The following is a 57,671-nucleotide window of genomic DNA, read 5'->3' as shown; positions in this document are numbered from 1 at the left end:
TTATCAACGTTTTATTATGTTGATAAAATCAGCAGGATTAATACATCAGAAATTAATTTCTTCTAAAAACAGTTTAAACTTTTCCTATGCATTGTATTTAAAATTACGTAAAGATGGTATGCCAGAATCTGAAATTCAGCATTACGTAAAACGTTGGTTAATTATGTCTTTGTTAATTAGCAGATATTCAGGTTCAGCAGAATCTATGATAGACGAAGATATTAAGCAAATCAATGAAAAAGGAATTGCAGAGTATTTAAAGCAAATGGAACAAAACCATTTAGGACAAGGTTTTTGGGAGTTTGCATTGGTAAGTCAATTAGAATCTTCAAGCGTAAACAACAACGCTTATAATGTTTATTTAGCTGCACAATGTTATGGCAATGCACCAGCATTTTTATCAAAAAGTATGAAAATTAGTAGTTTAATAGAACAACGAGGAGATTTACATCATATTTTTCCTAAAAAATACCTCGTACAAAACGGATATATACCAAAGCAATATAATCAGGTAGCCAATTTTGTTTACACAGAACAAGCTACTAATATAAAAGTAGGTATGTTACCACCAAAAGATTATTTAGAGAAAGTTAAACATCAGATAAGTTCAAATACATTTGATATTAGTACTTTAGATAGCAACAAAAATTTAGAAAGTAATTTATTGGTAAACGACATTCCTAAAACACTTTTAAACGCAACACATTTAGACTATAATAATTTCTTGAAAGAAAGAAGAAAATCAATGGCATCTAAAATTAAGAATTATTATGAGCAATTGTAAAAATTGATTTTATGAAAAAGTTTACAGAAGCACAATTAGAAAACGTTTTTATAGAGTTATTGGGTAACGAGGGGATTCCTCATGTTTTAGGAAATGCTGTTGAGCGCCAACAAAACGAGGTATTAATTAAAGCAGATATAAAAAGTTATTTGCAAAATCAATACAAGTCAGATAACATTACAAAAAATGAAATAGAAAGTGTAGTTAGAAAATTACAAGTTTTTAGTGCTTCAGACTTATATGAGTCTAACAAGCAAATCATGAAACTAGTTTCTAATGGCTTTCAGTTAGAAAGAGAAGATCGTTCTAAAAAAGACTTATATATTCATTTACTAGATTATTCTGATTCAGATAGCAATATTTATAAAATTGTTAATCAATTAGAAATTTACGGTTATGAAAAACGGATTCCAGATGGTATTTTATATATTAATGGTTTGCCTTTAGTAGTAATGGAATTTAAAAGTGCTATTCGTGAAAATGCAACAATGCATGATGCGTATGTTCAATTAACTACACGTTACAAAAGAGACATTCCAGAACTTTTTAAATACAATGCTTTTTGTGTTATTAGCGATGGTGTAAATAGTAAAATGGGTTCTTTTTTTGCAAATTATGAGTTCTATTATGCCTGGAGAAAAGTGTTGGGTTTAGATAAAGAAGTAGATGGTATCAATTCTATGTATACCATGATTCAAGGTTTGTTTAATAGAAACAGGTTAAGAGAAGTAATTCATCATTTTATCTACTTTCCAGATAGCAACAAACAAGATTTAAAAATAGTTTGTAGATATCCTCAATATTATGCAGCTACAAAATTACTAGAGAATATAAAATCACATCAAAAGCCAGATGGCGATGGAAAAGGTGGAACTTATTTTGGTGCAACAGGTTGTGGTAAAAGTTACACAATGTTATTCTTAGCGAGATTATTAATGCGAAGTACACATTTTAAAAGCCCAACTTTAATAATCATAACAGACAGAACAGATTTAGATGATCAATTATCTGCACAATTTACAAATGCAAAAGAATTTATTGGAGATAATACAGTTGTTAGCGTTGAGAGTAGAAAACAATTAAAAGAGCTTTTACATGGTAGAAAAAGTGGTGGTGTATTTTTAACTACTATTCATAAATTCACAGAAGATTTAGAATTATTAACAGAACGTAATAATGTAATTTGTATTTCTGATGAAGCCCATAGAAGTCAGATTAATTTAGATCAAAAAATTACAGTAACAGAAGATGGAATAAAAAAGACCTATGGTTTTGCTAAATATCTGCATGACTCTTTACCAAATGCAACTTATGTTGGTTTTACGGGAACACCTATTGATGCTACTTTAAATGTTTTTGGAGATATTATAGATTCTTACACGATGACAGAATCTGAAAAAGATGATATTACTGTAAGAATTGTTTATGAAGGTAGAGCTGCAAAAGTTATTTTAGAGAGTAAGAAGCTAGAAGAAATAGAAGCATATTACAACCAATGTGCTGAAGAAGGTGCTAATGATTACCAAATCGAAGAAAGTAAAAAAGCTTCAGCAAATATGAATGCCGTAATTGGCGATCCTGATAGATTAAAGGCAGTAGCAGAAGATTTTGTAAAACATTATGAAACCAGAATAGAAGAAGGTGCAACTTTAAAAGGAAAAGCACTATTTGTATGTAGTTCTAGACCAATAGCTTTTCATTTATATAAAGAAATAATTGCTCTAAGACCAAAATGGACAGAAATTAAAGCGTTTGAAGAAGGTTCTACTCTAACAGAAAAAGAAAAGAAAGAAATCAAACCAATGGAGCGCATTAAAATGATAATGACTCGTGGTAAAGATGATCCTAAAGAAATGTATGAATTATTAGGTACAAAAGAAGACAGAAAAGAATTAGATAGACAATTTAAAAACGAGAAATCGAATTTTAAAATTGCCATTGTTGTAGATATGTGGTTAACAGGTTTTGATGTACCATTTTTAGATACCATGTATATAGATAAACCCATACAACAACACAATCTAATTCAGACAATTTCTAGAGTTAATAGAAAGTATAAAACCAAATCTAAAGGTTTGGTTGTAGATTATATTGGTTTTAAAAAACAAATGAATTTAGCCTTAAAGCAATACTCAAAGGTTGATGGTCAAAATTTTGAAGATATAGAAACGTCTATCATTGTTGTAAAGGATCAATTGGATTTATTGTCTAGACTCTTTCATAAATTTGATGCATCAGACTACTTTACTAAAACTGGCATCAAACAACTAGAGTGCTTAAATAAAGGCGCAGAATTTGTTCAACTTACCAAAAACATAGAAACACGTTTTATGAATATTATAAAACGCTTAAAAGCTGCTTATGATATTTGTTGTGGTACAGAAGAGTTTACAGAAGCCCAGAAAGATCATATTCATTTTTATTTAGCAATTCGCTCTATTGTATTTAAGCTAACAAAAGGAAGTGCGCCAGACACAGCACAAATGAATACAAGAGTTAGAGAATTAATTAAAGAAGCTTTAAAGAGCGATGGTATTGAAGAAATCTTTAAGTTAGGAGAAGACAAAAAGAATGAAATAGATATTTTTGATGAAGCTTACTTAGCAAAAATTGAAAAAATTAAATTACCCAATACCAAAATTAAATTATTGCAACAATTGTTATTAAAAGCAATTGACGATTTAAAAAAGACTAACAAGATTCAAGGAATAGATTTTTCTAAAAAATTTAAAAGCATAGTTGATAAATACAATGAACGTAAAGAAGACGATATTTTACAAAGTAGAGTGCTAGAAGATTTTACGGATGAAATAATTGATTTGTATCATGAATTAAGAAAAGAAAAAAGTTCTTTTCAAGATTTGGGTATTGATTTCGAGGAAAAAGCATTTTATGATATTTTAAAGGCAATTGCACATAAATACGATTTTGATTATCCAGAAGAAAAGTTAATTCATTTGGCTAAGGAAGTTAAGAAAGTAGTAGACGATAAAGCTAAATACACAGATTGGAATCAACGTGATGATATTAAGGCAGAATTAAAAGTTGACTTGATAATTCTGTTAGCAGAAAATGATTATCCTCCAATTACCAAAGACGAGGTTTTTAAGGAAATATTTGAACAGGCTGAGAATTTTAAGAAATATAAGTAAAAAACTTTGTCAATTTTATATTATATAAAAAAATAGTTACAAGTTATTTGATTGCTTTGGACGCCAAAAAAAAGTAATGAAAATAAAACAAAAAATATAGGATATCTATTTCTTAGAGGTTGAAAATTGATAAAATAGATAGATGACTTATGTTTAAGAAAAATTTCAGAATAACTTTACTCACCTACTTTTTAGTTTAGTTTACTCAATTGGTTTAATTTCTTAATTCAAACTTAAAAAGTCAATCAAATCGCCTCCGTTTTCAACTTCCAAATTTTCTAAAAATTCACTGCAACTAATTTGAAAACCTTTTGCTTTTAAATACTGTGCAGTTTTATTCCAATCAACGTATTCAGTTTTATCTGGAAAAGCAATGATTTTGTAATCTTTAATTGGTATTAATATCTTTTCTTTAAAATGGGTTTTACTACCAGTGGCTAACCATAAAAGATTTGGAATTAAAAGGCTCATGGTTATTGCTGTTTTTTCTGACTCTACTACACCAATAATATCCGTTTTAGAAATAGTATTTATAAGGTGCAATCCAAATAAACATTGTTGCAATACAAAATTGGGTAAATTTAATTGTTTGTGCATCCAATAAACATGATTAAAAGGTTCTTTTATTCGCTTTCCCGCAATACTATTGTATTGCATTATTTTTCCGCTTCTAATGTTTTGTGAATCATCAATTTGCCAAAATATTGTTGCACCATACCAATAGTTTGTAGTACCAATGTGATACTTTTTTACAACATTCAATACATCTTGTTGCGGGAAATGTCTGTATAAGTAAGTGACAAAATTACTTTGTTGTCTGGTATTGCAATACTTTTGCAATACATTTTGATTGTGATAGGTAGGTGGTAAAGCGATTGTATTATGGTTTGTAATACAAATATTAGAAATTGTATTATTATTTGGTTTTTTAAAATAACCACATTTACGCTCTCTATCGCATCTACCAATAGTAGGATCTAAATAGAGATTTGTTTCATTGTCGATATATTTTACAAAACTTTTTTTGTGACAATTCGGGCAATTAAATTTCTTACTGCTTCTATCTAAAATGTATTTGTAATTCTTGTTCACCTTATAAATTAGTTTGAGTCGTACTTTTCGTACTATTTATCTGGTACGATTGGTACGATTTTTTTTAATATGATTTTCTAACAAATATTGTAAAGCATCTTTTTTAGAAAACTCTGGAAGTTTATTTCTTATTTTTAAGTTATTTTTATTTACATCAGTCCTGAGCATATTATATAGCTTAACAAACTCTTCTTTAGAAAGAGCTTTAGCAATATTATATACATCAGAAGCTACCATATTAAATTTCTAACTTTTTTCTTCTTTTTCTAATTCCTGCTTCAGAATAACCTAATCTACTTCCAATTTTATCATTTGTAAAACCTTCAGCAACTAACATTTTTATCTGATTATCTATTTGATCAGAACTTATTTTATTATTAGTTTGGAGATGATTTTTTTCAAAATCAAAACCTTCATAACAAAATTTTAAAAAGTTCGTTTCTTTATTAATACTGCATAACACTATATTGTCAGAATCGTAGATATGTTCTGTGTTTCTCTGCTTTATTTGCTTAATATACCTTAAAGCCATGTCTTGAGAACTTTTACCAATTGTAAAACAACTGTCACAAAAATTCATTAACATTTTACTACCCGCTAAATCATTTTTTGTAATAGGTTTAGATTCATCTCTTTTTGGGGTGTGAGCTAGTACTAAAATTGATACTCCACTAGTCCTTGATATTTTTTTGAGCGTTTTCATCAATACCAAAGCATCTTTAGCTTTTTCATTTTCCCCACTTAAGAAAGTAAGATTATCAACTATTAAAATTGATGCTTTATGTTTAGATATACTTTCTGGTAAAGTATTGCAGAGGTATTCTTCAAAATTCTTGTATTGATTAGGTAATCCTAAATCAGTATTCAATTCAGCCCTAAAAAAACCAGGACTAAATTGATAATGATTTTTAAAATTATCTGAATATCTATTTTCAAATTGTTTGTCAGACAACTCAAAATCTAAATACAATACCTTTCTAGCGGAACCCTCTAATTTGAAACCATGTATCCGTTTTCCTTGACTTAAACTATCTGCTATTTGAACAGCAAGAATTGATTTTCCTAAATTAGTATCAGAAAATAGAATACAGACTTCATTCTCATACCAAAGTTCGCTAAATAGCATATTTGGGATTGGTCTATTTTTTGCTTCATCAACCCAAGTATTGGCTTCTTTTACAATTAAGCAACCAGTTTCTAAAGTTTTGGAGTTTAATTTTTGTTGGTGGATATAAATATCCTTTTTAATTAAATCGATTTTTTTTGATAACATAGCATCTCGATTTACTGATTGAAATTATAATCACTAGGAACTTCTAGAAAAACTTCAATAGGTTCTTGATTATCTATATATACTGGACTGTCATCTCCGTAGTAATCTTCTATAAAGTCATTAATAATTTCTCTTACTAAATGAGATACTTTAATTTCTCTTTCTTCTGCAATAAATTGTAATTCCAGTTTATTTTCTTCCGAAATTCTAAAATTGATAGTTTTTTCCATTTTACTTTTTTTATGCTTTATTAGTTAAATAAATGCTTGCTAAAAAGTAAGGAGATTTTACATCAATAGATAACTACCTAATTAACAAGATTTAACTAGATGCAATATTGTGATACAATGCGTATTATACAATGGAAGAAAAATGGGAAATGTGTGGGAAATGTGTGGGAAAATTTTAGTTTTATTGGAAATGCTAAAAAATGACTTCTAATTTGTGAAATTCTCCCAGTCTTTTTTCAATTTTTCAATATTTTTGAAATGCTTAGTGCTTTCAGATGAATTCAATTTGATTTTACTAAAATTAAAATCAAAATAACTGTTTATAATTTCGCCAAATACTTTTCCAGAAGGTGTTTTTATATTTAAATGATTTGAAAAAAAATCAAATAGACTAACTATATCAGCTCTTATAGTTTTTTCTTTTAATTTGATTTGGTATTCTATAAATTCTATCTGTTTTAAAGAATCAAATTCATCTTCGTATTTTTCAAATATTTTTTGTGAAATACTTTTTTGAGTAAAAATATTATCTTCTTCAAATTTAAATCTTCTATTTAATTCAATTAAAATTTTTAAGTTATTTTCAAATTCAAAAACTTCTTTAATTATAAAATTATTATGAAATAGATGGCTATTGTAAAAGTCAATATTACCTGCTAAATATGGAATGATTAACTCAGACTTGTTTTCAATATTTAATAATAAATTTTTCTTATAATTATATAAAGATTCAAATTTTGGGGTTGGTATCATATTCCTATTACTATCAAATTTTAGTTTAAAGCTTGGGTGTATAGGGATTTGGTTATAATAGGTATTGAAATAATTTAATGCAATTTCTTTGCTCTTTTCGTAGGTTTTACCAAAGGTTTCTTCATAAAAGCTTAAGTTGAAAAGTATGTATTGATTTAACCCTGATTTGTAATGGTCTAACAGAAAAGAGTATAACTCTTCTATTACAGAAGTTGTATATCTATAAATGAATCTGCTTTTACATAGTTCACCTCGAGAAATCCATTCGCCCAATTTATCTGTTTTCTCAAAATTTGCTGAGACATTTTTCAATATAAACTTTTCACAAATTTTGTTTTCTTCAAGATGTTTCATAATTAGACTTGTATCTTTTATTGTAAACAAATGGCTGGGTATTATGTTATAATATTTTTTAACCATTACTTCAACAATTTTGAATAATCTTCTGGCAATACAGCGTCGATGTCTCTAAGATAGAGTTCTAATGCATCCATAGTAGCATGTCCTGTAATCAATTTTAATTTGCTTTTCGCTTCAAAAGGTGTGCTTGTTTTTGCCATTTCTCTGTAAAGCTTTGTAATAAAAGTATGCCTAAAGCTATAAAGTCCGTAGTCTTTTCCTAACCCAAAATGATCTTTAACTTTTTTAAATTGTTTCGAAAAATAATCACGCTTATTATTTTCCTTGGTTACCCATGTACCCCCAATTTTATTAGGAGTAAATAAATAATCAGTACTGTTCATTTTTGAAATATCTGGAAGTTGTTCGATTAATATATTAGGTATAATTTTTATTTTAACTGGTTTGTTTTTGGCTCTAACTGATATTTTTTTATCAATTAGGTCGATGTCACCAATTTTTAAACGACAGACTTCAACGGGTCTTAAATAGTTATAAGACAAAAATTGAACAAACAAATACAATATAGGATCGCTTTGTTTTAAATATCTAAAAATATCTTTTAATTCTTTAGATGTATATGTTTTATGGCGTTCAGGTGTAGATTTTAAAACATTAATTTTCTTAATAAAATTGTCTTTTATTATCTCATTGTCTTCTAAGGTCTGAAATAAAGAACTTAAATCTGTTCTAGTATTATTTCTATTTCTAGCACTAGATTTTTGTAGTACGTTATTTAAATAGTGTATCACAATTTTTTTTGAAATTATAGAAATATCTTCATTTAGGTTAACATTAGATGCATTTAACCATTTCTTAAAGCGGTTTATTCTACCTTCAAAATTTTTATATGATACCTCGTTTAATACTTTTGATTTTATTGTCAATGACAAGTCAAAAGCTTTATTGATAGGGTAGAAAGGAGTATTGTCTTCTTCTACTAAATGTAAATGTGTTTTAGGTTTTTTTGAATTTGATTTTTCAGAAGTGTTTTCACTTATTAAAAGTTGTTCTATAAATGATGCCAAAGAACTATTATTCTCATAGGGATTAAAACCCTTTGATAATATATATTCCAAACTTTTTTTTAACTGATTTAAAATATGAAGCCTACTTTTTTTGTCTTTATACAAATTTACACCAGCTTTGATATTAGTTTGTCTTTGTAGTTTTCCCGTTTTTGGGTTTCTAAAAGAATAATAAATGTACCAACTCTTGGAAAGCGCTTTCTTCTTTTCGCTGTTTGATAGTTTAGACCATTTTGTAACGTCTACACCACCTGTAAAAATTTTTGGTTCAGAATAATTCAATTTCATAGGTAAAATGTGTACTAAATCATGTACTCTTGGTAAAAGTAAGGAAAAAGAAGGCATAAAAAAACGAATTGTGAGACACAATTCGTTGATTTTATTTAGCTTATGCTTGTAGCGAAGACGGGATTTGAACCCGTGACCTCAGGGTTATGAATCCTGCGCTCTAACCAACTGAGCTACCTCGCCGTTTGGTTTTGAGGGTGCAAATATAATCGATTTTTACAGATTACCAAGATGAGTTTTTACTTTTTTTTAAGAAAACAAATTTTATTCTTTTTTGTGTAAGAAATAGACTTTAGGCAAAAAAAGTGAAGTTTATCATTTTAAATGTAAAGTTGAAAAAGTAATATAATTATTATAAAAACCAATAAAAAGTTAGTTTCAAGAAATTTTTTTTTAAAAATTTAATACCTATATTGTCATCCTAAGAACTTAATGATGGATAAAACTCAATTTGAATTAGAAATCCCTATTCATGCATCACCCAATATGTTATATCAATATATTTCATCTCCTTCCAATTTGCAAGAATGGTTTGCAGATAAGGTAAACTCCAGAGGGAAAATTTTTACTTTTGAGTGGGATGGAGCTGAAGAACAAGCAGAACTTATATCTAAAAAATCTGATGAAAAAGTTCGTTTTAAATGGTTAGAAAGTGAAGACGATGATAGTTTTTTTGAAATTAGAATTCAAGTAGATGCTCTAACCAAAGATGTTTCTTTGATGATTATAGATTTTGCAGATGATGAAGATGAAGTGGAAGAAGCAAAACAACTTTGGGAAAATCAAATAGATGAATTAAAACATACTATAGGCGCATAAAATCAAATTTATAAAATTACTAAACTCAACAAATTGTTGAGTTTTTTTATGATAAATTATTTCAAAATAGGTTAATTTTGCAACCTCAAAATCAAGATTTATGATAAATTTTAATGGGGAGTTATTGTATTTAGAAAATGTAACCTTATCTATTGAAAATAGAGGATTTAAATATGGAGATGCCATTTTTGAAACCGTTAAAGTTATCAATAACAAAGTTGTTTTTTGGGAAGATCATTACTTTAGATTAATGGCTTCTATGCGCATGTTGCGTATGAAAATACCAATAACATTTACGCTAGAATTTTTAGAAAAAGAAATTTTAAAAACAGTTGCTGTGCAGGATCAAGCAGCAGCGTATAGAGTTAGATTAAATGTGTATAGAAAAGATGGTGGACTTTATAAACCTAAAACTAACTTGATAGATTATAGTGTAGATGTAAAAGCGTTTTCATACCAAATACAAGAAATATATAAATTAGATGTCTTTAAAGATTTTTACAACTATTCTGGCTTGTTATCTACAGTAAAAACAAACAATAGAATGTTAAATACATTGGCAAGTATTTTTGCTGATGAAAATGATGTAGATAATTGTGTTTTGTTAAATGAAAGAAAAGGTGTTGTTGAGGTAACTAATGGTAACATTTTTATTGTTAAAGATAATGTTATTAAAACACCAGCGTTAACAGAAGGATGTATAAAAGGTATTGTTAGAAAAAGGGTTTTAGAAATGTTAACCAAAAAGGAAGAGTATGTTGTAGAGGAAACTTCAATTTCTCCATTCGAAATACAAAAAGCAGACGAGGTCTTTATAACAAATGCCATAATGGGAATTCAACCTGTAACAAACTACAAAAAGAAAACCTTTACAACTGAGATAGGTAAAAAATTAGCTAATAGTTTACGCATATTACAAATAACAGAAAAGTAATGCTTAATTCAAATTAAAATCGCTTGGAGCATTTGCCCAGAGCTTATAATCACCTCCTTTTTGAAGTAATTTGTTTTTCCATAGATTTTCTTCTTTAATAGAAAAAATATTGTCAAAGTCATTTTCTGAAATAAACCACGAGTTTTGACGCATCTCGTTTTCTAGTTGGTTTTTACTCCAGCCAGAGTATCCTAAGAAAAATCGAATGTCAGAATTAGAGATTAATTCTTCATTGAGTAAGGCACGTAAAGAATCAAAATTACCACCCCAAAAAATACCATTTTCAACTTCAATACTATCTGGTATAAGATTTGGAACTCTATGCACAAAATACAAGTTATCTTGTTCTACAGGTCCACCTTGATAGATAGGAAAATCACAATTTAACTCAGGTATTAAATCTTTAACAGTGTATTGTAGTTGTCTATTTAATATAAAACCAACAGAATTTTTAGAAGAATGCTCTGTTAGAAGTACAATAGCCCTATTAAAAGAACTGTCATTTAATATAGAGGGTTCAGCAATTAGTAGTTTACCTTTATTTAGTTTCAAGTAATTTATTTTATGAACTAAATATAAGAAAAGATACTTAAATAAAAAAACCCTCTTGCTAGAGGGTTTTTCATATACTTTAAACTAATAGTCTCTTAGTTTACAGCGTCGCTTAATCCAGCTCCAGCTTTAAACTTAGCTACATTTTTAGCAGCAATTTGAATAGTTTTTCCACTTTGTGGGTTTCTTCCTGTTCTTGCAGCTCTTTTAGAAACTGAGAATGTTCCAAAACCTACCAAAGCAACTTTACCACCGTCTTTTAAAGAAGAAGTTACATTAGATGTAAAAGACTCTAAAGCTGCTTTAGCTGCTACTTTAGAAATTCCTGCATCTGCAGCCATTGCATCGATTAAATCTGACTTGTTCATAATAAATTGATTTTTTAAAATTAATTGAATAAATATTTTTGCTTAAAAGCTTAACAAATATAGACGGATTAAGGGCTTGTGCAAATTTGAGTGCAAAAAAAGTACTCTTTTGTTAATAAATGATTACAAATTGTTAATAAAGGGAGTTGTAAAAAAGAAAAACCCGAGAATCCTTACAAATAAAGGCTTTACAACATTTTAGCACCTTCTAGAAATGTAAAACCATTTAAGAAACTCTGAACATCCATTTTTTTCTTTCCAGAAATCTTAATTTCATTAATAATAATATAACCGTTTAAAACGGCTACTTTTAATGTTTTTTTAGAACTGATAATAGTGCTAGGTGCCATATTATGATCTGTAATTTCTTTTTGAACTGTGTAAATTTTTGCAGAAATTTCTTCCGTTCCGTTTTTTATGTTGGTCCAAGCTGTAGGAAACGGATTTAATCCTCTTATTTTATTGTATACAGTATCAATATCTTTATTCCAATTAATTTTGGTGTTTTCTGGGTTTAATTTTGGTGCCGCTTTTTCATCTAATTCAGGTTGTTTTCTGGTAGTTACGTCGCCATTAGTAATTAAATCTACAGTTTTAGCAACTAAAGTAGCACCCACAAGCATCATTCTGTCATGTAAACTTCCAACAGTATCATCATCATAAATTGTAATTTCATCTTGTAAGATGATTTCTCCAGTGTCTATTTTATCATCAATAAAAAAAGTAGTTACACCTGTTTTTGTTTCTCCATTAATAATAGCCCAATGTATAGGTGCTGCTCCTCTGTATTCTGGTAATAAAGAAGCATGTAAATTAAATGTGCCATATTTTGGTAATTGCCAAACTATTTTAGGTAGCATTCTAAAAGCAACTACTATTTGCAAATCAGCATTTAAAGACTGTAGCTGTTGATTAAAATCGTTGTTTTTAAGATTTTTAGGTTGGAGTATAGTAAGGTTTGCAGAAGTTGCATATTTTTTTATTGCAGATTCGTGTAATTTTCTTCCTCTTCCTGCACGTTTATCTGGTGCAGTTATAACACCAACAATATTGTAGTTTTTGGTAACCAAATGCTTAAGAATTGCTACTGCAAAATCTGGAGTTCCCATAAAAACAATGCGTAAATCTTTCATAATTTAATTGAGTTGATATTTGTTTTGATTGTTGATGCTAATTTTTTGTTCTGCTAACAAGTAACGCAAATGTATTAAAATGTCTTTTTCATTTGCATGTAAAAGTGTTCTTATTTCTGATGATGATAAGCTTCCTCTTTGCATTATAATTTGTAGAATGTTTTCTGATAGTTTATTAGTGTTTTTTTTCTTTTCTTTTAAACAAACATCGCAAATGCCACATTGCTTAGTACTGTTTTCATCAAAGTAATTTAAAATTTGAATACTCCTGCAAATAGTATCATTTTCTACAAAATGTATAAACTCATTTGTTTTCTTTCTTTTTTGCTCAATAAACTTTTTTATTTCTTTAGAGCATCTATTAACAGTTTTGTCATCTTCTCTAGGAGTTAAAAAAGTTAATAAAGCGTTAGATGTTGTGCCTTTATATACCAGCAGTTGGTCATCATGCAATTTTTTTAGTTGTGCAATTACTTGGTTAGAGGTAGTACTAGCTTTTTTAGCAATTACATATTCGTTTATCGTTGTCTCTTTTTCAAACAAGCCACCATAGGTTCTTAAAACAGTACTTATAAAATTAGCAATATTATTGTTGTAGGCAGAATAACGTAAAACTTGTTTGCTAGAAACGCTAAATTGTAAAGTGGATTTCTGATTGTAATTTTGATTAATTTCTAGAACACCATTGTTATTTAAAATTTTTAAAGTTGTATCTACTTTAAAGGTAGAAAGATTGTATTTTTTACAAAAAGCTAAAAAATTAAAATCGTACCTTTCTAAAGGTAATTCTCCAAAAGGTATTCTAAAATGTTGATACAGATTTTTAAGAATTTCTTTTATTTCTCTAATTGAAGGAGATGTACTTTCTAATTGATTTTTAAGTAAACTTAAATCTTCATTGTTATACAAAAGGGCAGCAAAGGCTTTTTTATTATTTCTGCCCGCTCTTCCACATTCTTGTACATAATTTTCGATGCTAGAGGGTAAGTTATAATGGATAACCAACTTTATATTGTCTTTATCTATACCCATACCAAAAGCATTTGTAGCCACTATAATTGGGGTAGACTCAGTTATCCAATTATCATAAGCTATTTGCTTTTCTGTACCTGTTAATCCTCCATGATAAAAACCACTTTTAAATCCGTTATTATTTAGGAAATTAGAAATCTCAATTGTTTTTTTTCTTGAGTTTACATAAACAATAGCAGGATTTCTTGTTTTTGTAAAAATTTGTATCAATCTACCTAACTTATCTTCAACTTTAAAAAGTTGATAGGCTAAGTTTTTTTTAAAAAAAGACTTTTTAAAAATATTTGGAGTGGTTAAAGATAAATTGGTAACAATATCTTCAATCACTTTTTTGTTGGCAGTGGCAGTAAGTGCTATGTAGTTTACAGTAGGGTGTATGTCTTTTAGAATTTTAATATTTCTATAAGAAGGTCTAAAATCATGGCCCCACTCAGAAATACAGTGCGCTTCGTCTATTGCAATTAAATTTACGGTTAGCTCTTTAATTTTTTCTTGAATGAACCTAGATTGTAGTCTTTCTGGTGAAAGGTATAAAAATTTGTATCCTCCAAATTTAAGATTATCAAATAATGTAATAATTTCATCTTGTGATGCGCCATTAGGAATACAACTAGCTTTAATATTTTTTTTAGATAGATTTTCTACTTGATCTTGCATTAAGGCTATTAAAGGAGAAATTACCAAACAAATACCATCAAATGCTAATGCTGGTATCTGAAAACAAATAGATTTACCTGCTCCTGTAGGTAAAAGTGCAATTACATCTTGCTTTTCTAAAACAGCTTTAATAACAGTTTCTTGAGGAAAAATAAAGTCTTTAAAACCCCAAAAATGTGATAATATTTGTTTTGGTGAATTTGTCATAAATTACAAGATAGGGCGTGTAAAATAAAACGTGTTCTATCTTTTACAGATCCAAAAGGCACAGTGTGTATGGTATATCCTAAACTTTTGTATGCTTTTAGTAAGTATTGATCAATGCGTAGAGACTCTTCAAAAGACTCATAACGCTCATTGTCTGTTGTGTAGATTTCTTTCCAAGGAGAAAAATGAAAAATTGTATCATATTTATTGAGCTTACTTTTATCTACAAAAACTGAAGGATAATCTGTCTTAACATAATCCATATAAGCAAAAATATCAGGTATACCCCTATCAAAAAAAACAACATTCGTATTCTGTTTGTTTGCAGAGAGGTATTGTTGCTCTCTACCTTTTAATAATAGTTCACTAAATAATAGAGGTTTACTTAAAAATAGTTGATCAATTCCTTCTTTCTTGGCTTTTAAGATAACCTCTCTAGATATTTCTGGCATACAATAAAAATCTTGAGCAATCAATTCGTTCAAAACACTTGTTTTTCCTGTACCTGGCCCCCCAATAAGCACTATTTTTTGTAGCATGTAACAAAAATAAATCATTCCCTGTATAAAACTAATTTTTAATGTAATTTTGTAACTTTTGATTTTTGAAACTATCTTGCACAGCAGTTTATATATGAGTGATAAAAAACAATTTTATACAAAGTTAAAGGGGCAATTAGATGAAACTACTAATTTTCCTGCAGATTATATGTACAAGTTTATTGTGCCGTCTACAGAAAACCAAGTTCATGAGGTTCAAAGTTTGTTTGACAATAAAGGGGCAGTAATCAATACAAAAAAATCAAAAACAGGAAAATATATTAGTGTTTCTATCGTATTAAAAGTACAAACCTCAGAAGAAGTTATTGCTTATTATAAAAAAGCAGAAAAAATTAAAGGTATCATTTCGTTATAATTAATAGATTTATGAAAAAAGTAATCGTTTTATTTGTTTTAAGTATTTCATTTTCAGTTTTTTCTCAAAAAAAAGACAAAGTATTAGTAACTATAGACGGAGAAGCAACAAAAGTATCTGAGTTTAAAAGAGTTTATGAAAAAAACTTGGATGCAATAGATGATGATGAAGCAAAAGATGTAACCAAAAATTTAGAACTGTACATCAATTACAGATTAAAAGTTAAAGAAGCTTACAAGAATAAATTAGATACGTTGCCATCATATAAAAGAGAAATGGAAACGTATAAGAATCAGCTTTCTGCACCTTATTTGCAAGACACTACCTTTATAGATAAGTTGGTGAAAGATGCCTATTTTAGAACTAAAAATGAAGTTAAGGCAAAACACATCTTAATCAGAACACCAAGAGATGCATCACCAAAAGATACCTTAGAAGCGTATACTAAAATATCAAAAATTAGAGATAGAATAGTTAACGGAGAAGATTTTGAAAAAGTAGCCATAGAAACATCAGAAGACCAATCTGCGAAAGGAAACCCAGCATCTGGGGTAAAAGGAAATGGTGGCAATTTAGGATATTTCTCAGCATTTTCTATGGTATATCCTTTTGAAGATGCAGCATATACAACCAAAGTAGACGAAGTCTCTAAACCTTTTAAAACCAGGTTTGGCTATCATATTGTTAAAGTAGATGAGTTTAGACCTTCAAAAGGAGAGGTAGAAGCAGCTCATATTTTAATTAGAGATACCACCAATGTTGGAAAAAAAGTAATTGATAGTGTATACCAAAAAATACTAGCTAATGAAAAGTTTGAAGATTTAGCTAAAGAATACTCTGAAGATCCTGGGTCTAAAGCAACCGGAGGCAAATTGGGTAAATTTGCTGCAAACAGGATGGTAAAACCATTCTCTGACGCTGCATTTGCACTAGAAAATGAAGGAGATGTATCTAAACCTTTTAAAACTCGTTTTGGATGGCACATTGTAAAGTTGATTAAAAAGCACCCTATACAGTCTTATGAAGAAATGAAAGACGCTCTTAAAACCAAGGTTAAAAAGAGTTCTAGAATGCAACTTTCTGATCAAGCAGTTATTAATAGATTAAAAAGCGAGTACAGTATTGCTGAGTTTGAGGAAGCTAAAAAAATCTTAAATAATCCTAAACTTAGATCTATAGCTAAAGACTCTTTACAAAAAACAATGTTTAGTGTTAATGAAACAAAAATACTTCAAGAAGATTTTATAAAATACATAAGAAACAGAAGACATAAACCTGTTTTTATTTTGTATGAAGATTTTAAAAACCAAGAGGTATTAAATTACTACAAAGAAAATTTAGTGCATACAGAGCCAGAATATGCGTATACTTTAAAAGAATATCAAGATGGTTTGCTGTTGTTTGAGTTAATGCAACAAAAAATATGGGAAAAATCTACTAAAGATTCTATAGGACTCAAAAATTATTTCTCTAAAAATATTGATAATTATGAAAACAAAGATTTGAAAGAAATTAAAGGGAGGGTGATTAATGATTATCAAAATGATTTAGAAAAAAAATGGATAGCAGACTTACGAAAAAGAAGTGTTATTACAGTAAATAAAAAGCAACTTAAAAAGTTAATCAAACAGTATAAAAAATAGTGAGGTTTTTAATAGTTAGTATTTTATTTTGTGTTTTTTTTTCTGCTTGTGATTTTTTTCAAATTCAAGAGAAAGAAAACAATAAATCGGCTATTATAGCTATTGTAAACACTGAAAAACTTTTTAAAAAAGACATTGTAGATATATTACCTCAAAATGTATCTAAAGCAGATAGTAGTATTATTGTTAATAGCTATATACAAGATTGGGCTATAAAACAACTATTATTAGACAAAGCCAAAAAAAATAGTTCTCTAAGTACAGTAAATGAAATAGAAACGCTGGTTAAAGATTATAAAGAAAGTCTTCTTATTAATAGTTACAAAGAAGAATTGGTGCAACAGCAATTAGATACTGTAATTTCTAAAGAAGAAATTGAAAGCTTTTATCACTCAAATAAAGATAATTTTAAGCTTAATGAAGAGTTAATTAAAATTAGGTACTTACATATTTCTGATAAGATAAATGATAAAGATGAGATTATAGACTTGTTTAAATCTGACGATATATTTGATTTAGAAGAACTTGAAAAACAAGAATTAAGTTTTAAATTTCATCAGTTTAATGATTCTATTTGGACAAGATTAGATAAGGTATTGTTAAAACTACCCTTTTCTAAAGAAAAATTGTTAAAAAAAACAAAATTCATTCAGAAACAAGACTCTTTAGGACTATATTTGGTTGCTATTAAAGACGTTTTGCCTAGAAATGCAATAGCACCTGTTGGGTATATAAAGCCCACCATAAAACAAATGATTTTACACAATCGTAAAAAAGAATTAATTAAAGACATAAAAAAAATAATAGTAAAAGATGCTATACAAAACAACAATTTCAAAACATATTAAAAGCACATTATTTTTCTTTTTAACTTTAGCTACCTTATCAGTTTCTGCGCAAAAAGTAAAAATAGATGGAGTAGCAGTTGTGGTTGGTAAAAACATTGTGCTAGATTCTGATATAGAGAAATTTAAACAAGAGGTAGAACTTAGAAGCGAAGGTAAAATTACCATTACAGATTGCGAAATGTTAGAAGAATTAATGCAGCAAAAATTATTAGCTCATCATGCGGTAGTTGATAGCGTTGTTGCCTCTGATGCAGAAGTTTCTTCTCGTGTAGAAAGAAGTATTCAATATTTTGCACAACAATATGGAGATATAGATAAAGTTGTTAAAGCTTACGGTTTTAATGATTTAGAAGATTTAAAAAAAGAATTATATACTGTTCAAGAAGAAAACACCTTAATAGAAAAAGAGCAGCAAAAAATTACGGAAAAGATAGATGTTACTCCAGAAGAAGTTCGTTTGTATTTTAATGGCTTAAAAGAAAAAGAAGAGTTGCCTCAATTTCCTGCAGAGGTAGAAATGGCTCAAATTGTATTAAAGGCAATACCTACAAACAAAGAAGAAGAAAGAATAGTAAATAAATTATTAGAAATTAAAGGAGAAATTGAAGACGGTTCTAGTTTTAGAATGAAAGCAATAATTAACTCTGATGATCCTGGTGTAACAAGTAACGGAGGAGAATATACGGTTACTAAAGAATCTAGCTTTATCAAAGAGTTTAAAGAAATGGCCTTTACACTAGATATTGGTCAGGTGTCAAAACCGTTTAAGTCAGAATTTGGATATCATATAATGCAGCTTAATAGTATTAAAGGAAATACTAGAGTTGCTTCTCATATTTTGATGCAGCCAAAAGTTCCAGATGACGAGCTTACAAAACTAAAAGAAAAAGCAGAGTCTATAAAAAAAGAGATAGAGGAAGGTAAAATTACATTTGAAGAAGCTGTTGCTAGGTACTCTCAAGATCAAGAAACAAGAAATAATAAAGGTAAGATTGTAAACCCATCTACAGGAGAATCTAAATTTGAACTTACTAGACTAGATCCTGCATTTTATGCTAGAGTAAATGAGCTTAAAAAAGGAGAATTGACAGAGGTTTTTTATGATGAAAATAGAAGCGGTGAAAAGATGTTTAAATTTATCATAATGCAAGATAAAACAGAAACACACACTGCAGATTTGGTAGGTGATTATGAGAAAATCCAACAATTGGCTCTCCAAAAAAAGAAAGAAGAAACCATAACTAAATGGTCTAAAGAAAAAATAAAAGATACTTACATTAAAATAGGAAATGATTTCAGAAAATGTAAGTTTCAAAAAAATTGGCAAAAAGAAATTAATAAATAATGTCTGACGTTAAAGCTGTTAACGATTTAGTAGACAAATACAATCGTTTAAAAAGAGAAATTGGAAAAGTAATTGTTGGACAAGAAGAGGCTGTTAATTATACGTTACTTTCTATATTTTGTGGAGGTCATTCACTACTAATCGGAGTGCCAGGTCTAGCAAAGACATTATTAGTAAATACAATAGCGAGTTCTTTAGGATTAGATTTTAAAAGAATACAATTTACTCCAGATTTAATGCCTTCGGATATTTTAGGGAGTGAAATACTGGATGAAAAAAGACAGTTTTCTTTTTTAAAAGGACCAATATTTTCTAACATCGTTTTAGCTGATGAAATTAATAGAACTCCTCCAAAAACACAAGCTGCACTTTTAGAGGCAATGCAAGAGCGTTCTGTTACAGTTTCAGGAAACGTATATCAGTTAAATTTACCCTTTTTTGTATTAGCAACCCAAAACCCTATTGAACAAGAAGGAACGTACCCTTTGCCAGAGGCACAGTTAGATCGTTTTATGTTTTCAATTGCATTAGATTATCCAAGTTTTGCTGAAGAAGTTCAGGTGGTTAAAAATACAACAAGCGCACATCATCAAGAGTTAAATGCTTTATTTAATGCTGATGAGATTATGGCTATTCAAAAATTGGTTCGTAAAATACCTGTTGCAGATAATGTTATAGAGTATGCCGTAAATTTAGTAGGCAAAACAAGACCAAAATCTGATGTTGCTCCAGAAATAGTGAAATCTTTTTTAGATTGGGGTGCAGGTCCTAGAGCTTCTCAAAATCTAATATTAGCTGCAAAGGCACATGCAATTGTTAACGGAAAGTACTCTCCTGATATTGAAGATGTAAAAGCCGTTTCTATACCAATTTTATCTCATAGAATTGTAAAAAACTACAAAGCAGAAGCAGAAGGTGTTACTGTAGAAGATATTATTAAGGCGCTTCAGTAAATTCAAAAAAACTAAATATATTACCACCATAACGCTTGTCATAACTATGGTTTGCGTGAGTAGATAAGTCTGTATGTTTAGAGTGTTCTACTATTAAAAGCCCTTCTTCATTTAAAAGTTCTCTTTCTTTAACCAAGTCTACTATTTTTAAAAACTCTTCAGCTTCAAAATTATAAGGAGGGTCTGCAAAAATGACATCAGCTTTAAGTGTTGTTTTTTCTAAAAATTTATACACATCACTCTTATAAGTGTTGATAGGTAAGTTAAGTTGCTTTGCAGTATTATAAATGTATTTTATACAATTAAAATTAGCATCTATGGCATAAATATCTTTGGTTCCTCTAGAGGCAAATTCGTAACTAATATTTCCTGTTCCAGAAAAAAGATCTATAACACTAATGCTATCAAAATAATACAAATTGTTTAAAATGTTAAATAACGATTCTTTAGCCATATCTGTAGTTGGTCTAACAGGCAGGTTTTTTGGAGCAGATAAACGCCTTCCTTTTAATTTTCCAGAAATTATTCTCATTGACCTAGTAGTATATAGTGTTCGTGTTTGCTGCTTTCTAAAGTGTTAAAAATACTACTCTTACTTTCTTTAAAAAATACATTTCTAACGTAAGTGTATGCCAATTTATAGATCTCTGAATTAACGTTTATTTTGCCAATTAAAAACAATGCTGTTTTTTCTGTATCTAAGGTAAGTTGCTCGTATACAAATAGAATGTAATAAATAAAATCTTCTTTAGAGTAATAGTGAAATGAGTTGGCTAATAGTACTGTTTTTGTGTCTATTACAATAATATCTATGCTAGATTTAGAAACATTTACATATACTGTTTTTGCTTGTTGTGTATTTTGATTGATTAATTTTTCAATCAAAACAGAAACATGGTGCTTATAAGTAAACGCACCAAAGTTTTGAAACAAATAATTATTGATATTTATATAAGGAACATAAACATTATAGAATTCATTAGTTTTTATCGTATCAAAAGCAATAAAATCTGTTTTTAAAGTTTTTATGGTAAACTGTAAATAATCAGACAAACATTCTTCTTTAAAATATGTTTGAGGAACTAACGTATACAAATCATTCTGATGAATCACTAAAACGTTGTCAAAATCTTTTTGCAGTTGGGCATCCGTTTCAAAAATATGTTCAATCTTTTTTAGTAAACTTTCGGGTGTTGTTTGTTTACTGTCAAAAATGTATTCAGAGAAATAAAGGATTTCTTTAGAAGTACTGTTTTGGACACAAAAAGAAAATCCATCCAAATTAAATTGGATGGATAATTGAATATTATCAGCTTTAGATAAAACTGTATTGCTCTTATTTATTTGCACTATCTTTTTTATCATAAGATGGAGGCCAGTTTCCTCCAGTAGAAACTTCTTCAAGAGAACCAACAGAAACGTATTCACCTTTAATTTCATCAGTTGCAACCGCTTCCAATTCTTGTTTTACAAGAGATTCATTCATACCTTTTAAAATGTCTTTCTTTTCTGTTTTTACAAGAAAAGTAGGTACAATTAGTCCTTGTACTTTTTCTAGCTCACCAATTTCAATTTCAAACTCTTTTCCTGATACACCAGGTACCTTAAACATTTCTTGGTAATTTTTACCTTCAAAATATTTAGCAACAGGCTCATAACCAATAGTGTCTGTTACTCTTCTTTCTACATCTACAATAATACCACCACCTTTATTTTCTTTAAATACTTCTGTTTTTGTTTCAGTTAAAGCCAATTTAGCAGTATCTATAAATTTTATTAATCCTTGTTTATCTCTCGTATACCTACCTGTAACTTCAAAATGTTTTACTTGGGCATCTCTAATAATTTTTAAGTTCTCTACAACTTTAGCATATTTTTCAACTTTTTGTTTGTTAAAGTTGATAGGTTCCATGATACCGTCATAAATTTTAACAATTAAAAAAACTGTTAAAGCTAGCAATAAAACTGAAGCAATCCACCTTAACTTTAAAGGTAAATATTTAACGATAATTATTGCTAAACCAACAGCAACAAGTACTGCTATTAATATCATTCCGAGTAATCCCATTTTAAATATGTTTTTTAATAGTATTAAGGCAAATCTACAATTTTTTTTTTATGATAAAAACTTTTATTTATAAATCGATGTATCTTTGATATTTAAATTTCCTTATGGTAAATGAAAGCAATATTTTTTATCGAGAATTATTAAAAAAATTCAAGTTTGTCCCTACAAATAGGCAACAAAAATTGCTGCATGATTTGTCTAATTTTGTTTTGTCTAAAGGAAACGATACAATTTTTTTACTCAAAGGATATGCGGGAACAGGAAAAACAACAGCTATAGGTGCGTTTGTAAATAGTTTGTGGAAAGTTCAAAAAAAAGCAGTCTTATTAGCCCCCACAGGTAGAGCCGCAAAAGTAATTGCATCTTATGCTAAACGACCTGCTTTTACAATTCATAAAAGAATATATTTTCCAAAAAAACAAAGTAATGGTGCTGTAGACTTTGTATTACAAGTTAATAAATTTACAAACACTATTTTTATTGTTGATGAAGCTTCTATGATACCAGATGGTAGACAAAGTCAGCAGTTATTTGATAAACGTTCTTTACTAGATGATCTTATTAGCTATGTAAACGAAGGCAAAAATTGTAAACTTATTTTTGTAGGAGATACAGCTCAACTTCCACCAGTGAAGTTAAATATAAGTCCCGCGTTAGAAACATCAGAATTAGAAAGTCGTTTTGATAAAAAAATTCTAGAGATTGAGTTGGATGAAGTAATGAGGCAACACAAAGATTCTGGTATATTAAGTAATGCAACTTCTTTACGATTGGCTATTCAGAATGAAGAAGATAATTTTAAGTTTGATATAGATTATCCAGACATCGTTAGGTTAGAAGATAGTTATGATATTGAGGATGCATTGGTAACAGCTTACGATAGCATTGGAATAGAAGACACTGCATTTATAGTAAGATCTAATAAAAGAGCAAACTTATACAATCAGCAAATTAGAATGAAAATTAGAGGTCAGGAAAATGAAATTTCTGCCGGAGATTATATCATGGTAGTCAAAAATAATTATTTTTGGTTAGATGATTCTTCACCTGCTGGGTTTATAGCAAATGGAGATATATGTGAGGTGCTTCGTATTTTTTCAATCAAAGAATTGTATGGGTTTAAATTTGCAGAGGTGTTGCTAAGAATGGTAGATTACCCAGGTATACAGCCATTTGAAACTGTCCTTGTACTAGATACACTTGTAAGTGAAAGTCCATCTTTAACCTATGAAGAATCAAACAAACTGTATGAAGCTGTAAGGGAAGATTATCTAGATGAGAAATCAAAATTTAAACAATATCAAAAAATTAAAAAGAACAAATATTTTAATGCATTGCAAGTAAAATTTTCTTACGCAATAACTTGTCACAAATCTCAAGGAGGGCAATGGAAAAGAGTGTTTATAGAGCAACCTTATTTACCTAATGGAGTTTCTAAAGAGTATTACAGATGGTTATACACAGCAGTAACGCGTGCACAACAAAATTTATATTTAATAGGCTTTAAAGATGATTTTTTTATTTCTTAATCTAACGTGAATTCGACTTAAAAAATTTACGTCAGTCAGATTGATTTTTGACAAAAACTTAATTTCAATACAATTTTTATCTGTTTCACTTTTAAAAACACTTAAATTGATAGCTTTTTTAGCATTGTATTTTAAATCAAACTCATGTTAATCTAGCAGGTAGTTTACAGTAATTCTACCATATTTATGGCCGTTTCTAGATCTTAATCCTTCAGAACGTTTAGAATTATAGATATAAGAATATCCTAAATTAAAACGATTAGCTGTAAATAAAATACCAAGTTCTATGTTAAAAACAATAGGCTTAATTTCTTTGGTTACCACACTATTTTTATTTAAAAAACTTCCTTGTAAAGTAGCGTCATAAAAGACATATTGTAAGCTTGGTTTAAAAAACACAAAAGATTCTACTTCTCTAAAAAAAGTAGTATTGTTGTTATTTAGATGAGAATTAAATGCGATTGAATTTTTAATATTTTGTAAAGGTTTTAATCCAATTCTACCAAGAATTCCAGAAGACATATTGCTAAAAACTGTTCCAACAGATCCACTATTTGTCCAAGTTAGATCAAACATATTTGTTTCTGTAGATGTTATTGTCTTTATATATTGAGCATTTATATTAAGAGATAAGGCACTCTTTATTTGATATTTCCAACCAGTAGCTCTTCTAAAGCCATAAATATTATGAATAAAGTTTTGTATCTGTTCTCCAAAAGCATTTGGACCTAAAAAACCGAGTTGCAATGAAGTGTTTATAATTTTATTATTTTTAAAGACTCTATTTATACCAAAACTACCATAAAGGTGACCTGCAAAAGGCCTGTCATGTAAATCTATTGTTTCAACTGTTGGCCTTATAGGTGTATATATCTCATGCCCCAATTTCCATTCATAAGAGAGCTTTTCTAAATGCTGCTGTTTTTTTTTAGATAAATATCTGTAAGATAAAAAAACACCACTACTGTAATACCGGTCTCTTTGTGTAGAAACATATAAGTCATTATCTGTAATAAAACCAACTTCTTGAGAATATTTTTCTTGTGCTACAAAGCAAGAAGTTAATAATAATGCAATAATAAATAGTACAACTTTCATGGAGTAACAAATATAAAAGAACTTATTGAAAATGCTCTTTTTTTATGGTTTTTGTAGAAAAAAGTAATTACATTTAACATCTAAAGTGCATTTATGAATAAAAAATCGAGTTTGACCAAAGAAGACTTTGAATCTTTAGAAAATAAAGACCAATTGCTATCTTTATTAGAGGAGAAAAGTAGTGTATATAAGAAAGTAAAAAAGACATTATTATATGATAAAGAGTTAAGATCTCTGCAAATAGAATTGGTAAAATTACAACGTTGGATATCAAAAGAAAATAAAAGGGTAGCTGTTGTTTTTGAAGGAAGAGATGCCGCTGGAAAAGGAGGTAATATAAGAAGGTTTATGGAGCATCTTAATCCAAGATCAACCAGACTTGTTGCACTTAATAAACCTACAGAAATAGAGAAAGGACAATGGTATTTTCAACGATATATCAAAGAGTTACCAAATCCAGGAGAAATTGTTTTCTTTGATAGAAGTTGGTATAATAGAGCAGTAGTAGAACCTGTGATGGGGTTTTGTACAGAAAAACAATATAAAGAGTTTTTAGTTCAAGTGCCTGAGTTTGAGCATATGATGTATGAAGATGGTGTAATTATTATAAAATTTTGGCTATCTATAACTAAAGACGAACAACTAAAACGCTTTGAAGACCGAAACGAGAACCCATTAAAACGTTGGAAATTTAGTCCAGTAGATAAACAAGGACAAATATTATGGGACAAGTATACGCATTACAAAGAAGAAATGTTTTCTAAAACCCATACTTCTTATAGTCCTTGGGTAATGATAAAAACCAATGATAAAAAAGTAGCAAGATTAGAAGCAATAAGACATGTACTATCGCAATTTAATTACCAAGACAAAGAGCATGCAGAAACTGTTTTAAATCCAGACCCTAATGTAGTAATGCGTTACTACCGTTCTAACGTTCATGTAGATTAATTATGAAAAGAAATTTATCCGAAAAAGAAGTTCGAAAATTAAATAGCAAACAAGCTTTGGTGGCTTTGTTGTCTAAAGAACCTTTAAATGTAGAGAGAGGGTTAAGGTATGTAAACTATCAACGTAAATTAAAAAAACTTCAAGTAGAATTAATTCGTTTGCAAACTTGGGCAATCAATAATAATGAACGAATTATTGTAGTTTTTGAAGGTAGAGATGCAGCAGGAAAAGGAGGTGCTATTAGAAGGATAACCGAACGTATCAACCCACGTCATATGCGAATTGTAGCTTTACCAAAACCATCAAAAGACGAAAAATCACAATGGTATTTTCAGCGATATGTAGAGCAATTTCCAAAGGCGGGGGAAATTGTTTTATTTGATAGAAGTTGGTACAATAGAGCTGTTATAGAACCTGTAAATAACTTTTGTTCCTCTGAAGAACATAAAATTTTTATGAATCAAGTAAATGATTTTGAGAGGATGATTTTAGAGTCAGGCATTCATCTTGTAAAAATTTATATGTCTATTTCTAAGAAAGAACAAGCCAAACGTTTTGCAGATATTAAAAGTGATCCATTAAAACAATGGAAAATGACTAAGTTAGATGAGAAAGCTCAAGATCTTTGGGAACAGTATACAGAATACAAAAAAGCAATGTTTGAAAAAACAGACACAGAGCTTTCTCCCTGGAAAATCATAAGAGCCAATAGAAAAACAGAAGCTAGGGTTAATGTAATTAATCACATATTACAGCGTATTCCTTACGATAAGACGCTGAAAGTTTAAATAACTAAAGACTTACTTTTTGAAATATAAAGTAAATTTCTGCAGCAATTTGCTTACTGGTTTTTAAGTATGCCTCATCTTGTTTTTCAGTTTCATCAAATGCTTTAGGATCTACAAAAGGCAAATGAAACCTTTCTAAAGCTTCTGGTATAAAAGGACAATTGGCATCTGCATTATTACAAGTAGTAATGGCTACAAAAGGATTATTATTTTCTGGATGGTCATATCGTTTAGAAAACCCTAAAATAGATTTAGAAGTACCCTCAAAAGAGATATGATATTTAGGGTTTTGATGAGAAAAATCTGCCACTTGAAATGTAAAGCCAACCTTTTGTAATGTTTTTACAGTGTTTCTAAAAAAAGCTGTTACTTCTGTGCCTCCTGAAAAAGAATTTATTTTTAGATTAAAATATTCTGCGGCAAAAAACGCCCAAACTTGTCCTAACTGACTTCTTCTAGAATTATGGGTACATATAAAATTAAGATTGACTACGCCACTTTTTTTGTATTCTTGAGTAATATATTTAGCAATTTTAGAAAGTGTTTCTTTTCTATCTTCAGAAATAATAACAGACTTAAATGCATTTTTGAAGAAGTTTTTTGTAGATGTTGTTGCTATCTTAACCATCCTTATTATTTTTGTACAAAGATACCATCATAACAAAAGACAGTAAATTAAGAGAAGGTTAAGAATGTGTTTAGAAATTGGAAACAAGGTAGCGGTTTTAGATGATGTTTTAAAAGGTGTTGTTACACATATTTCTGGTAATACTATCTCTATTAAAACTTCTGATGGTATGATATTTAACTTTACAGCTAAAGAACTTGTAAAAATTGATATTGATCAAAAAGAACTCTCTAAATATTCAGATATTAACAATCCTTTATTAAAAGAAAAAACAACGCTAAAACAACCTCAAAAAGCTCTATTTAAGAAAGAGAAAAGTGAAGTCATTTTAGAAGTAGATTTACATATTAATCAACTAGTCAAATCTACAAGAAATATGGATAATTTTGATATGCTAAACCTTCAATTAGATACAGCAAAAAGAAAAATAGAATATGCTATTTCCAAACGAATTTCTAAACTTGTTTTTATTCATGGAGTGGGCGAAGGGGTTTTAAAATCAGAATTACAAAGACTATTAGGTAAATACCCTATAAAATATTATGATGCTTCTTACAAAAAATATGGATTAGGAGCTACAGAAGTTTATATATATCAGAATGTCAAATAATTGTATTTTTGTAATATGAAAACGGTTTATTTAGACAACGCAGCTACTACCAAAATAGATGATGAAGTTATAGAGGTAATGCATGCTGCAATGAAAGAAAATTACGGTAATCCATCCTCAACCCATCAATTTGGTAGAACAGCAAAATCAGCAGTAGAAACTGCTAGAAAAAATATTGCCTCACACTTTAAGGCGTCTGCTAGTGAAATCATTTTTACATCAGGTGGTACAGAGGGAGATAATCTAATATTATACAATGCTGTGCTTAATTTGGGGGTTAAAAGGATTTTAACATCTAAAATAGAACATCATGCAGTTTTACATACTGTAAAATATTTATCTAAAGCGTATAATATTTCAGTTGATTATGTAAAAGTTAATGAATTTGGTGAAATAGATTTACAACATCTTGAAGAACTTTTAATTTCTTTTAATGTTAAAACTTTAGTGAGTCTAATGCATGTTAATAATGAAATAGGTGCCATTTTAGATTTACAAAGAGTAGCTCAATTGTGTAAACAATACGATGCTTTTTTTCATTCTGATACTGTACAAACTATAGGACATTTTCCGCTTAATTTAGAACAATATCCAGTTGATTTTATAGTAGCAAGTGCACATAAATTTCATGGACCTAAAGGAGTTGGTTTTGCGTATTTTAAAAAAGGTTTTGGCATTTTACCGATGTTGCTTGGTGGAGATCAAGAAAAAGGAGCTAGATCTGGTACAGAAAATGTTCATGCTATTTTAGGTATGGAAAAAGCTTTACAAATAGCTCTAAATAATATAGAAGAAGATAAAAAATATATTTTAGAGTTAAAGAGTTTCTTCATTTCAGAATTAAAAACAATTAATAATAAGATTCAGTTTAATGGAAATTCTGATGATTTAGTAAAAAATAGTTATACTATTTTAAATGTACGTTTACCACAAGAAAACGCAATGTTACTATTTAGTTTAGATTTGGCAGGTATTTCTGTTTCTGGAGGAAGCGCTTGCCAAAGTGGAAGTAATTCAGGATCTCATGTTTTATTAGAAATTTTAACTCCTGAAGAAAACAACAAAACGTCAATTCGTTTTTCTTTTTCTAAATACACTACAAAAGAAGATATTGCTTATACTATTAAAAAGCTTAAAGAAATTCTAGACTAAGCTGTTTTGGCTTTATTTAGGCAAATCAAAGCACCTAATGCCATAGCCGTTATAAATAGGGGTATTTCTAAACTTAAGGTAAGCCCTGGTGGAGGTGGAGGTGGTACAGGAGGTGGTACTACTTGTATTAAAAATGCGAACATATAATAGTTTTTTGGATGAAAAGTGCACCTAACTTTCTGTAAAGATAGGTGTACTCGTTTTTTTATTCAATAATAATTTTCTTGTTAAAGTTGCCTTTGTTAGTTTTAATATTTACAATATAAATTCCTCTTCGTATTCTTTTTCTTACTTTTAATTGAATCTTTTTTCGCTGGTTTTTAATGACCCATTTGTTGGCAGATCTACCAAAAAAGCGAGAAAATTGAATACTAGAAATTGAAATATTATCTTCTTTTTCAATGATAATTTTATTACTAGAGTTGTCAAAATAGACTTTTAAATATTCTTTTGGAGCTGTAATTATTTCAGGAATTACATCTAAAATGTTTTTTCCTTTGCTAAATGTTAAGTAAAATCTATTTGTATATGTACCAGAGTCTAAATTTAATTTTACATTTTTTGATAAATCATATATAGAGTCTGTAACTTTATCTTTCAAATAGATAGAAGATTTGATGTGATTTTTTTCATCTATACCTATAGAAAATTCACCATTATAATTTAAAACTATTTCTAAAGGAACTTCTAAATTTGAACTTATTTCTTGAACTCCGGCAATAGAATATTTTAATTCATCATCATTAAACTTCCAATAGATATCAGTATCATTCAAGTCAAACAACTCACTATCATAACCATTTTCATTAGCAAAAGAATTGTTTTTATTAAAAGATATTCCTATTTGCCTATGAATGGTTTGTTTTTTAGGCTCAGTATAGTCCATCCCTAATTTTAAAATGGGCAGTTCGTTGGGGTCTTTAAAATCTATAATCGGAAAAATATCAAGTACTTTTTCTAAAAGATTTGTATCTCTTTCTGCATCTATGATGCTATTTGTTTTATATTCTCGTTGACTGTTATTAAAAACAATTTTACCACCAGCCTCGCTACCACCAACAAAAAAACCAACTCCAACAGGAATATAGTTACCCGGGCTTTGGTAAGTTTCGACATTTATGTTACTACTATTTAGTCTATTTCTCTCGTTACTAGGAACTAGATTTGCAGAGATTCCCATAGCTATATTTCGTGTTGCATAACCCCCAATATATCCGTTAAAAGAATGACCAGCTGTATTAGAAGATGCTATATCTTCTTCACCTGCATGTTGCCAAAAGTATAAAGTACCATTGATGGCGTTAATATTGTCTTCTATAAACTTTTTTGCACTAATGGTAGAAGGGTAAGGATTTCCTAATAAATAAGAATCTCCTGCTCCAATAGTGGTGGTTAATTCTCCATCTTTGGCACTGCCAAAAAATGTGAAATTCTGCTCAACACCTGTTCCTTTTATCAAAAAACCATTGGTTTGATTAATAATACCAGTACTTCTCTTTTGTTCGTAATTTGCTCTTGAGCCATTATTGCTAGAAAAAGTATATATCCAATAATCTGCAATACTTATTGGGCTTGTTGTGTCTCCATCAAAACCAGTAACAAAATTAATGTCAGTAATTTCAGAATTTAAAGAAATAGGGTTAGTACCATCTTTTAAAACATTAGAAATAGTAAAGTTTTCATGGTCTAAGGTATTAACAGGGCTACTTAAATAACTGTACCTATAAATACTTGCGACTTCGGTTTTCTTGTCTATTAGAATTTTACCCAAACCATAAAATTGTTTTTTATTTTGATGTACTTGAATTAGTTCAGATGTGTTTGCTAATCTAATTTGATCACCTCTATCAACTAAAGTAATACTATCAGAAACAAGAAGTAAATTATTATTGATTAACAATTTACTGTTATTTTTAACTTTTAGTTTTCGTGCTGTTAACGAAATAGAATCATGTTCATAATCTTCTTTTACAGCTACAAATCTAGATCTATCTGGGTAACCGTTGGTCCAAACTCCGTTGACCCTCTCTGTAGGATTTATTCTGTGTAACCCCAGCAATATGTTAGCATTTTTATTTGCCTTTATGATTTCTGAAAATAAAGGAGAATGAGGGTGTCGCTCTGGGCCTCCTTCTGCTAAATCTCTGTACGGATTTAAATTATCATCTATAAATGCAACCCACTCATTGTCTGAGTGATTCTTATTGGGTGCAGTAATTTCATCTATTCTAACATAAGCAGTGTTATTTTCTATATTTTTAGAAACGTCAATTCTAGATTCCCAAGTTAACTTACCCCCAGCTCTAGAAATAGTAATTGTATTATTAGAACCAGATAAATTTGTGATAAAATTATTTACAAAAGGGATGCCTTTTAACAAAGAAATAGCGTTATTGTTATTTTTAAATACTAATGATTCACCTGGTTTTATTTCTGATGGATTTTTGCTAGCCTCGTTGGGAGTAACTCTTGTAAAATCATCATTTTCGCCTTTAAATAAACCAATTGTAATTGAATTTTTAGGAATAATAGCAGTTGGATGAATGTTGGTGATTTCTATCCAATTATCTTTATTAGACTTAATAACCTGTGTAATCATAGGAGTTCCGCACGCATTAATATCTTTATTAGTTGCATAATGATAGGCATCTCTAAAATTGGCTTGAGTATTTCTGTAATCTGTATTTTCTAAGTTGTTAGAAAAGCCATTTGCCCCAAAGTTTCCTTGAATAATTGCATTTTCTAAAAATGTAGATTTTTTTTCTGAAGAGGTAGCTATAAAAATATCAGGAACACATGATTCTACAGCATCAGAACATCCATCATTATCTGAGTCTAAATCTAATCTGTTAGGTATTCCATCATTATCTGTGTCAATATCTGTTAAAATAGAAAAAGATTGATGCTCTAAATAATCTAATATAATAGAACCTCCATTATTTTTAATCATTTTTATTTTGATATACTTAGTGTTCTTATTTAATTTGTAATAGGTGTTTCTAGGATAATATCCAAAATAATGACTTATGTATTTTGGGTTAGAAGTTAAAGATCCATCTGCGTTTGATTGTTCTAGCAAAAGTGTTTTTTTACTGTTGTATTTTCCGTAAGTTCTAAAATTGATATAGGTATTTGCAGGAATTTCTTTTCCAAGATTTACTATCAATTCATCATTTTTTGTGTTAAACTCAGCGCCTTTACCGTTAATTCCGTCAGTTACATAATTTGCAAAACGAACCCCTTTATTTTTGGTAAATAGAGGGCTACCTATAGCAGTAGATTTTTTAATTGTTTTGTAAGAAGATTCTATCTTATCTAAGATTCCGTCATTGTCGTCATCAATATCAACAGAATCATAGATTCCATCATTGTCACTGTCTATCTCATTAGTTGTTTCTATAAATGTAAATCCTGAGATGGCAAAACCATTGCCTTTGTTGGGTTTGCAAGTAGAACAGTTATTCCACTTAATATTAATAGACTTTATCTTTTTTAAAGAAAAGAATTGAACGTTTACCAATGCTTTGTTTCCTAAATAAGGCCTAATAGCATCTATAACTCCATTATTTTGATTAGATTTATAAGAAGGGTAATAAGAATTTGTAAAACTTGGTGATATTTTTTCACCACTAACAGTAGTAGCTGTCAATGTAAACTTTCCACCACTGTCTTGTGATTTGTTAATGTGCATCAAATTAAAAGAAACATGTTCAACTGGCTTGCTAAATGTTGAATTTATTCTTATATCTTCATTAAAAGAGAAACCTTTTGTATAAAACTGTAAACTTTCTTTGTTAGTAGCATCTTTACCAATTGCCGGTGAATTTTTAGTAGTTTTACTATAAGGCCATTTAGATAAAGAATTTGTTTCTCCTAAAACCGTAAAGTTAATATCTATCTTAGAAGCATTAATGTTTGTTATTTTTTTTGATAATTTTCCATCTTCCCAATTAAAGTTGGTAGTACTATTTTCACTTGTACTCCATGTAAATTTATTAGATGTTTTTAGATTTATCTGACAATAACTAATTGACACATAAAAACATAAGGTAAATAGTTGAGTTATTTTTAATTTATTACTCTTTGTAGTAGTGGTGTAAGGCATTAATACATTATTTTGAATTATATTAATACTTACGAAAAGATCAAAAAGATGGTTTTAAAAAAACAACTTTTTTTAAATAACTTTAATAAAAAAGAGTGACATAAAAGCCACTCTTCTAAGACACGAAACGTGGGGTATCATGTCATATAAACATACCTTTGGGAGTAGTTATCTCTTTACTAAGGTGTTAAACACTCTTAAAGTATCTTTTTTGATAATTTTAGCATTACGATCTAAGGTGACTTCAATTACATGTTCAGGGCTAGATACCTGAAAAATATAACTATATTGTCTAAAAGAAGTAATGTGATAATTTGGATACTCCTTTTCTACGGTAGCTTTGTTGGATTGATAATACTCTAATTCTGTTTTTACGGGTTGACAGCTAGCTAGTACCCCTACAAATGTTAAAGCAATAAACGCTTTTTTCATAATAAAATAATTAAATAATTAAAACAAACTATTATTAGAAATAAAATAAACAGGAGCTAACTTTGTAGAGGAGTTTTGCTTTTAGATATCCTGTTACTATTACAATAATAGCAACTAAATAAAACTTATAAAGTTAGGGAGCTTTAATAAATATACAGCACAAGTAGACGAATCTAATTGACTATGAACTTTATTATAAATTTAAAAAGAGGGTACATCAATAAGGGGATATTGATTGTGCAAATATATAAAATTATTTTAATTTCAAAAAAGAAATAGTATAATTTATACCCAAATTTATAAAAGGACTACTTAGCTCACCTGCTCTTGCTTTGACATATCCGCCTGAAGCTCTTAATTTTAATGTATTTGACAATGTATAATCTAAACCTGCACTTGGTTTTATAATTAATCCTTGTCCTGTAGAAATATTACCACCACCAGCAGCACCAGCTAAAGTTTGTACAAAAAATGAGGTAGAATTGTTTAATAAGAGATTAGATTTTAAACCAAAACCTACAATTCCTTCTGCGTAAGCACCTGCATTACCAAAATTAGCAAATGAAGTTTGTCCAGCTACATAAAGATTTTTTGTTAAATCAAAGTTTACCTGAAGAGATATTTGATGCATATCTTCAGTAGGATTTTCTTTTCTTTTTGCATTAAAGTATAAGTCTTGTTTTACAATAATGTTAAGCCCTTTTAATTTAGCACTTTCTCTATTAGATTTAGTAGATTGAATTCCGTCTTTTTCCAAATAATATTTAAGGCCAACACCATATGATTCGCTGTAAAAATCTGAGTTAGGAGACATTACAAACCCTTTGTTTAAAGAAATAAAGGCATCTTTAAATATTTGCTGTTCTATAGAGATGTCTGGGTAAATTAAAAAGCCACCTTTTGTATCTACACCGCCACCGCCACCAGCACCAACACCAAATTTGGCAAGCAAGTTAGTTCTATTTCTATTAAATGAAAGTAAGTACCCTGACCCAAAAAAGACATCCATATATCCTCCAGGTATTCCGCTAAAAGCACCATCTACCTTAATAAAAGCAAACCAATTTTTATAAAAATAAGATGCAATTTCAAAACCGGCTAATCTAATTGTTGCTAGGTTGTATTTTGGGTCAAGAGTATTTCTAGATCTTCCTTTAGTAACTAAATTGTTTAAGTGCATCATTACAGAAAATTTACCTGCCTTTGTATCCCATTCAGAGTTTTTTAAATGCTGAATATTATACATTTTTTCTCTATTGTTATAGTTAGCATAATCATAATCTAAAGGAATTTCTACTGCAAAATTTAGTTGATGATTTTTTATCAATCCATTGTCAAAAAAATTCACATAACTCCAACCAGCATTTAAAGAGAAATCTCTAAACTCATAACCTATATTAAAGTGTGGTAAAATAAAAGCGCCTCCACCATCAGGGGCGTTTGCACCACCACCACCACCAAAATGAAAACCGCTATCTAAAAAAAGTTTTTTAGATAAGAATTTTTTATAACCTGCATTAACTCCTAGTGTAAAAAAGCCTCCTCTAGCTCCGCTAACTGCACCGTAAATACCCAAACCAGTGTAAAAATTATTTAGTAATAAATTATAATGAATTCCTGTAAACCCCATGTTGGGTTCGTTCATAATTCCTGTCTCTGGCATATTAATGGATAGAAAATCTACTTTAGCAAATCCTTTTTGAGTTATTTTTTGAGGTTTTTTTTCTAATTGAGCAAAAAAACTTTGTGTGGTTATAAGAATAACAAGTAAGCAAAAAAGTTTTTTCATAGTTGTAAATTATCTTTTATGTATGGTAATGATTACTGTTTTAGATGCAGGGGTGTTACTTACTCTAGCTTTATTTTTTAAAGCAACAAGTACATTTGCTTCAGGAAAATAAGTAGCTGTACATTGTTTTGGTATATTATAAGGGACTACTAAAAACCCTTTAGCTTCTCTTTTTTCTTTGTTAAAATGACTTGTTAAATCTACTTTATCTAATTTTTGTAAACCTAACGAGTTCATGTCCTCTTTATTCATTAATAGTACTCTTCTTTCATTCAGTATTCCTCTGTACCTATCATTAAGTCCATAGATTGTGGTATTATATTGATCATGTGTTCTTATAGTCATCATTAAAAAATGATTCTTTTTCAACTCAATTTCAGAAGGTTTATTGATACTAAAATTTGCTTTTCCTGTTCTAGTAGGTGTAAAATTATTGTCTCTGGCGTTGTTGGGTAAATAAAAACCACCATCAATCCTTACGCGTTTGTTGTAATTTTTAAATCCAGGAATTGTAGCTTCAATCTTATCACGAATCAAATCGTAATTTGCAGTTAACTTAGTCCAATTAGTTATAGAGCTTGATAAAGTGGCATTGGCAATACCAGCAACAATGGCTGGTTCGCTTAATAGGTATTTTGATGAAGGCTTTATTGTACCTTTAGATTTATGCACGACACCCATAGAGTTCTCTACTGAAACAAATTGTTCTCCCATATCTTGATAATCTATTTCTGTTCTACCCAAACACGGTAAAATTAAAGCCTTTTTACCTGTTACTAAATGGCTTCTGTTTAATTTTGTAGAAACATGAACAGTTAGACTACAGTTTTGCAAAGCCTCAGCTGTGTATTTGGTATCTGGTGTTGCAGAAATAAAATTACCTCCCATTCCAAAAAATACTTTTGCTTTTTTTGTATACATTGCCTCAATAGCATTTACGACATCAAAACCATGTTTTCTTGGAGCTTTAAACTGAAATTCTTTTTCTAAATTATCTAAAAAATCATCTTTCGGTTTTTCCCAAATCCCCATAGTTCTGTCTCCTTGAACATTAGAATGACCTCTAACGGGGCAAGTACCAGCACCTTTTTTTCCAATACTCCCTTTTAATAATAAAATATTTACAATTTCTCTAATATTATCAACTGCATTTTTGTGTTGCGTTACCCCCATAGCCCAACATATAATAATATTTTTATTGTTGATGATGAGCTGTGTAGCTTTTTTTATTTTTTCTAATGATAAACCTGTTTGAGGAAGTAGCTCTTCAATAGAATATCTATCTAGATCTTCTAATAAATCTTGAATACCAGCTGTTTTTTCTTTGATAAATTTATGATTAAATACAGAGTTTGGTACAGCATTCTCTTTTTCTTTCATCAATTTTAAGATGATTTTTAACAAAGCAACATCTCCATTTATTTTAACTTGTAAAAAAACATCTGTAAGTTCTTGACCGTTAACCCATTTTATTAGGTTTTGAGGGTTTTTAAAATTTATTAGACCAACTTCTGGCAATGGATTTATAGAAATAATTTTAGCACCATTTTGTTTGCTTTTTTCTAGGGCACTTAGCATTCTGGGATGATTGGTTCCAGGGTTTTGACCAATAACAATAACCAAGTCTGTATGGTTAAAATCATCTAAAGTTACTGAGCCTTTACCAATACCAAGTGTTTCAGAAAGTGCAGCACCACTAGATTCATGACACATATTAGAGCAATCTGGTAAATTGTTTGTACCAAATTGACGAACAAATAGTTGATATAAAAATGCAGCTTCGTTGCTTGTTCTTCCCGAAGTATAAAATATAGCTTCATCAGGAGAATCTAAATTATTTAGTTCTTCTCCAATCATCTTAAAAGCGTCTTTCCAAGAAATTTCTTGATAATGATTAGCACCTTCTGGTAAAAACATAGGCTGTGTTACGCGTCCACTTTTACCAATTTCATAATCTGATAATTCAGATAATTCTTGTACTGAATGCGTAGCAAAAAATAAAGGAGAGACTTTATTTTTTGTAGCTTCTTCAGCTACTGCTTTTGCTCCATTTTCACAATACTCTGCCAAAAGAGCTCTTTTATCATCAGGATCTGGCCATGCGCAACCGGGACAGTCAAATCCATCTTTTTGATTCAATTTGGATAGTAATTGAATGCCTTTACTTAAACCAATTTCTTTTTTAATATGTTTTACCGTAGACGCGATTGCTTTTAATCCTGCTGCTGATTTTGGTGTGTCTTTTATGCTTATTCCTGTTAGTTTTTCAGGAGGCTGTGCTTCAGAATTTTTAGGCATAACTTAATTTTGTTATTAACATAGAAGGATTAGAGTATATAGTAATCTTTTGGTTTCTTGCAAAACCTATTAAACAAATTCCGAATTCTTTAGCAAAATCTACAGCTAAAGAAGAACAAGCAGAAACAGCAACAATAATAGGTATTTTTGCCAAAAATGCTTTGGATACAATTTCATAAGAAACTCTGCCACTAACTAATAAATATTCAGCGCTTTTAAGTTGATCTGTTATAAGTAAATCTCCAATGGTTTTGTCTACAGCATTATGCCTGCCAATATCTTCTTTTATAGATAAAATTTCTTTTTTTTGATTAAATATTGCTGCAGCATGACTACCACCTGAAGAAATAAAGGTTTTTTGAATACCATTCATTTTAGAAAACATTGCATGTAAGTCTTTAGCAAAAAAATTGGAGTTGCTATTTAGTTTTTTTCCATAGACCTTAATATCTTTTAATTTTTTTTTGCCGCAAATTCCACATGAGGAGACAGATAAAAGGGTTCGTTTATTTAAATATCCTTTTCCCAATTCTTGTATAGGAATAGTCACATTAATAATGGTAGTAATGTTTTGTTCTTTTTCAATAATTTTATAAACTAAATTAGTTTCATTTTTGTAAATATCTTCTGCAAAAAGCAAGCCTCTAATTAATTCATCATCATCATCAGGGGTTCTCATCACTACAGTATAGGCTTCATTATTAATATTTATTTGAAGAGGAACTTCAATAACCAAATCATCATCGATAAAAGCATGATTACCTTGGTCTATTTTTAATCCCTGATACTTTGTAGTCTGCATAAATAAAGAAATGTAACACTTACAAAATTAGTGAAAAAGATATGCCTAAAAAAGAAAAAGCCTTGAAACGAATTTCAAGGCTTAAATCTAAGTGTTTTATACCCCTAATAATAAAACACCCAAATCGATTGCAAATTTAAATAATATTTTTCAAAAAAACTAATACTATTTTAAGAAAAAGAAATAGTATTTTAATCTATTTTTTCACAAAAAACAACAGATAACTTATTGTTATTTAGCGTGGTAAAGAATATATATTTAGAACCCCCATCATTAATCTTTGTTTCTTTTCTAATCTGAGCTACTGTTTTGGGGAAATTTCTAGTAGTAATGTTTGCTTTTTTATCAGAAAAAAGTTTGTTTATTTTCTTTTTGTTATACTCGACACTAGATTTAATTTTAAAAGTTCTACCAGGAAAATCAACGGGGTTTTCTGATGTATACAAATGAGAGTGAGGGTGTAATTTATAAACATTTAAACTAGCTGCTATTTGATGAAAAGCTCCTGATTTTAAAATTGCAGCATTAGGTTCATACAAATATTGCAAAGGTTCTGAATATTGAGACGAAGCTTCTTCTAGATATTTAAAATTAAATTTTTGGATAGCCTTTTTTCCAAAATTAATAGTTTTTATTAAAATGGTATTATTGTAGTTTTTTTGTAGTAAAAAAAGTAATTCTTTTACCTCGTTATGAACAGCAACAACATGTATTTCTTTTACATTTTTAAGTTCTCTTATAGTGTTGGTTATGTCTAAAATAGGAGAAACTTTAATAAGAATAGTATTTGTTTTTGTAAAATAAAAATCAATCTTAGGAGGTATTTGAGGTAAGCAATCTTTCAACAAAAATACTTTTCTTTTTTGATCATTTCTTCTTGATGGATCTATATAAATACAATCGAATATTAATTTGGTTTCTTTTAAAAATGTAAAACCATTTCCTGCAAAAGTTTTAATAGTATTTACCCCAAACTTGTTGTAGTTGTGTTTTACTATTTTAGATAGATTTTCATTAATCTCGCAATGCGTGACGTTATCAAATTTTTTTGAAAAATAATAACAATCTACCCCAAAACCACCAGTAATGTCTATTATTGAGTTTCCTGAAACTAGAGAAGATTTGTATGCTGCTGTGATTTCTGATGAGGTTTGTTCTATACTTATTTTAGGTGGAAAGTATATGTTATTTGTAAAAAACCATGTAGGTAATTTATGTTCAGATTTTTGTTTAGCAGTAATTTGGTTTGCTAATTCTTGAATAGAAATCTCAGAAAATGGACTTCCTTTTAAAATCAGTTTCGTTATTTCTGATTTTAGATTATCGGTAATAAATTGCTGTACTTCTGGATGTAAAATTTTAGAATTCAAAAACGCTTAAATATCTTTTGTTATAGATTTTACTATTTTGTTATCAGACAAAAACTCTTTTAGAATTACTTTTAAAGCAGTGTATATTGGAACCGCAGTTATCATTCCAACCACACCAAATAATAATCCTCCAATAATAATGACTAAAAAAATTTCTAAAGGATGAGATTTAGTAGTTTTTGAAAATATAATAGGCTGGCTTGCAAAATTATCTATTAATTGTGCTATTAAATAACCTATCATTACATAAGTAGTTGTTGGTAAAATTTGAGATTGAAAATCTTGACCAATATTACTAGTCATCGATAAAATAAACATTATTACTGCGCCAATTAAAGGGCCTACATACGGAATAAGATTAAGTAAAGCACATAAAAAAGCAATGACAACAGCATTATTAATTCCGAATATTAATAAAATGATAGTATAGATTACAAATAAAATTGAAATTTGAAAAATTAGCCCTATAAAATACCTTGATAACAAGTCGTTTATGGTTTCTAAAGATTTAGAAAATCTATTTTCTGTTCCGTTAGGGATGATGGTTAATACTCCTTTTTTTAATAACTGACTGTCTTTCATGAAAAAGAAAGAAATAAACAAAACCGAAAATAAACCGACACTTAGCGATCCTAAGGCTCCTAAAATTGAATTTAAAAAATTAGGGATTTGTTGAAATTGAGATAAAAAATCAAAGTTTTTAATTTCTCCTAATACATCTATTCCTTTAGAAGAAAAATAATTTGAAATTTGATTTATAATTTCTTGAACATTACGTTCTAATTTATCTACCTCTAAAAGCGATAAACTTTTACCTTGTTCTGCAACCAAAGGTATAAACATTAATATTAAACCAGTTAGCATACCTAACATAAACATCATGGTAAAAACTACAGCTAAAGTATTTGGAAATTTTAATTTTCTTCTTAAAAAAAGAATAATTGGTCTTGCAATTAAAGATAAAATTCCAGCAATAACAATGTAGACAATTACAGACTGTATGGCATATAAAAAGTAGCCTAAAAGAAAAATTCCAGAGAGAATTCCTATAGCTCTTAGTATTCCATTGGTAATGGTTTTTGAGTTCATTAATTATATGCTTTTACAGTGCCCATACTAAGCTGTCTGCCTTTGCCTAAGGTATGATTTGTTGGTAATAACGTACCACTTTTTGTAGTAATCCAATCTTCCCAAGTTGCAGGTGTACCAGTAATTCTTCCGTTTTTTAAATACATTTTATAACTTTTTGGTATATAATTTGTGTCTAAAATCCAAATATAGGCATCTCCTGGAGTTGTACCACCACTAGTATAAGTAACTTGTAATGCATCTTTATCATCAATGTTTATAACATTTCTAACAACACCATCATCAAATAATTTATGAGGAGCAACTAACCAAAAAGAATCATTATTAAAAATATTCCAAGCCTTTTTAATTATTTTTTGCGAAGGATTTTCTTGTTTTACTGAGTTAAAATAAACGGTACTATTTTTTATATTTGCTGGATGTAAGTTAACTTTAACACTATCCCAAGAAACATCTACAATATGTTTTTCTTTATCCCATTTAAAATGTCTTTTGTCTGCAAAACTCCATTCTAAATACCTTGTATTTTTGTATGCTTTGTGTTTGACGGCTTTTAGAATTTTATTAGCCAAATCATCAGCATTTTGGTTATAAGCTTTTACATCTCCCATTGAAATTTCTATACCAAATAAAGATAACTTGTGCTTTGTAGGTAATTGAATGCCTGCGTCAGTTTTTTTCCAGTCAGACCACGTAGCAGAAACTCCGCCAATAGGAATAATTTTTGTCCACATTTTGTAAGCGATCGGAAAGTAATTTTCGTCTAAAATCCAGAGATAAGAATCTCCAGGAGTAGATCCGCCAGATGTGTAGGTAACTAATAATGCATCTTTACCATCATGTTTTACAAGACGTCTTTCTGTATCTTTATCAAATATTTTATATGGGGCTACTAACCAAAAGGAATCATTATTAAAATAATTTGTAGCCTTTTTAATCAATTTTGGGTTTTTAACTTTTTTAGCATTAACAAAAACTTCAGATAAGTTTGGTTGTTTTGTATGTAAAACTACTTTATTATTATCCCAAGAAACAGTTGCAATATCTTCATTTTTTTGCCATTTGTAAAAATTAGAACCTCTAAAACTCCATTCTAAAATTTCTGTATTTTCATAGGTATCATAATGTAATGCATTTAACATTTTTATAGCTAAAGCATCTGCTTCTTTACCTTTTTTTCCTTGAGGTAAAGGTTCATTATTTATAAGATAATAAATTCCGCCTACAATAATTAAAAGCAAAAAAAAGAGTCCAATAAATTTAAAAAGCTTCTTCATTTTTAAGGTTAAAAATTAAGAAGCTAAAATATTAATTTTTGAAAGAAGAAACTATTTGTTTGTCTCATAATAATTTAAAACATGTTTTTGGGTTTCTATTTTTTGAGGTTTTCCTTTATCAGCAATAGGGTATTTTGCAATTTGTTTATAGGTACAATTCCTGCTCAAAAACCTAATTTTTTATTATCATGTTTATTGTTGATAATGTCATTTCTGATTTTTGTTAGTGTCTAGGTTGACGATTTGTTAAGTGTTACTTATTAAGGAAATATCTTAGAAAATTTCTGGGGCAATTTTTTAGATATAATAATTTTTTCTTTTGTAAACGGATGTAGAAACTCTAATTTATAAGCGTGCAAATACAACCCTTTTCCTTTTAAAAATAGCTCTTTTTCGCCATAATCTTTATCACCTAATATTTGATGACCAATACTTGATAAATGTTTACGTAATTGGTGCTTTCTACCTGTTTTTGGAGACAACTTTACTAAGTTTAAAAAAATAAATCGTTTAGATTCTACAGTTTTTATAACTGTAAATAATGTTGAAGCATTTTTGTTATCTACAGCAAAGTTTATAGTTCCTCCAGAGCATATTTTTCCAATAACTACAGCGTAATACGTTTTTTTTATTTTTTTATGCTCAAATAATTTACTTAATATTTGTATAGATGAAATTGTTTTGCCAACCAATAAAAGACCACTTGTAGGATAGTCTAATCTATGTATTGGCTGAGGGTGTATTGCATCTTTTTGTTTGCTTCTTTTTAAGTTTTGTGGCAATGCATTTACAACGGTAACAAATTTGTTTCCACTTACTAAAACACCAGGAGGTTTACAGATGATAGCTAAATAATCGTCCTCAAACAGGACTTCTAAATTTAAAGCTAATTTTTTTTGAAATCTATTTTCTTTAGTTTTTACTAAGTCTATTTGTTCTCCTCCTAAAATAAATTTAGAGGTTGTTGCTAAAATACCATCTATATAAATTTGCTTTTTTTTGATAGCCTTTTTTAAAGCCGATTTTGTAGTTATAGTTTTAAAAATAGCAACACCATACTCCTGAAAACGAATAGGTAACTCTTGTGTTTTACTAGTGTGTGTTTCTAATATTTGCATAAGTAATTTACTTTGCAAATAATTGGTTAATATCTTTAAAAGCTTTAAATTCTAATGCATTTCCCTCAGGGTCTTTAAAAAACATTGTTGCTTGTTCACCAACTTTACCTTTAAAACGAATACAAGGCTCAATAACAAATACTGTGTTTTCTTTTTGAAGTCTTGAAGACAAACTATGCCAATCATCCCAAGTTAATACAACTCCAAAATGAGGTACAGGTACACCTTGGCCATCAACAATATTAGATATTCTTTGAGGATTAAAATCGTCTTTTTGGTGTAGTACAAACTGGTGACCAAAAAAGTCAAAATCTACCCATTCATTAGTACTTCTACCTTCTTTGCAGTTTAAAACATCTCTGTAAAATGACCTGCATTTTGCTAAATCTTTTACAGGAATTGATAAGTGAAAGGGTTGTACATTCATATTTTTGTTTTTTTTAAATTTATTAACGATTAAAACCCAATAGCGGTGTCATCTCCTCTTGGGTCTGCACCTCCTTCTAATTTTCCATTGGAAAGTATTAAGATGGCATCAACTTTACCAATAACAGGAGTTCTTTTTGTATTTGTTGGGTATCCTAATCTATTCAACTCTAAAATTGTGTTTTTCTCGAATTTATCAGGTTCAATTCTAATTTCATCAGGTAACCATTGGTGGTGAAAACGAGGCTGGTTTACAGCTTCTTGTATACCCATATTAAATTCATGTACATTTAAAATGGTTTGTAAAACAGAGGTAATAATAGTAGAGCCTCCAGGTGTACCAACAACCATAAATAAGTTGCCGTTTTTTTCTATAATGGTAGGTGTCATAGAACTTAACATTCGCTTTTCTGGTGCAATTTCATTAGCTTTGGCGCCAATTAAACCAAACATGTTGGGTATACCTGGTTTGCTAGAAAAATCATCCATTTCATTATTCAAAAAGAAACCTAAATCAGAACAATATAATTTAGAACCATATGCTCCGTTAATGGTTGTTGTTACCGAAACAGCATTGCCAAAGGAGTCTACTATAGAATAATGAGTAGTCTCATCACTTTCTGTGATTTCTATACTTCCGTGGGAAACATCAGAAGATTTTGTTGCTTTTTCAAAAGAGAAGTTATGCATTCGTTCTTTTGTATACTCTTTAGAAATTAATTTTTTTAAAGGTATTTTTACAAAATCAGGGTCACCTAAAAAGAAACTTCTATCAGCGTATGCACGTCTTTCTGCTTCACTAATTACTTGAATAGTTTTTGGAGAATTGTGCCCATACTCATGCAAATCAAAAGGCTCTATTGCATTCATAATTTGTGCTAAACAAATACCACCACTAGAAGGAGGAGACATAGAAATTATTCGCAAATCATCGTAAGTAAAAGTAATAGGTTTTCTCCACTTTGCCTCGTATTTAGCTAAGTCTTCTAAAGTTATAATCCCGCCATTTGCTTGTATAAATTTAACAAAACGTTTTGCAGTTTCACCAGTATAAAATTCTTTTTTGCCATTTATGGCTATACGTTCTAAGGTTTCTGCTAGAGCAATATATTTTATGGTATCTTTTTCTTTCCAAATAGAATCTAAAAGTATTTTAGAAGTATTTATTTTTTTAAAATAGGGTTGATATTTTTTGATTCTTGCTTCTTGTTTTTTTGTGACTACAACTCCACGTTTAGCTAATTCTATAACCGGTTGTAGAATTTTAGACATGGGTAAGGATCCAAATTTTTTATGAGTAGCAAAAACACCAGCAATTGTTCCAGGAACTCCAACAGCCATTGCTCCAAGAGTGCTTTTTCCATCAATAACATTTCCTAGACTGTCTAAAAACATGTCTTTTTTTGCGTTTAAAGGTGCTTTTTCTCTGTAATCTAAAGCGCCTATGTCTCCATCATTTTTTCTATAAACCATAAACCCACCACCACCTATATTACCTGCATAAGGATATGCAACAGCCAAAGCTAATTCTGTAGCAACCATTGCATCAAAAGCATTTCCTCCTTTTTTAAGAATACTTATTCCAATTTTAGAAGCTTCCTTTCTTGCAGAAACAACCATTGCTTTTTCTGCAATTACTCCTGTAATCTTGTTCTTTTTACAAGCAATGAATAAGGATACTAAAATGGCTAAGAAAAGTGTCTTATTCATGATTATAATTGTTTTCTTATTACTGCTAGTTTTTGATTTGAAAAAGCTATCAAATCTTTAAAAAAGAGTGTAAAGTCTTTTTCAAAAGTTGAACTTAGATTTTTTAAATCTTCAATAGCTAAGTGCATTTGCGATTTGCCTTTAGTTCTTTTGTTCATTCCGTTTAAAACCTTTGAAATTCCTTCTTCAAACTGGTAATTGTATAAGATATCATAAGCTATCATGTAATTGATGAATTGTTGTGATTTTACAGGTAATTCGTCATATTTTTCTTGAAACAAATTATAAATTGAACTGGTATAAATATCTAAAGGAATTGCAGAATAAGTTGTCCAATTTTTCGCTAAAAAATAGTCGAAAAAAATATCGATAATAACACCATCATAGTGTCTATAACGTTCGTGTAATCTGCGTTTGCTCTTTCTTACAATTTCGTGTGCATCTGTAAAGGTGTCTATTTCTCTGTGTAATAAAATTCCTTGTTGAATCTCGTCATTAAAATGGCTAAATTGATTTCCTCTAACGTGGTCGGCTATAAAATTTCCAATCATAATATTGGTATTATTTTTAGAAAGGTAGAGGTGTGCTAAGAAATTCATTTGATAAATGTAAACAAAAAACCACAACTAAAAGTTGTGGTTTTCTTAATATTATAAATCTTATTTTACTAAATTAGGTACAGTACAAATAACGGGATATATAAAACGACTAATTTACTAGTTGTTTAGCATCACAGGCATTACTAGCATTGTAATTTTTTCACCTTCATCAGTACCATCTATTGGTGTTAAAATACCAGCTCTGTTTGGTAAAGACATTTCAATTAACACTTCACTAGAGTTTAGGTTGTTTAGCATTTCACTTAAAAAACGAGAATTGAAACCAATTTGCATGTCATCACCTTGATAATCACAGCTTAATCGCTCATCTGCTTTGTTAGAAAAGTCTAAATCTTCAGCAGAAATATTTAATTCTGTTCCTGCCATTTTTAAACGAATTTGATGCGTAGTTTTACTTGAGAAAATAGACACACGTCTAACAGAATTTAAAAAAGAAGCTCTATCTACAGTTAATTTATTTGGATTTTCTTTTGGGATTACAGCTTCGTAATTTGGGTATTTACCATCTATTAAACGACACACTAACACTACGTTATCAAATGTAAATTTGGCATTAGCATCATTATACTCTATGGTAACTTCACTTTCTGAGCCTCCTAAAATTCCTTTTAATAGATTTAAAGGTTTTTTGGGCATAATAAATTCTGCAGTTTGGTCTGCAGTAACATCTGTTCTAGAATATTTAACCAATTTATGAGCATCTGTAGCTACAAAAGTTAAACTTTGAGAACTAAATTGAAAGAAAACACCACTCATAACCGGACGTAAATCATCATTACCAGCAGCAAAAATAGTTTTAGAAATAGCAGTTCCTAAAATATGAGCAGTAACTACAGTTGTACTTGGTGATGCTAAAGAAACAGCTTTAGGAAACTCATCACCTCCAAAATAAGCCATGTCATACTTTCCTTGGTCAGAACTAATCTCTATAGTATTGTCTCCTTCTGTTTTAAATGTTAAAGGTTGGTCTGGAAATGTCTTTAAAGTATCTAGTAACAAACGGGCAGAAACAGCTATAGATCCAGCACTATCACTTTCTACATCAACAACAGCGCTCATTGTTGTTTCTAAATCTGATGCAGAAACTTTTAGTTGATTTTCAGATAATTCAAACAAAAAGTTATCTAAAATAGGTAAGGTATTGTTGCTATTTATAACGCCGCCTAAAACTTGTAATTGCTTTAACAATTGCGAACTCGATACAATAAATTTCATTTATTTAATTTTCTTAATTATACCTACAAATATAACTTTAATAAGTGATTTTAAAAATTAATTTATCAACAGGTTATGAGCATTTTGTTCATGAATTTAGAAACGTTATAATTATGTTAATACATTATTTTAGCTGTATAAAAAAGTTACTTTTGTGTGACTTCTTTTTAGAAATAAAAAGACAAAGGGTCTCCTCGAGTGCAGTCGAGAAGTTATCATTAAGGTCTCGACTGCGCTCGACCTTGAATTGAATTTTATTGAAAAGAATGAAAAAATATTTACTATTCCATTCCCTATTTTTAATGCTTTCTGTATCTATTCTAGCACAGAAACCCCAAAAATTATCCTCTAATCAGATTTACGAAAAAGTACAAAAACTCAACTTTTTAGGTACCGCTTTGTACATTGCTGCTCATCCAGATGATGAAAATACACGTCTAATTGCATATTTGGCAAACAATGTAAAGGCAAGAACGGGTTATTTATCTTTAACTAGAGGAGATGGAGGGCAAAACTTGATTGGTTCTGAAATTAGAGAATTGTTAGGCGTAATTAGAACTCAAGAACTATTGGCTGCAAGAGGAGTAGATGGAGGAGAACAATTTTTTACAAGGGCAAACGATTTTGGTTATTCTAAACACCCAAAAGAGACCCTAGAAATTTGGGATAAAGAAAAGGTTTTGAGTGATGTTGTTTGGGCTATTAGAACCTTTCAACCAGATGTAATTATCAATAGATTTAATCATAGAACTCCAGGAACAACACATGGGCATCATACAACTTCTGCTATGTTAAGTGTAGAGGCTTTCGATTTGGCAGCAGATACCACAAAATTTAAAGATCAACTTAAGTATACAAAAACTTGGAAGCCCAAACGTTTATTTTTTAATACATCTTGGTGGTTTTACGGAAGTAGAGAAAAATTTGAAAGCGCTACCAAAGAAAACCCCAATTTTTTATCTTTTGATATAGGTGTTTATTACCCGTTAAAAGGTTTGTCTAACAATGAGTTGGCTTCTATAGCAAGTAGTCAACATTTATGTCAAGGTTTTGGAAGACTTACTACAAGAGGCAGTCAAAATGAATATTTAGAGTTTTTAAAAGGTGAAGCTCCTAAAGATGAGAAAGATGTTTTTGCAGGGATAAATACAACATGGAATCGGATAGAAAATGGAGGAGAAGTAGGTGAAATTTTATATGAAATTGAACAAAATTTCGATTTTGTAAATCCAGAAAAACATTTACCGAAGTTAATGGATGCTTATAGTTTGATAAAAAACTTAGAAGATGAACACTGGAAAACAATTAAAGAAAAACAGATAAAAGAAATTATAGAGGCTTGTGCTGGTTTGTATCTAGAGGCTTCAGCCAATAGTTCTTATGGTGTATTAAATGAGAAAGTAGATGTAAATTTTGAACTTTTAAATAGAAGTACTGTTACCATTCAATTAACCTCGTTAAAATCTCATATTGATAAAGAAGAAATTTTTAAAGGTGTACGACTAAGTGAAAATGAAAAACTTAATTTTAAAGAAACTTTTGTTTTAGAAACGTCTAAATACTCTGATCCTTATTGGTTAAAAAAACCATGGGAATTAGGTGTATATACTGTGGATGATCAAAAATTAATAGGAAAACCAGAAACACCAAAAGAAACCAAAATTGATTTTAATTTGATAATTAACAGTGTGCCAATAACCATTACAAAAAATATTGTAAGACGTTATGCTGAGCGCGATAAGGGTGAAATTTATGAACCTTTTGAGGTATTGCCAAAGGTAACTACGAAGTTAAAAGATAAAGTACTTATATTTTCTGATAGTATTGCTAAAAAAGTAGTAGTAGAGGTTAGGGCAGGAGCTAATTTTATTAATGGAGAAGTGTCTTTACAGGCTCCTGAAAATTGGATTGTAACCCCAAAGAAACAATTTTTTGATGTTCAGCAAAAAAATGACAAACAAACTATTGAATTTTTTGTAACACCGCCTCAAAATGAATCTGAAGGAAAATTGAAAGCAATTGCAACTCTTGAAGGTAAAAAATATGAACAAGAGTTGATAGAAATCAATTATAACCACATACCCAAACAATCTGTATTGTTAAATTCAGAAGCTAAGATAGTACGCTTAAATATTAAAAAAGCTGGTAATAATATAGGCTATATTAAAGGTGCAGGAGATGCTATTCCTGAAAGTTTAAAACAAATAGGATACAATGTAGTTATTATAAATCCTACAGAAATTAATGCTAAAAATTTAGCAAATTTTGATGCTATTGTTTTAGGTATTAGAGCTTATAATGTGGTTAAGGAACTGAATTTTAAACAAAAATTTCTTTTAGATTATGTAAATAAAGGGGGTAACTTAATAGTGCAATACAATACAAATAGAAGAGTAGATGTAGGTGCACCTTACCCATTAAAATTGTCTAGAGATAGAGTAACTAATGAATTTGCAGAGGTAACTGTTCTAGATCCAGATAATTCTTTACTAAATTTTCCTAACAAAATTACAGATGCAGATTTTAAAGGTTGGGTACAAGAAAGAGGCTTGTATTTTCCTAATGTATGGGCAGAACAATATACTCCTGTTTTATCTATGAATGATGAAGGAGAAACGCCTAAATTAGGAAGCTTGTTAATAGCCAAATATGGCAAAGGAAATTATATTTATACTGGTTTAAGTTTTTTTAGAGAATTACCAGCAGGTGTTACAGGAGCTTATAAGTTATTTGCAAATTTACTATCTGTAGGAAAAGAAAACATAGAAATTAACGCTAACATAAAAAAATAAAGCTTTTTTATGGTTTTGGCTTTGGCAGACAAGTATAGCCCTGATTGAGTGGTCTGTTTGAGCTCTTTTTTATTTTGTTGAAAGATTTTGAGGAACGAAAAATGTATTGAAAACTAAATAAAAAAAGCGAGTAACGAAAGCAGGAAAAAGCTTCAAAATAAAAAATATGAATCCACAAAAACATACTTGGAAAAAAGAGTACACTTTGGTGTTGATTGCTAATGTTTTGTACTTGGTTGTTTTTTATTTGATAACCCATTATTTTACACATTAATTGATGGAAATAGAAAGTAAATTACATGTTATAGATTGGATAGTTTTATCTATTACCCTAATTTTTATTGTGGTTTACGGGACTTATGTAACCCGAAAAAACTCTAGTGTTACAGATTATATAAAGGGTGGAAACGATACCAAATGGTGGACTATTGGATTGTCTGTAATGGCAACACAGGCTAGTGCAATTACTTTTTTATCTACCCCAGGACAAGCATTTCATAGCGGAATGGGTTTTGTACAATTTTACTTTGGTTTGCCCATAGCCATGATTATTATTTGTGTTGTTTTTATACCAATTTACCACAAACTTAAAGTATATACGGCTTATGAGTTTTTAGAAGGTAGGTTTGATTTAAAAACAAGAAGTTTAGCGGCTATTCTGTTTTTAATTCAACGTGGTTTAGCAGCAGGTATTACCATTTTTGCACCTGCTATAATTTTGTCTGCGGTGCTAGATTGGGATTTGTTAATACTTAATATTATTATTGGTTTTTTGGTAATTATTTACACCGTTTCTGGAGGCACAAAAGCAGTAAATGTTACGCAAAAGCAGCAAATGATTATCATTTTTTTAGGAATGTTAATTGCTTTTTACATGATTATGAGCCAGTTGCCAGCAGATATAACCTTTAAAAAAGCAATAGATATTGCTGGGGCAAGTGGTAAAATGGAGGTGTTAGATTTTTCTTTTGATTTAAATAATAGATATACGGTTTGGACAGGTTTTATAGGGGGCACATTTTTAATGTTGTCTTATTTTGGGACGGATCAAAGTCAGGTACAGCGTTACTTATCAGGTAAATCAATTAGAGAGAGTCAGTTAGGTTTGATTTTTAACGGATTGTTGAAGGTGCCTATGCAATTTTTTATTTTACTGGTAGGTGTTATGGTTTTTGTATTTTATCAATTTAATACTTCTCCTTTAAATTTTAATCCTAAGGTTGATGATGCTGTAGCTAACTCTAAATATGCTGCTGAATATGCAATATTACAAAAAGAGCATATTGATATTGAAAATAGGAAGAAAATATTACTTTCTGATGGGGTACAGCGTTCTGAAAAAGAGGTGATAAAATCTTTAAATGAAAGAGATTTAGAAATTAAAGCATCTGCAAAAGATATTATAGATAAGATAGACGCAACCTCTATGGAAAAAATAGAATCTAATGATAAAGACTATGTCTTTATTCATTTTATCTTACATAACTTACCAAGAGGTTTAATTGGCCTATTGTTGGCAGTAATTTTATCTGCAGCAATGTCATCTACGGCATCAGAATTAAATGCGCTAGCAAGCACTACTGCTATAGATTTATACAAACGCAACGTAAAATCTCTTAAAAGTGAAGAACACTATGTAAAAGCATCTAAATGGTTTACATTAGCTTGGGGTATTCTTGCTATTTTGGTAGCTTGTGTAGCCAATTTATTTGATAATTTAATTCAGTTGGTCAATATCATTGGCTCTATTTTTTACGGTAATGTTTTGGGTATTTTTCTACTAGCATTTTTTGTTAAATTTGTAAAAGGAAATGCTGTTTTTATTGCAGCAGTTATTACACAAATTATTATTTTTATAGTATTCTACATGGATTGGTTGCCGTATTTATGGCTAAATTTATTAGGATGTATTTTGGTGATGACGATAGCAACTGTAATTCAATCTTTTAAATTGAATAAAGAGCAACTTAGAGATGAAAAAGACAATTAAATGGGGAATTATTGGTTTAGGCAAAATAGCCAATAAATTTGCAACAGATTTGGCAACAATAGAACATGCAGAGTTGTACGCTGTAGCTTCTAGGAATAAAGAAAATGCAGTTAGTTTTGCTCAAAAATATTCAGCAAAAAAAGCTTTTGACTCTTATCAAGACTTGGTAAAAGACGATGAGGTAGACGCTGTTTATATTGCTACTCCACATTCATTTCACAAAGAGCACGCAGTATTATGTATGAAACATAAAAAAGCTGTTTTATGTGAAAAACCTTTTGCAATGAATTTGCACCAAGTAGAAGAAATGATTGCTGTTGCTAAAGAAAATGATGTTTTGCTAATGGAAGCTTTATGGACCTATTTTTTACCCCATTATCAATATGTATTGGATGTTTTTAAAAGTGAGAAATACGGAAAATTATTGCAATTGGAAGCAGATTTTGGTTTTCAAGCAGTTTATGATTTAGAGAGTAGATTGTTAAAAAAAGAAATAGGTGGAGGCAGTTTGTTAGATATAGGCATTTATCCAATTTTTGCAGCTTTATCTACATTAGGAATGCCCAAATCTATTGATGCAAATGCAGTTTTTTTTGAGACTGGTGCAGATTCTGAATGTCATATGGTTTTTAAGTATCATAATGCAAAAGCCATTTTAAAAAGCACTTTATTAGAAGATACACCAACAGAGGCAATTTTTACTTTTGAAGATGCTATAGTAAAAATAAACACTATGTTTTATCAACCTTCTACTGTGAGTATTTTTAACAATGGTGAAGAAGAAATTATAGATTTTGGATACAGTACCATTGGTTATAATTTTGAAACCCTTCATTTTAATGAACTTTTAAGGACAGAAAAAAAAGAAAGTCCTATAATGACTTTTGATTTTTCTAAAAAAATCATCAATACTTTAGATAAGGTTAGAGAGGTTATAGGGTTAACGTATTAATTAATTTCAAATATCACGCTTTTCTATAGAAATTTCATTGAGTTATTTTAACTTTTTTCTTTTTCACAATAACAAAGCATAAGATACATGAGGTAAGTGTAAAAACGTACCAAAAATTAATTCTATAACATCTTTTGAGAATAAATTACCTATTCCGTTTAACGCAAAAAGTGCTGTAAAAATCCATATAAAAACATCTATAATTTCTTTGTTAGCGATTATTTTTTTCTCTATTTATATGTGCTGCTATTTTTTTAGCAATTCTAAGATGTGCCAATTCATTGGGATGCCCATCATATTTTGATAGCATAAATTTACTAGCAACTTCATTTTCAAAGTCTTTTATTCCGTTATAATATACTATATCATCATTCTTATTAATATAACTTAGAATTTCATTATCAACAATAGTAAACAAACTTGAATGATTTAAAAGATTGAATTCAGGCATTCTGTAAAGAATAAATTGAGATTGATTTTTTTTACAAATTTGAGAGACTCTATCTAATTTCTTTTTTGTGTCTCTCCATTTTTCATTTGATTCTAAATATGTTTTTTGAGTAAGTTGATAAAACTCTCCTAACGGTATGACAATGCCTTTAAATTTTAGTTGTTTTTGTAAATTTGAAGATAGATACCTAGTTAATTCTGAAAATGAATACAGTTGAGAAACATATTTCTTAAGGTTGTTTTTTTTCTTATTTATTCTTTTTGGAGGTAGTTTAGTTTTTTCAGTTTTTTTATAGGAAGCTACAATAGGTAAAGTGTATAAAATATCATTAAAATTATATGCCCAAAAAACAAAATGAGGTTTAAATTTTTCTTGGTAAAATATAAAAGAATTGTAGTTGTCCAGTGTAGAATTACTGGGTCTAGATACATCTAAAATAAGAGCATCTTCCTTTAAAAGAACAGAAAGTTTTTTTGAGAATTTATCTTCACTAGAAATACCACCTCCATGTATGTAGGAATCTCCTATAATGAGAATTCTTGTTTGATTTGAATTTGGGATAAAATTACCTTGTTCAACGTTGTTTTTTAATTCAGATGCTTCAATTTTTACTTCTATTATACCTGGTTTATTATTTAGTAAATCATATTTTAAATCAATTCTAATAATTAATTCTCCAACTAAAAAGAATAAACAGAAACACAAAAAGAATTTGAAAACTTTCATGATTTAAAATTGGAAATATATGAATTCAACTTCTTTACTTGAATTCCAAATTACTATAGACCAAAATACAATAAACAGTAATAGGGTGTCAAGAAGTTTAAGTTTTTTGTTATTTAATTTTTCTAAACCATACTGTTTGTTTCTATTAATCCATTCAATAGCCATAAAAAACAGAATTAATAGGAATAACCCTGAAGGGAAAATTTCAGGACATTTAAATAGTGAAGGTGAAAATATTGTAGCAAAATATGATAAAGCATGATGTATATTTTCTGCTCTAAAAAATATCCAAGCCAAAACAGTTAAACTAAATGTTAACAGCATATTAGAGAAATCTTTTAGGTTTGGTAGTAACTTTCCCTTAGCCACGATTTCTATGTTATTCCGATTATTACTAGTTAGAAAAAGTGGTAAAAAGTAAATAGCATTTAGTAAGCCCCAAGCAATAAAAGTCCAGTTAGCACCATGCCAAAATCCGCTAACTGTAAAAATGATAAATATATTTCTAATTTTAGACCAAGTATTTCCACGACTTCCTCCCAAGGGGATGTATAGATAATCTCTAAACCATGTAGAAAGAGAGATGTGCCAACGTCTCCAAAATTCTGCAATATCTCTTGAGAAGTATGGAAAAGCAAAGTTTTGATTCAAATTGAAGCCAAATAGGCGAGAAGTTCCAATAGCAATATCTGAATAGCCTGAAAAGTCACCGTAAATTTGAAATGTAAAAAAAACGGCACCCAAAACTAAAGTGCTTCCGTTCATTTCAGAAGAATTATTAAAAATTTGATTAGCAAATTGGGCACAATTATCGGCAATGACAATTTTCTTAAATAATCCCCACAGTATTTGTCTTAAACCATCTATTGCTTTAGAATGATTAAAAGTTCTTTTTTTATAAAATTGAGGTAGTAAATGTGTTGCTCTTTCAATAGGACCCGCAACTAATTGCGGAAAAAAACTTACATAAGCAGAAAATATTATAAAGTCTTTGGTTGGTTTTAGTTTTCTTCTATAAATATCAATTGTATAGCTTAATGTTTGAAAAGTGTAAAAACTAATACCAACGGGTAATATAATGTCAAGTGAATCTATATTTATGTCATTACCAAAAAATGAAAAAGCTGTAATAAAATTATCTAAGAAAAAATTATAATATTTAAAGAAGGCTAAAAACCCTAGATTAATACCAATACTTAACCAAAGTAAAACTTTTCTTTTAGATTGGTTTTGTTCTCTGTTTAGTTTTATACCAACAAAATAATCAACTATTGTACTAAATAATATTAATGATAAAAATCTCCAATCCCACCACCCATAAAATAAATAACTTGCTAAGACTATTAGGAAGTTTTGTAGTTTTAAATTATGTTTTGTTAAGAACCAATATAAGATAAAAACTATTGGTAAAAATATAGCAAAATCTATTGAGTTGAAAAGCATTAATTGTTTTGTTAGTTTTAAGATTTACAGATTTTAGCCATTAAGTTATTTATACCAATTGTTTAACAAAACTAATGTATTAATTATATTTGAAAGTAGATGTTTTTGAAGTTTACTTTTTAAAATAGAAGTTCTATTCTCTATTTTATTATTCTTTTGGCTCTTTTTTCTAGATCTTTGTATTGTGTACCAACGGTTTTGTACATAAAAAGTTGCGTTTAAAGAGTTCTGCAATTTTCCGCAGGAAAATTCCGTATTTAAATTAGCCACAATTTCGATGTAACCAAAAATAGCATTTTTTTATGTATGTTGTTAGCAAAAGCGGTTTTTCTTATAATTCCATATTTTTTTGAGTTTCCGAACTTCTTTAGATTTTAAGTTTTTCCATTTTCAAACGTTTCAATTCCGCAATAGGCTCAATTCCATTTACTTAAAAATGAAGATTTTTCAGATTTAACCAATACTATAACTTTAGTATTTCAAACCTTATAATTCTGCAAGAAACTCAACTTCAATTTCTATAAATCAAGAATTTTCCAGAAACATAACTTTTTGTTTTCAGCGTTGTAAAATTCCACGTTTTTATAAGAAGAGAAGAGTATTCAAGATTTTTTTGGAAAAAAATATTCCGTCACAACTAGAAAAATTAATTGATTGTATAAACGATTTAATTTTTCAATATTCACAATGTATTTTCAAATACAAAATTCAAGAGTTTTAGATATAAACCTATGTGTTTCTGGCTTCACTCAGCAGTTTCAGCAAACGGTTAAGCTATGATTTCGTAGTGACGATTCCCAACGGGAATTGTCTGACTGAAATCCAGCTGTTTAAAAGTAATTATTTTTAAGCTAGCAGAATGTAGCTATGAATTATAGCCATTGTTACCTGCTGGCTTTTATTCGGTTTTATATAATTTAGGCTCAGTAATTCCTTTTTCTGCATAAAACTTTTTGTTCATTTCAAAGTTCATTAGAGTCATTTGGTTTAAATACTCCTCAATTGGTTTAAGTCCAATTGTTTTCCTTCTTTCATTAACATTCACACTATCGGTTAAATTCTTAGGAAAGGCTTGTGCTAGATCAAAATTATAGTCGACTTGCGTTCCATAGATTTGAGGTTTTCCAGTATTAATATTCACACGATCAACAAGAAGTCCGTAAATACTCGCTTCGGCATTTTGTTTTTCAACTTGAATTTTCATTTTTTCTAATACTTCTTTTTGGAAATCGGGATTATGGTCAGAGTGTTGAACCATAAGCCAAAAATTTCTTGAACCTTCTTCTCCGGCTAAATCAAATCCTACAAATCCATATTTGACAAATATCTCTTCTAGGCGTTTTTGGTGAGTAGTAAAAACACTGTCTTTAAAGGAATCCCATTGTTCAGAAGTCATTTTTTTGTATTTCCCTTGTGGTATATAAGCAGCGATTTGGTCAACTTTAGCCATTATTTTCAGCTCATCAGCCAAATTTTGATTGAATTCTACTTTTTCTTGAATTTTTTTCTTTTCAGGTAATTTTTCTTTACATCCAAATAGTGGAAGACTAATGATTAATATTCTTATTAGTTTTTTCATTTGTGTTTCTTTAGCTTGCAGGTAACGGTTTTGTACATGAAAAAGTTGAGTTTAAACAAGCAACAATTTCGATGCAACTCAAAAATAGCAATTTTTTATGTTCGTTGTTGGCAGATGCGGTTTTATTTATTCTTTTTATTGAATATCCGTAATTACTTATAATTAAATAAAAAATGTTATCTTAGATAAAAATAAGAGTAATGAATATATTTAGTTTTACAGCAAATTTTGGAGACGAACAGTCTTGTGTAGCTCATT

50 protein-coding genes and 1 tRNA gene (1 of these 51 running past the window's edge) are annotated in these 57,671 nt (G+C 29.3%); 18 read left to right on the top strand and 33 right to left on the bottom strand.

Features of this window, described 5'->3' with window-relative positions; all coding sequences use genetic code 11:
- A protein-coding gene (locus tag DUT90_RS01945; RefSeq protein ID WP_114425040.1) for a DUF262 domain-containing protein crosses the window boundary here: on the top strand, window positions 1-784 show its 3' portion. It extends 1,007 nt beyond the left edge of the window; the window shows 784 of its 1,791 coding nt (coding positions 1,008-1,791); its start codon lies off the left edge, out of view; it ends in the stop codon at window positions 782-784.
- Window positions 785-795: 11 nt separating this feature from the next.
- Complete coding sequence (locus DUT90_RS01940) at window positions 796-3,936, top strand: type I restriction endonuclease subunit R (RefSeq protein ID WP_114425039.1); 3,141 nt, start codon at window positions 796-798, stop codon at window positions 3,934-3,936.
- 222 nt (window positions 3,937-4,158) lie between these two features.
- On the opposite strand, the gene DUT90_RS01935 is transcribed toward DUT90_RS01940, so the two are convergent.
- From DUT90_RS01935 to DUT90_RS01905, 7 genes are all read right to left on the bottom strand, one after another.
- Entirely contained in the window at window positions 4,159-5,028 is an 870-nt protein-coding gene (locus DUT90_RS01935) for a DUF6371 domain-containing protein (RefSeq protein ID WP_114425038.1), read from the bottom strand.
- 36 nt (window positions 5,029-5,064) lie between these two features.
- Complete coding sequence (locus DUT90_RS01930) at window positions 5,065-5,265, bottom strand: hypothetical protein (RefSeq protein WP_114425037.1); 201 nt, start codon at window positions 5,263-5,265, stop codon at window positions 5,065-5,067.
- Between the two features lies 1 nt (window position 5,266).
- Window positions 5,267-6,301, bottom strand: a complete 1,035-nt coding sequence (locus tag DUT90_RS01925; protein ID WP_114425036.1) for an AAA family ATPase — start codon at window positions 6,299-6,301, stop codon at window positions 5,267-5,269.
- 11 nt (window positions 6,302-6,312) lie between these two features.
- Window positions 6,313-6,531 (bottom strand): hypothetical protein, encoded by a 219-nt coding sequence (locus tag DUT90_RS01920; RefSeq protein WP_114425035.1) that lies wholly within the window; start codon window positions 6,529-6,531, stop codon window positions 6,313-6,315.
- A gap of 207 nt (window positions 6,532-6,738) precedes the next feature.
- Window positions 6,739-7,704 carry a hypothetical protein gene (locus DUT90_RS01915; RefSeq protein WP_147266193.1) on the bottom strand — a complete coding sequence of 322 codons (966 nt, stop codon included), beginning with the start codon at window positions 7,702-7,704 and terminating at the stop codon, window positions 6,739-6,741.
- Window positions 7,704-9,056: a site-specific integrase gene (locus DUT90_RS01910; RefSeq protein ID WP_114425033.1), complete on the bottom strand. Its 1,353-nt coding sequence runs from the start codon at window positions 9,054-9,056 to the stop codon at window positions 7,704-7,706. Before DUT90_RS01910 ends, DUT90_RS01915 begins: the two co-directional genes overlap by 1 nt.
- Before the next feature lie 52 nt (window positions 9,057-9,108).
- Window positions 9,109-9,182: transfer RNA gene (locus DUT90_RS01905), tRNA-Met, on the bottom strand.
- 252 nt (window positions 9,183-9,434) lie between these two features.
- Here DUT90_RS01905 and DUT90_RS01900 point away from each other — a divergent pair.
- Together DUT90_RS01900 and DUT90_RS01895 are read left to right on the top strand one after the other, a co-directional pair.
- The gene (locus tag DUT90_RS01900; RefSeq protein ID WP_114425032.1) at window positions 9,435-9,818 is read left to right on the top strand and encodes an START-like domain-containing protein; all 384 of its coding nucleotides are present in this window, start codon (window positions 9,435-9,437) and stop codon (window positions 9,816-9,818) included.
- A 100-nt stretch (window positions 9,819-9,918) separates the two neighbouring features.
- Entirely contained in the window at window positions 9,919-10,752 is an 834-nt protein-coding gene (locus DUT90_RS01895) for an aminotransferase class IV (protein ID WP_114425031.1), read from the top strand.
- 3 nt (window positions 10,753-10,755) lie between these two features.
- Here DUT90_RS01895 and DUT90_RS01890 read toward each other — a convergent pair whose 3' ends face one another.
- The 5 genes from DUT90_RS01890 to DUT90_RS01870 form a co-directional block, all read right to left on the bottom strand.
- The gene (locus DUT90_RS01890) at window positions 10,756-11,313 is read right to left on the bottom strand and encodes a YqgE/AlgH family protein (RefSeq protein ID WP_114425030.1); all 558 of its coding nucleotides are present in this window, start codon (window positions 11,311-11,313) and stop codon (window positions 10,756-10,758) included.
- Between the two features lie 86 nt (window positions 11,314-11,399).
- Window positions 11,400-11,672, bottom strand: a complete 273-nt coding sequence (locus DUT90_RS01885) for an HU family DNA-binding protein (protein ID WP_114425029.1) — start codon at window positions 11,670-11,672, stop codon at window positions 11,400-11,402.
- A 188-nt stretch (window positions 11,673-11,860) separates the two neighbouring features.
- Entirely contained in the window at window positions 11,861-12,805 is a 945-nt protein-coding gene (fmt, locus tag DUT90_RS01880; protein WP_181858122.1) for a methionyl-tRNA formyltransferase, read from the bottom strand.
- Between the two features lie 3 nt (window positions 12,806-12,808).
- Window positions 12,809-14,701 (bottom strand): ATP-dependent DNA helicase RecQ, encoded by a 1,893-nt coding sequence (locus tag DUT90_RS01875; RefSeq protein WP_114425027.1) that lies wholly within the window; start codon window positions 14,699-14,701, stop codon window positions 12,809-12,811.
- The gene (locus DUT90_RS01870) at window positions 14,698-15,240 is read right to left on the bottom strand and encodes an AAA family ATPase (protein WP_114425026.1); all 543 of its coding nucleotides are present in this window, start codon (window positions 15,238-15,240) and stop codon (window positions 14,698-14,700) included. The genes DUT90_RS01875 and DUT90_RS01870 overlap by 4 nt, the downstream gene beginning before the upstream one ends.
- Window positions 15,241-15,334: 94 nt before the next feature.
- Between DUT90_RS01870 and DUT90_RS01865 the strand changes: the two genes are divergently transcribed.
- The 5 genes from DUT90_RS01865 to DUT90_RS01845 are packed head-to-tail and all read left to right on the top strand — an operon-like array spanning window position 15,335 to window position 20,405.
- Window positions 15,335-15,616 carry a DUF493 family protein gene (locus tag DUT90_RS01865; protein ID WP_114425025.1) on the top strand — a complete coding sequence of 94 codons (282 nt, stop codon included), beginning with the start codon at window positions 15,335-15,337 and terminating at the stop codon, window positions 15,614-15,616.
- 11 nt (window positions 15,617-15,627) lie between these two features.
- Window positions 15,628-17,259 (top strand): peptidylprolyl isomerase, encoded by a 1,632-nt coding sequence (locus tag DUT90_RS01860; RefSeq protein WP_114425024.1) that lies wholly within the window; start codon window positions 15,628-15,630, stop codon window positions 17,257-17,259.
- A complete protein-coding gene (locus DUT90_RS01855; protein WP_114425023.1) occupies window positions 17,259-18,107 on the top strand; it encodes a hypothetical protein in 849 nt (282 codons plus the stop codon). The genes DUT90_RS01860 and DUT90_RS01855 overlap by 1 nt, the downstream gene beginning before the upstream one ends.
- The gene (locus DUT90_RS01850; RefSeq protein ID WP_114425022.1) at window positions 18,073-19,452 is read left to right on the top strand and encodes a peptidylprolyl isomerase; all 1,380 of its coding nucleotides are present in this window, start codon (window positions 18,073-18,075) and stop codon (window positions 19,450-19,452) included. The genes DUT90_RS01855 and DUT90_RS01850 overlap by 35 nt, the downstream gene beginning before the upstream one ends.
- Window positions 19,452-20,405: a MoxR family ATPase gene (locus DUT90_RS01845; protein ID WP_114425021.1), complete on the top strand. Its 954-nt coding sequence runs from the start codon at window positions 19,452-19,454 to the stop codon at window positions 20,403-20,405. The genes DUT90_RS01850 and DUT90_RS01845 overlap by 1 nt, the downstream gene beginning before the upstream one ends.
- Here the strand turns inward: DUT90_RS01845 and DUT90_RS01840 are convergent.
- Genes DUT90_RS01840 through DUT90_RS01830 form a run of 3 tightly spaced genes read right to left on the bottom strand, consistent with a single transcriptional unit; the run spans window position 20,389 to window position 22,473 of the window.
- Window positions 20,389-20,937 (bottom strand): RsmD family RNA methyltransferase, encoded by a 549-nt coding sequence (locus DUT90_RS01840; protein WP_114425020.1) that lies wholly within the window; start codon window positions 20,935-20,937, stop codon window positions 20,389-20,391. The two genes, DUT90_RS01845 and DUT90_RS01840, sit on opposite strands and share 17 nt — an antisense overlap.
- Complete coding sequence (locus DUT90_RS01835; protein WP_114425019.1) at window positions 20,934-21,770, bottom strand: DUF3822 family protein; 837 nt, start codon at window positions 21,768-21,770, stop codon at window positions 20,934-20,936. The genes DUT90_RS01840 and DUT90_RS01835 overlap by 4 nt, the downstream gene beginning before the upstream one ends.
- A complete protein-coding gene (locus DUT90_RS01830) occupies window positions 21,742-22,473 on the bottom strand; it encodes a hypothetical protein (RefSeq protein ID WP_114425018.1) in 732 nt (243 codons plus the stop codon). The genes DUT90_RS01835 and DUT90_RS01830 overlap by 29 nt, the downstream gene beginning before the upstream one ends.
- A 104-nt stretch (window positions 22,474-22,577) precedes the next feature.
- Between DUT90_RS01830 and DUT90_RS01825 the strand changes: the two genes are divergently transcribed.
- On the top strand, window positions 22,578-24,002 hold the full coding sequence (locus DUT90_RS01825) for an ATP-dependent RecD-like DNA helicase (RefSeq protein WP_114425017.1): 1,425 nt from the start codon (window positions 22,578-22,580) through the stop codon (window positions 24,000-24,002).
- Window positions 24,003-24,149: 147 nt separating this feature from the next.
- Here the strand turns inward: DUT90_RS01825 and DUT90_RS01820 are convergent, their stop codons facing one another.
- Complete coding sequence (locus DUT90_RS01820) at window positions 24,150-25,100, bottom strand: lipid A deacylase LpxR family protein (protein ID WP_114425016.1); 951 nt, start codon at window positions 25,098-25,100, stop codon at window positions 24,150-24,152.
- Window positions 25,101-25,193: 93 nt separating this feature from the next.
- Here DUT90_RS01820 and ppk2 (DUT90_RS01815) point away from each other — a divergent pair, with 93 nt between their 5' ends.
- Both ppk2 (DUT90_RS01815) and ppk2 (DUT90_RS01810) read left to right on the top strand, forming a co-directional pair.
- On the top strand, window positions 25,194-26,051 hold the full coding sequence (gene ppk2, locus DUT90_RS01815; RefSeq protein ID WP_114425015.1) for a polyphosphate kinase 2: 858 nt from the start codon (window positions 25,194-25,196) through the stop codon (window positions 26,049-26,051).
- 2 nt (window positions 26,052-26,053) lie between these two features.
- Window positions 26,054-26,839 (top strand): polyphosphate kinase 2, encoded by a 786-nt coding sequence (gene ppk2 / locus DUT90_RS01810; protein WP_114425014.1) that lies wholly within the window; start codon window positions 26,054-26,056, stop codon window positions 26,837-26,839.
- A 4-nt stretch (window positions 26,840-26,843) separates the two neighbouring features.
- On the opposite strand, the gene DUT90_RS01805 is transcribed toward ppk2 (DUT90_RS01810), so the two are convergent.
- Window positions 26,844-27,467: a hypothetical protein gene (locus tag DUT90_RS01805; RefSeq protein ID WP_114425013.1), complete on the bottom strand. Its 624-nt coding sequence runs from the start codon at window positions 27,465-27,467 to the stop codon at window positions 26,844-26,846.
- Between the two features lie 64 nt (window positions 27,468-27,531).
- Here DUT90_RS01805 and DUT90_RS01800 point away from each other — a divergent pair, with 64 nt between their 5' ends.
- From DUT90_RS01800 to DUT90_RS13310, 3 genes are read left to right on the top strand one after another with little or no spacing between them, the layout of a single operon-like run.
- Window positions 27,532-28,077, top strand: coding sequence for a Smr/MutS family protein (locus DUT90_RS01800; protein WP_114425012.1), 546 nt, complete (start codon window positions 27,532-27,534; stop codon window positions 28,075-28,077).
- 15 nt (window positions 28,078-28,092) lie between these two features.
- A complete protein-coding gene (locus DUT90_RS01795; protein ID WP_114425011.1) occupies window positions 28,093-29,229 on the top strand; it encodes a cysteine desulfurase family protein in 1,137 nt (378 codons plus the stop codon).
- A gap of 6 nt (window positions 29,230-29,235) precedes the next feature.
- Window positions 29,236-29,376, top strand: coding sequence for a hypothetical protein (locus tag DUT90_RS13310; RefSeq protein ID WP_181858121.1), 141 nt, complete (start codon window positions 29,236-29,238; stop codon window positions 29,374-29,376).
- 58 nt (window positions 29,377-29,434) lie between these two features.
- Here DUT90_RS13310 and DUT90_RS01790 read toward each other — a convergent pair whose 3' ends face one another.
- The 13 genes from DUT90_RS01790 to dnaN all read right to left on the bottom strand — a co-directional run bounded on the left by DUT90_RS01790 (window position 29,435) and on the right by dnaN (window position 47,480).
- Window positions 29,435-33,334 (bottom strand): hypothetical protein, encoded by a 3,900-nt coding sequence (locus DUT90_RS01790; protein WP_114425010.1) that lies wholly within the window; start codon window positions 33,332-33,334, stop codon window positions 29,435-29,437.
- 168 nt (window positions 33,335-33,502) lie between these two features.
- A complete protein-coding gene (locus DUT90_RS01785) occupies window positions 33,503-33,766 on the bottom strand; it encodes a hypothetical protein (RefSeq protein WP_114425009.1) in 264 nt (87 codons plus the stop codon).
- 253 nt (window positions 33,767-34,019) lie between these two features.
- A complete protein-coding gene (locus DUT90_RS01780) occupies window positions 34,020-35,555 on the bottom strand; it encodes a hypothetical protein (RefSeq protein ID WP_114425008.1) in 1,536 nt (511 codons plus the stop codon).
- Between the two features lie 9 nt (window positions 35,556-35,564).
- Window positions 35,565-37,853 carry an FdhF/YdeP family oxidoreductase gene (locus DUT90_RS01775; RefSeq protein WP_114425007.1) on the bottom strand — a complete coding sequence of 763 codons (2,289 nt, stop codon included), beginning with the start codon at window positions 37,851-37,853 and terminating at the stop codon, window positions 35,565-35,567.
- Entirely contained in the window at window positions 37,846-38,655 is an 810-nt protein-coding gene (gene fdhD, locus DUT90_RS01770; protein WP_114425006.1) for a formate dehydrogenase accessory sulfurtransferase FdhD, read from the bottom strand. The genes DUT90_RS01775 and fdhD overlap by 8 nt, the downstream gene beginning before the upstream one ends.
- A 191-nt stretch (window positions 38,656-38,846) precedes the next feature.
- On the bottom strand, window positions 38,847-40,025 hold the full coding sequence (locus DUT90_RS01765) for a class I SAM-dependent methyltransferase (RefSeq protein WP_114425005.1): 1,179 nt from the start codon (window positions 40,023-40,025) through the stop codon (window positions 38,847-38,849).
- Window positions 40,026-40,031: 6 nt separating this feature from the next.
- Complete coding sequence (locus DUT90_RS01760; protein WP_114425004.1) at window positions 40,032-41,114, bottom strand: AI-2E family transporter; 1,083 nt, start codon at window positions 41,112-41,114, stop codon at window positions 40,032-40,034.
- On the bottom strand, window positions 41,114-42,391 hold the full coding sequence (locus DUT90_RS01755; protein ID WP_114425003.1) for a hypothetical protein: 1,278 nt from the start codon (window positions 42,389-42,391) through the stop codon (window positions 41,114-41,116). Before DUT90_RS01755 ends, DUT90_RS01760 begins: the two co-directional genes overlap by 1 nt.
- A 260-nt stretch (window positions 42,392-42,651) precedes the next feature.
- A complete protein-coding gene (locus tag DUT90_RS01750; RefSeq protein WP_114425002.1) occupies window positions 42,652-43,509 on the bottom strand; it encodes an RluA family pseudouridine synthase in 858 nt (285 codons plus the stop codon).
- Window positions 43,510-43,516: 7 nt separating this feature from the next.
- Entirely contained in the window at window positions 43,517-43,936 is a 420-nt protein-coding gene (locus tag DUT90_RS01745) for a VOC family protein (RefSeq protein ID WP_114425001.1), read from the bottom strand.
- Between the two features lie 29 nt (window positions 43,937-43,965).
- The gene (gene ggt, locus DUT90_RS01740; RefSeq protein ID WP_114425000.1) at window positions 43,966-45,645 is read right to left on the bottom strand and encodes a gamma-glutamyltransferase; all 1,680 of its coding nucleotides are present in this window, start codon (window positions 45,643-45,645) and stop codon (window positions 43,966-43,968) included.
- A 2-nt stretch (window positions 45,646-45,647) separates the two neighbouring features.
- Window positions 45,648-46,244, bottom strand: coding sequence for an acyl carrier protein phosphodiesterase (locus tag DUT90_RS01735; RefSeq protein ID WP_258848480.1), 597 nt, complete (start codon window positions 46,242-46,244; stop codon window positions 45,648-45,650).
- Window positions 46,245-46,361: 117 nt separating this feature from the next.
- On the bottom strand, window positions 46,362-47,480 hold the full coding sequence (dnaN, locus tag DUT90_RS01730; protein WP_114424999.1) for a DNA polymerase III subunit beta: 1,119 nt from the start codon (window positions 47,478-47,480) through the stop codon (window positions 46,362-46,364).
- Window positions 47,481-47,746: 266 nt separating this feature from the next.
- On the opposite strand from dnaN, the gene DUT90_RS01725 reads away from it, so the two are divergent.
- The 3 genes from DUT90_RS01725 (at window position 47,747) to DUT90_RS01715 (ending at window position 53,214) form a co-directional block, all read left to right on the top strand.
- A complete protein-coding gene (locus DUT90_RS01725; protein WP_114424998.1) occupies window positions 47,747-50,272 on the top strand; it encodes a PIG-L family deacetylase in 2,526 nt (841 codons plus the stop codon).
- Window positions 50,273-50,549: 277 nt separating this feature from the next.
- The gene (locus DUT90_RS01720; protein ID WP_114424997.1) at window positions 50,550-52,262 is read left to right on the top strand and encodes a sodium:solute symporter; all 1,713 of its coding nucleotides are present in this window, start codon (window positions 50,550-50,552) and stop codon (window positions 52,260-52,262) included.
- A complete protein-coding gene (locus DUT90_RS01715; RefSeq protein ID WP_114424996.1) occupies window positions 52,246-53,214 on the top strand; it encodes a Gfo/Idh/MocA family protein in 969 nt (322 codons plus the stop codon). Before DUT90_RS01720 ends, DUT90_RS01715 begins: the two co-directional genes overlap by 17 nt.
- Before the next feature lie 211 nt (window positions 53,215-53,425).
- Here DUT90_RS01715 and DUT90_RS01710 read toward each other — a convergent pair whose 3' ends face one another.
- The 3 genes from DUT90_RS01710 to DUT90_RS01700 all read right to left on the bottom strand — a co-directional run bounded on the left by DUT90_RS01710 (window position 53,426) and on the right by DUT90_RS01700 (window position 57,413).
- Complete coding sequence (locus tag DUT90_RS01710) at window positions 53,426-54,391, bottom strand: hypothetical protein (protein ID WP_114424995.1); 966 nt, start codon at window positions 54,389-54,391, stop codon at window positions 53,426-53,428.
- A 3-nt stretch (window positions 54,392-54,394) separates the two neighbouring features.
- Window positions 54,395-55,834: an MBOAT family protein gene (locus DUT90_RS01705; protein WP_114424994.1), complete on the bottom strand. Its 1,440-nt coding sequence runs from the start codon at window positions 55,832-55,834 to the stop codon at window positions 54,395-54,397.
- 898 nt (window positions 55,835-56,732) lie between these two features.
- Window positions 56,733-57,413 (bottom strand): DUF6624 domain-containing protein, encoded by a 681-nt coding sequence (locus DUT90_RS01700; protein WP_114424993.1) that lies wholly within the window; start codon window positions 57,411-57,413, stop codon window positions 56,733-56,735.
- Window positions 57,414-57,671 lie beyond the last annotated feature (258 nt).

It is taken from the genome of Polaribacter sp. WD7, from assembly GCF_003335085.1.
Taxonomy (GTDB): Bacteria; Bacteroidota; Bacteroidia; order Flavobacteriales; family Flavobacteriaceae; genus Polaribacter.
The sequence above is the reverse complement of the archived record's forward strand: the minus strand, read 5'-3'. Positions and strand labels throughout refer to the sequence as shown.

Bases quoted from the DNA above. Each gene is read 5' to 3' on its own strand.
- DUT90_RS01940 (WP_114425039.1), top strand. From the start codon at position 796: ATGAAAAAGTTTACAGAAGCACAATTAGAAAACGTTTTTATAGAGTTA.
- DUT90_RS01930 (WP_114425037.1), bottom strand. From the start codon at position 5,265: ATGGTAGCTTCTGATGTATATAATATTGCTAAAGCTCTTTCTAAAGAA.
- DUT90_RS01925 (WP_114425036.1), bottom strand. From the start codon at position 6,301: ATGTTATCAAAAAAAATCGATTTAATTAAAAAGGATATTTATATCCAC.
- DUT90_RS01920 (WP_114425035.1), bottom strand. From the start codon at position 6,531: ATGGAAAAAACTATCAATTTTAGAATTTCGGAAGAAAATAAACTGGAA.
- DUT90_RS01915 (WP_147266193.1), bottom strand. From the start codon at position 7,704: ATGGTTAAAAAATATTATAACATAATACCCAGCCATTTGTTTACAATA.
- DUT90_RS01910 (WP_114425033.1), bottom strand. From the start codon at position 9,056: ATGCCTTCTTTTTCCTTACTTTTACCAAGAGTACATGATTTAGTACAC.
- DUT90_RS01900 (WP_114425032.1), top strand. From the start codon at position 9,435: ATGGATAAAACTCAATTTGAATTAGAAATCCCTATTCATGCATCACCC.
- DUT90_RS01895 (WP_114425031.1), top strand. From the start codon at position 9,919: ATGATAAATTTTAATGGGGAGTTATTGTATTTAGAAAATGTAACCTTA.
- DUT90_RS01885 (WP_114425029.1), bottom strand. From the start codon at position 11,672: ATGAACAAGTCAGATTTAATCGATGCAATGGCTGCAGATGCAGGAATT.
- fmt (WP_181858122.1), bottom strand. From the start codon at position 12,805: ATGAAAGATTTACGCATTGTTTTTATGGGAACTCCAGATTTTGCAGTA.
- DUT90_RS01875 (WP_114425027.1), bottom strand. From the start codon at position 14,701: ATGACAAATTCACCAAAACAAATATTATCACATTTTTGGGGTTTTAAA.
- DUT90_RS01870 (WP_114425026.1), bottom strand. From the start codon at position 15,240: ATGCTACAAAAAATAGTGCTTATTGGGGGGCCAGGTACAGGAAAAACA.
- DUT90_RS01865 (WP_114425025.1), top strand. From the start codon at position 15,335: ATGAGTGATAAAAAACAATTTTATACAAAGTTAAAGGGGCAATTAGAT.
- DUT90_RS01860 (WP_114425024.1), top strand. From the start codon at position 15,628: ATGAAAAAAGTAATCGTTTTATTTGTTTTAAGTATTTCATTTTCAGTT.
- DUT90_RS01850 (WP_114425022.1), top strand. From the start codon at position 18,073: ATGCTATACAAAACAACAATTTCAAAACATATTAAAAGCACATTATTT.
- DUT90_RS01845 (WP_114425021.1), top strand. From the start codon at position 19,452: ATGTCTGACGTTAAAGCTGTTAACGATTTAGTAGACAAATACAATCGT.
- DUT90_RS01840 (WP_114425020.1), bottom strand. From the start codon at position 20,937: ATGAGAATAATTTCTGGAAAATTAAAAGGAAGGCGTTTATCTGCTCCA.
- DUT90_RS01835 (WP_114425019.1), bottom strand. From the start codon at position 21,770: ATGATAAAAAAGATAGTGCAAATAAATAAGAGCAATACAGTTTTATCT.
- DUT90_RS01830 (WP_114425018.1), bottom strand. From the start codon at position 22,473: ATGGGATTACTCGGAATGATATTAATAGCAGTACTTGTTGCTGTTGGT.
- DUT90_RS01825 (WP_114425017.1), top strand. From the start codon at position 22,578: ATGGTAAATGAAAGCAATATTTTTTATCGAGAATTATTAAAAAAATTC.
- DUT90_RS01820 (WP_114425016.1), bottom strand. From the start codon at position 25,100: ATGAAAGTTGTACTATTTATTATTGCATTATTATTAACTTCTTGCTTT.
- ppk2 (WP_114425015.1), top strand. From the start codon at position 25,194: ATGAATAAAAAATCGAGTTTGACCAAAGAAGACTTTGAATCTTTAGAA.
- ppk2 (WP_114425014.1), top strand. From the start codon at position 26,054: ATGAAAAGAAATTTATCCGAAAAAGAAGTTCGAAAATTAAATAGCAAA.
- DUT90_RS01805 (WP_114425013.1), bottom strand. From the start codon at position 27,467: ATGGTTAAGATAGCAACAACATCTACAAAAAACTTCTTCAAAAATGCA.
- DUT90_RS01800 (WP_114425012.1), top strand. From the start codon at position 27,532: ATGTGTTTAGAAATTGGAAACAAGGTAGCGGTTTTAGATGATGTTTTA.
- DUT90_RS01795 (WP_114425011.1), top strand. From the start codon at position 28,093: ATGAAAACGGTTTATTTAGACAACGCAGCTACTACCAAAATAGATGAT.
- DUT90_RS01790 (WP_114425010.1), bottom strand. From the start codon at position 33,334: ATGCCTTACACCACTACTACAAAGAGTAATAAATTAAAAATAACTCAA.
- DUT90_RS01785 (WP_114425009.1), bottom strand. From the start codon at position 33,766: ATGAAAAAAGCGTTTATTGCTTTAACATTTGTAGGGGTACTAGCTAGC.
- DUT90_RS01780 (WP_114425008.1), bottom strand. From the start codon at position 35,555: ATGAAAAAACTTTTTTGCTTACTTGTTATTCTTATAACCACACAAAGT.
- DUT90_RS01775 (WP_114425007.1), bottom strand. From the start codon at position 37,853: ATGCCTAAAAATTCTGAAGCACAGCCTCCTGAAAAACTAACAGGAATA.
- fdhD (WP_114425006.1), bottom strand. From the start codon at position 38,655: ATGCAGACTACAAAGTATCAGGGATTAAAAATAGACCAAGGTAATCAT.
- DUT90_RS01760 (WP_114425004.1), bottom strand. From the start codon at position 41,114: ATGAACTCAAAAACCATTACCAATGGAATACTAAGAGCTATAGGAATT.
- DUT90_RS01755 (WP_114425003.1), bottom strand. From the start codon at position 42,391: ATGAAGAAGCTTTTTAAATTTATTGGACTCTTTTTTTTGCTTTTAATT.
- DUT90_RS01750 (WP_114425002.1), bottom strand. From the start codon at position 43,509: ATGCAAATATTAGAAACACACACTAGTAAAACACAAGAGTTACCTATT.
- DUT90_RS01745 (WP_114425001.1), bottom strand. From the start codon at position 43,936: ATGAATGTACAACCCTTTCACTTATCAATTCCTGTAAAAGATTTAGCA.
- ggt (WP_114425000.1), bottom strand. From the start codon at position 45,645: ATGAATAAGACACTTTTCTTAGCCATTTTAGTATCCTTATTCATTGCT.
- DUT90_RS01735 (WP_258848480.1), bottom strand. From the start codon at position 46,244: ATGAATTTCTTAGCACACCTCTACCTTTCTAAAAATAATACCAATATT.
- dnaN (WP_114424999.1), bottom strand. From the start codon at position 47,480: ATGAAATTTATTGTATCGAGTTCGCAATTGTTAAAGCAATTACAAGTT.
- DUT90_RS01725 (WP_114424998.1), top strand. From the start codon at position 47,747: ATGAAAAAATATTTACTATTCCATTCCCTATTTTTAATGCTTTCTGTA.
- DUT90_RS01720 (WP_114424997.1), top strand. From the start codon at position 50,550: ATGGAAATAGAAAGTAAATTACATGTTATAGATTGGATAGTTTTATCT.
- DUT90_RS01715 (WP_114424996.1), top strand. From the start codon at position 52,246: ATGAAAAAGACAATTAAATGGGGAATTATTGGTTTAGGCAAAATAGCC.
- DUT90_RS01710 (WP_114424995.1), bottom strand. From the start codon at position 54,391: ATGAAAGTTTTCAAATTCTTTTTGTGTTTCTGTTTATTCTTTTTAGTT.
- DUT90_RS01705 (WP_114424994.1), bottom strand. From the start codon at position 55,834: ATGCTTTTCAACTCAATAGATTTTGCTATATTTTTACCAATAGTTTTT.
- DUT90_RS01700 (WP_114424993.1), bottom strand. From the start codon at position 57,413: ATGAAAAAACTAATAAGAATATTAATCATTAGTCTTCCACTATTTGGA.